General features: G+C 62.9%; 57 protein-coding genes and 1 pseudogene (1 of these 58 only partly in view). 38 read left to right on the top strand and 20 right to left on the bottom strand.

Going from position 1 to position 56,199, the window contains the following annotated elements; translation table 11 throughout:
* Positions 1–108 precede the first annotated feature (108 nt).
* Positions 109–1,608 (top strand): phosphatidylserine/phosphatidylglycerophosphate/cardiolipin synthase family protein, encoded by a 1,500-nt coding sequence (locus P0648_RS07780; protein ID WP_277505823.1) that lies wholly within the window; start codon positions 109–111, stop codon positions 1,606–1,608.
* On the opposite strand, the gene P0648_RS07775 is transcribed toward P0648_RS07780, so the two are convergent.
* Positions 1,595–3,508 (bottom strand): DHH family phosphoesterase, encoded by a 1,914-nt coding sequence (locus P0648_RS07775; RefSeq protein WP_277505822.1) that lies wholly within the window; start codon positions 3,506–3,508, stop codon positions 1,595–1,597. The two genes, P0648_RS07780 and P0648_RS07775, sit on opposite strands and share 14 nt — an antisense overlap.
* 76 nt (positions 3,509–3,584) lie before the next feature.
* The gene (locus P0648_RS07770; RefSeq protein WP_277505821.1) at positions 3,585–4,721 is read right to left on the bottom strand and encodes an acyl-CoA dehydrogenase family protein; all 1,137 of its coding nucleotides are present in this window, start codon (positions 4,719–4,721) and stop codon (positions 3,585–3,587) included.
* Between the two features lie 106 nt (positions 4,722–4,827).
* Between P0648_RS07770 and P0648_RS07765 the strand changes: the two genes are divergently transcribed.
* Both P0648_RS07765 and P0648_RS07760 read left to right on the top strand, forming a co-directional pair.
* Positions 4,828–5,307: a Mov34/MPN/PAD-1 family protein gene (locus P0648_RS07765; RefSeq protein ID WP_277505820.1), complete on the top strand. Its 480-nt coding sequence runs from the start codon at positions 4,828–4,830 to the stop codon at positions 5,305–5,307.
* A complete protein-coding gene (locus P0648_RS07760; RefSeq protein WP_277505819.1) occupies positions 5,304–5,732 on the top strand; it encodes an FAD synthase in 429 nt (142 codons plus the stop codon). The genes P0648_RS07765 and P0648_RS07760 overlap by 4 nt, the downstream gene beginning before the upstream one ends.
* A 118-nt stretch (positions 5,733–5,850) precedes the next feature.
* Here P0648_RS07760 and P0648_RS07755 read toward each other — a convergent pair whose 3' ends face one another.
* Genes P0648_RS07755 through P0648_RS07745 form a run of 3 tightly spaced genes read right to left on the bottom strand, consistent with a single transcriptional unit; the run spans position 5,851 to position 7,333 of the window.
* A complete protein-coding gene (locus P0648_RS07755) occupies positions 5,851–6,384 on the bottom strand; it encodes a hypothetical protein (RefSeq protein WP_277505818.1) in 534 nt (177 codons plus the stop codon).
* Between the two features lie 56 nt (positions 6,385–6,440).
* Positions 6,441–7,160: a GNAT family N-acetyltransferase gene (locus P0648_RS07750; RefSeq protein WP_277505817.1), complete on the bottom strand. Its 720-nt coding sequence runs from the start codon at positions 7,158–7,160 to the stop codon at positions 6,441–6,443.
* 35 nt (positions 7,161–7,195) lie between these two features.
* Positions 7,196–7,333 (bottom strand): hypothetical protein, encoded by a 138-nt coding sequence (locus P0648_RS07745; protein WP_277505816.1) that lies wholly within the window; start codon positions 7,331–7,333, stop codon positions 7,196–7,198.
* Between the two features lie 119 nt (positions 7,334–7,452).
* Here P0648_RS07745 and P0648_RS07740 point away from each other — a divergent pair, with 119 nt between their 5' ends.
* From P0648_RS07740 to P0648_RS07725, 4 genes and pseudogenes are all read left to right on the top strand, one after another.
* Complete coding sequence (locus P0648_RS07740) at positions 7,453–8,082, top strand: hypothetical protein (protein WP_277505815.1); 630 nt, start codon at positions 7,453–7,455, stop codon at positions 8,080–8,082.
* A complete protein-coding gene (locus P0648_RS07735) occupies positions 8,072–8,245 on the top strand; it encodes a hypothetical protein (RefSeq protein ID WP_277505813.1) in 174 nt (57 codons plus the stop codon). Before P0648_RS07740 ends, P0648_RS07735 begins: the two co-directional genes overlap by 11 nt.
* A 66-nt stretch (positions 8,246–8,311) precedes the next feature.
* Positions 8,312–8,812, top strand: a pseudogene (locus P0648_RS07730) (PH domain-containing protein); the annotation flags it as partial.
* Positions 8,813–8,835: 23 nt separating this feature from the next.
* Entirely contained in the window at positions 8,836–9,375 is a 540-nt protein-coding gene (locus P0648_RS07725) for a PH domain-containing protein (protein WP_276247842.1), read from the top strand.
* Between the two features lie 103 nt (positions 9,376–9,478).
* Here P0648_RS07725 and P0648_RS07720 read toward each other — a convergent pair whose 3' ends face one another.
* The gene (locus P0648_RS07720) at positions 9,479–10,624 is read right to left on the bottom strand and encodes a pyridoxal phosphate-dependent aminotransferase (protein WP_276247843.1); all 1,146 of its coding nucleotides are present in this window, start codon (positions 10,622–10,624) and stop codon (positions 9,479–9,481) included.
* The gene (gene ribH / locus P0648_RS07715; RefSeq protein ID WP_276247844.1) at positions 10,621–11,025 is read right to left on the bottom strand and encodes a 6,7-dimethyl-8-ribityllumazine synthase; all 405 of its coding nucleotides are present in this window, start codon (positions 11,023–11,025) and stop codon (positions 10,621–10,623) included. Before ribH ends, P0648_RS07720 begins: the two co-directional genes overlap by 4 nt.
* Positions 11,026–11,168: 143 nt before the next feature.
* On the opposite strand from ribH, the gene P0648_RS07710 reads away from it, so the two are divergent.
* From P0648_RS07710 to P0648_RS07615, 20 genes are all read left to right on the top strand, one after another.
* Positions 11,169–12,893, top strand: a complete 1,725-nt coding sequence (locus tag P0648_RS07710; RefSeq protein WP_277505811.1) for a flippase activity-associated protein Agl23 — start codon at positions 11,169–11,171, stop codon at positions 12,891–12,893.
* Between the two features lie 54 nt (positions 12,894–12,947).
* Positions 12,948–14,681, top strand: a complete 1,734-nt coding sequence (locus tag P0648_RS07705; RefSeq protein WP_277505810.1) for a flippase activity-associated protein Agl23 — start codon at positions 12,948–12,950, stop codon at positions 14,679–14,681.
* Positions 14,681–15,838: a 5-(carboxyamino)imidazole ribonucleotide synthase gene (gene purK / locus P0648_RS07700; RefSeq protein WP_277505808.1), complete on the top strand. Its 1,158-nt coding sequence runs from the start codon at positions 14,681–14,683 to the stop codon at positions 15,836–15,838. Before P0648_RS07705 ends, purK begins: the two co-directional genes overlap by 1 nt.
* Positions 15,835–16,455, top strand: a complete 621-nt coding sequence (gene purE / locus P0648_RS07695) for a 5-(carboxyamino)imidazole ribonucleotide mutase (protein ID WP_276247848.1) — start codon at positions 15,835–15,837, stop codon at positions 16,453–16,455. Before purK ends, purE begins: the two co-directional genes overlap by 4 nt.
* Positions 16,456–16,561: 106 nt before the next feature.
* Complete coding sequence (locus P0648_RS07690; RefSeq protein WP_276247849.1) at positions 16,562–16,969, top strand: NADH-quinone oxidoreductase subunit A; 408 nt, start codon at positions 16,562–16,564, stop codon at positions 16,967–16,969.
* Positions 16,969–17,667 (top strand): NADH-quinone oxidoreductase subunit B, encoded by a 699-nt coding sequence (locus P0648_RS07685; protein WP_276247850.1) that lies wholly within the window; start codon positions 16,969–16,971, stop codon positions 17,665–17,667. Before P0648_RS07690 ends, P0648_RS07685 begins: the two co-directional genes overlap by 1 nt.
* Positions 17,664–19,334, top strand: coding sequence for an NADH-quinone oxidoreductase subunit D (locus tag P0648_RS07680; RefSeq protein WP_276247851.1), 1,671 nt, complete (start codon positions 17,664–17,666; stop codon positions 19,332–19,334). The genes P0648_RS07685 and P0648_RS07680 overlap by 4 nt, the downstream gene beginning before the upstream one ends.
* Entirely contained in the window at positions 19,334–20,398 is a 1,065-nt protein-coding gene (locus P0648_RS07675) for a complex I subunit 1 family protein (protein WP_276247852.1), read from the top strand. Before P0648_RS07680 ends, P0648_RS07675 begins: the two co-directional genes overlap by 1 nt.
* On the top strand, positions 20,395–20,856 hold the full coding sequence (locus P0648_RS07670; RefSeq protein ID WP_276247853.1) for an NADH-quinone oxidoreductase subunit I: 462 nt from the start codon (positions 20,395–20,397) through the stop codon (positions 20,854–20,856). The genes P0648_RS07675 and P0648_RS07670 overlap by 4 nt, the downstream gene beginning before the upstream one ends.
* Before the next feature lie 53 nt (positions 20,857–20,909).
* Positions 20,910–21,176 (top strand): NADH-quinone oxidoreductase subunit J, encoded by a 267-nt coding sequence (locus P0648_RS07665; RefSeq protein WP_276247854.1) that lies wholly within the window; start codon positions 20,910–20,912, stop codon positions 21,174–21,176.
* Positions 21,173–21,520: an NADH-quinone oxidoreductase subunit J gene (locus P0648_RS07660; RefSeq protein WP_276247855.1), complete on the top strand. Its 348-nt coding sequence runs from the start codon at positions 21,173–21,175 to the stop codon at positions 21,518–21,520. Before P0648_RS07665 ends, P0648_RS07660 begins: the two co-directional genes overlap by 4 nt.
* Positions 21,520–21,822: an NADH-quinone oxidoreductase subunit NuoK gene (gene nuoK, locus P0648_RS07655; protein WP_276247856.1), complete on the top strand. Its 303-nt coding sequence runs from the start codon at positions 21,520–21,522 to the stop codon at positions 21,820–21,822. Before P0648_RS07660 ends, nuoK begins: the two co-directional genes overlap by 1 nt.
* A gap of 3 nt (positions 21,823–21,825) precedes the next feature.
* Positions 21,826–23,847: an NADH-quinone oxidoreductase subunit L gene (gene nuoL, locus P0648_RS07650; protein WP_276247857.1), complete on the top strand. Its 2,022-nt coding sequence runs from the start codon at positions 21,826–21,828 to the stop codon at positions 23,845–23,847.
* The gene (locus P0648_RS07645; RefSeq protein WP_276247858.1) at positions 23,848–25,371 is read left to right on the top strand and encodes a NuoM family protein; all 1,524 of its coding nucleotides are present in this window, start codon (positions 23,848–23,850) and stop codon (positions 25,369–25,371) included.
* Positions 25,372–26,847 (top strand): NADH-quinone oxidoreductase subunit N, encoded by a 1,476-nt coding sequence (locus tag P0648_RS07640; RefSeq protein WP_276247859.1) that lies wholly within the window; start codon positions 25,372–25,374, stop codon positions 26,845–26,847.
* Between the two features lie 96 nt (positions 26,848–26,943).
* Positions 26,944–28,419 carry a DHH family phosphoesterase gene (locus tag P0648_RS07635; protein ID WP_276247860.1) on the top strand — a complete coding sequence of 492 codons (1,476 nt, stop codon included), beginning with the start codon at positions 26,944–26,946 and terminating at the stop codon, positions 28,417–28,419.
* 39 nt (positions 28,420–28,458) lie between these two features.
* Positions 28,459–29,259 carry a CBS domain-containing protein gene (locus P0648_RS07630; protein ID WP_277505806.1) on the top strand — a complete coding sequence of 267 codons (801 nt, stop codon included), beginning with the start codon at positions 28,459–28,461 and terminating at the stop codon, positions 29,257–29,259.
* 62 nt (positions 29,260–29,321) lie between these two features.
* The gene (locus P0648_RS07625) at positions 29,322–31,022 is read left to right on the top strand and encodes a methylmalonyl-CoA mutase family protein (protein ID WP_276247862.1); all 1,701 of its coding nucleotides are present in this window, start codon (positions 29,322–29,324) and stop codon (positions 31,020–31,022) included.
* Positions 31,023–31,122: 100 nt separating this feature from the next.
* Entirely contained in the window at positions 31,123–33,117 is a 1,995-nt protein-coding gene (gene acs, locus P0648_RS07620; protein ID WP_276247863.1) for an acetate--CoA ligase, read from the top strand.
* A 112-nt stretch (positions 33,118–33,229) separates the two neighbouring features.
* A complete protein-coding gene (locus tag P0648_RS07615; RefSeq protein WP_277505805.1) occupies positions 33,230–34,840 on the top strand; it encodes a long-chain-fatty-acid--CoA ligase in 1,611 nt (536 codons plus the stop codon).
* Between the two features lie 306 nt (positions 34,841–35,146).
* On the opposite strand, the gene P0648_RS07610 is transcribed toward P0648_RS07615, so the two are convergent.
* From P0648_RS07610 to P0648_RS07585, 6 genes are all read right to left on the bottom strand, one after another.
* A complete protein-coding gene (locus P0648_RS07610; RefSeq protein WP_276247865.1) occupies positions 35,147–35,407 on the bottom strand; it encodes a cox cluster protein in 261 nt (86 codons plus the stop codon).
* A 239-nt stretch (positions 35,408–35,646) separates the two neighbouring features.
* Positions 35,647–37,431: a cytochrome c oxidase subunit I gene (gene ctaD / locus P0648_RS07605; protein ID WP_276247866.1), complete on the bottom strand. Its 1,785-nt coding sequence runs from the start codon at positions 37,429–37,431 to the stop codon at positions 35,647–35,649.
* Between the two features lie 187 nt (positions 37,432–37,618).
* Positions 37,619–37,888, bottom strand: coding sequence for a DUF6684 family protein (locus P0648_RS07600; protein WP_276247867.1), 270 nt, complete (start codon positions 37,886–37,888; stop codon positions 37,619–37,621).
* Between the two features lie 50 nt (positions 37,889–37,938).
* Positions 37,939–38,343, bottom strand: coding sequence for a cox cluster protein (locus P0648_RS07595; RefSeq protein WP_276247868.1), 405 nt, complete (start codon positions 38,341–38,343; stop codon positions 37,939–37,941).
* Between the two features lie 46 nt (positions 38,344–38,389).
* Positions 38,390–38,629: a C2H2-type zinc finger protein gene (locus tag P0648_RS07590; RefSeq protein WP_276247869.1), complete on the bottom strand. Its 240-nt coding sequence runs from the start codon at positions 38,627–38,629 to the stop codon at positions 38,390–38,392.
* The gene (locus tag P0648_RS07585) at positions 38,626–40,020 is read right to left on the bottom strand and encodes a hypothetical protein (RefSeq protein ID WP_277505804.1); all 1,395 of its coding nucleotides are present in this window, start codon (positions 40,018–40,020) and stop codon (positions 38,626–38,628) included. Before P0648_RS07585 ends, P0648_RS07590 begins: the two co-directional genes overlap by 4 nt.
* A 100-nt stretch (positions 40,021–40,120) precedes the next feature.
* On the opposite strand from P0648_RS07585, the gene P0648_RS07580 reads away from it, so the two are divergent.
* Complete coding sequence (locus P0648_RS07580; protein ID WP_276247871.1) at positions 40,121–40,975, top strand: heme-copper oxidase subunit III; 855 nt, start codon at positions 40,121–40,123, stop codon at positions 40,973–40,975.
* Between the two features lie 145 nt (positions 40,976–41,120).
* On the top strand, positions 41,121–42,176 hold the full coding sequence (locus P0648_RS07575; RefSeq protein ID WP_276247872.1) for a S8 family serine peptidase: 1,056 nt from the start codon (positions 41,121–41,123) through the stop codon (positions 42,174–42,176).
* A gap of 94 nt (positions 42,177–42,270) precedes the next feature.
* Here the strand turns inward: P0648_RS07575 and coxB are convergent, their stop codons facing one another.
* A complete protein-coding gene (gene coxB / locus P0648_RS07570) occupies positions 42,271–43,107 on the bottom strand; it encodes a cytochrome c oxidase subunit II (RefSeq protein WP_276247873.1) in 837 nt (278 codons plus the stop codon).
* A 167-nt stretch (positions 43,108–43,274) separates the two neighbouring features.
* Between coxB and P0648_RS07565 the strand changes: the two genes are divergently transcribed.
* From P0648_RS07565 to P0648_RS07545, 5 genes are read left to right on the top strand one after another with little or no spacing between them, the layout of a single operon-like run.
* Positions 43,275–44,624 (top strand): heme o synthase, encoded by a 1,350-nt coding sequence (locus P0648_RS07565; RefSeq protein WP_277505865.1) that lies wholly within the window; start codon positions 43,275–43,277, stop codon positions 44,622–44,624.
* The gene (locus P0648_RS07560) at positions 44,621–45,295 is read left to right on the top strand and encodes a hypothetical protein (RefSeq protein ID WP_276247874.1); all 675 of its coding nucleotides are present in this window, start codon (positions 44,621–44,623) and stop codon (positions 45,293–45,295) included. The genes P0648_RS07565 and P0648_RS07560 overlap by 4 nt, the downstream gene beginning before the upstream one ends.
* 31 nt (positions 45,296–45,326) lie before the next feature.
* A complete protein-coding gene (locus P0648_RS07555) occupies positions 45,327–45,560 on the top strand; it encodes an Rdx family protein (protein WP_276247875.1) in 234 nt (77 codons plus the stop codon).
* 40 nt (positions 45,561–45,600) lie between these two features.
* Positions 45,601–46,524 (top strand): ABC transporter ATP-binding protein, encoded by a 924-nt coding sequence (locus P0648_RS07550; protein ID WP_277505802.1) that lies wholly within the window; start codon positions 45,601–45,603, stop codon positions 46,522–46,524.
* On the top strand, positions 46,521–47,282 hold the full coding sequence (locus tag P0648_RS07545) for an ABC transporter permease (protein WP_277505801.1): 762 nt from the start codon (positions 46,521–46,523) through the stop codon (positions 47,280–47,282). Before P0648_RS07550 ends, P0648_RS07545 begins: the two co-directional genes overlap by 4 nt.
* A gap of 49 nt (positions 47,283–47,331) precedes the next feature.
* On the opposite strand, the gene P0648_RS07540 is transcribed toward P0648_RS07545, so the two are convergent.
* Both P0648_RS07540 and P0648_RS07535 read right to left on the bottom strand, forming a co-directional pair.
* Entirely contained in the window at positions 47,332–48,309 is a 978-nt protein-coding gene (locus P0648_RS07540; protein WP_276247878.1) for a S1C family serine protease, read from the bottom strand.
* A gap of 80 nt (positions 48,310–48,389) precedes the next feature.
* Complete coding sequence (locus P0648_RS07535) at positions 48,390–49,019, bottom strand: DUF420 domain-containing protein (RefSeq protein WP_276247879.1); 630 nt, start codon at positions 49,017–49,019, stop codon at positions 48,390–48,392.
* A gap of 115 nt (positions 49,020–49,134) precedes the next feature.
* On the opposite strand from P0648_RS07535, the gene P0648_RS07530 reads away from it, so the two are divergent.
* The 4 genes from P0648_RS07530 (at position 49,135) to P0648_RS07515 (ending at position 53,696) form a co-directional block, all read left to right on the top strand.
* A complete protein-coding gene (locus P0648_RS07530) occupies positions 49,135–51,282 on the top strand; it encodes a CocE/NonD family hydrolase (RefSeq protein ID WP_277505800.1) in 2,148 nt (715 codons plus the stop codon).
* A gap of 81 nt (positions 51,283–51,363) precedes the next feature.
* Positions 51,364–51,783, top strand: a complete 420-nt coding sequence (locus tag P0648_RS07525) for a cobalamin B12-binding domain-containing protein (protein ID WP_276247881.1) — start codon at positions 51,364–51,366, stop codon at positions 51,781–51,783.
* Between the two features lies 1 nt (position 51,784).
* Complete coding sequence (gene meaB, locus P0648_RS07520; RefSeq protein WP_277505798.1) at positions 51,785–52,759, top strand: methylmalonyl Co-A mutase-associated GTPase MeaB; 975 nt, start codon at positions 51,785–51,787, stop codon at positions 52,757–52,759.
* Positions 52,760–52,784: 25 nt separating this feature from the next.
* Positions 52,785–53,696: an alpha/beta fold hydrolase gene (locus tag P0648_RS07515; RefSeq protein ID WP_277505797.1), complete on the top strand. Its 912-nt coding sequence runs from the start codon at positions 52,785–52,787 to the stop codon at positions 53,694–53,696.
* Here P0648_RS07515 and P0648_RS07510 read toward each other — a convergent pair.
* The 4 genes from P0648_RS07510 to P0648_RS07495 all read right to left on the bottom strand — a co-directional run.
* The gene (locus P0648_RS07510) at positions 53,693–54,079 is read right to left on the bottom strand and encodes a Zn-ribbon domain-containing OB-fold protein (RefSeq protein WP_277505796.1); all 387 of its coding nucleotides are present in this window, start codon (positions 54,077–54,079) and stop codon (positions 53,693–53,695) included. The genes P0648_RS07515 and P0648_RS07510 overlap by 4 nt on opposite strands.
* A complete protein-coding gene (locus P0648_RS07505) occupies positions 54,076–55,242 on the bottom strand; it encodes a thiolase domain-containing protein (protein WP_277505795.1) in 1,167 nt (388 codons plus the stop codon). Before P0648_RS07505 ends, P0648_RS07510 begins: the two co-directional genes overlap by 4 nt.
* A gap of 75 nt (positions 55,243–55,317) precedes the next feature.
* Positions 55,318–55,593: a hypothetical protein gene (locus P0648_RS07500; protein ID WP_277505794.1), complete on the bottom strand. Its 276-nt coding sequence runs from the start codon at positions 55,591–55,593 to the stop codon at positions 55,318–55,320.
* Positions 55,594–55,638: 45 nt separating this feature from the next.
* On the bottom strand, positions 55,639–56,199 hold the 3' portion of the coding sequence (locus tag P0648_RS07495; RefSeq protein WP_277505793.1) for an acyl-CoA dehydrogenase. The gene runs 582 nt beyond the window's last position; only the last 561 of its 1,143 coding nucleotides appear in the window; the start codon falls outside the window, past its right edge; its stop codon occupies positions 55,639–55,641.

Here is a 56,199-nt window from a genome sequence, read left to right as displayed (position 1 = left end):
GGGACCACTCCGTGGCGTGTTCGTCCGTCTGGTCCTCGCACTCGCGCTCGTGCTCACCGTGTTCCAGCGACCGCGTCACCGACCGCAGACTAGCCCACGTTCGTCGCGGTGTACCCAAATCCGCTCACGGCAGACGACGCGGGCGAGTACGTCGTCATCGAGTTTCCGACAGCCAAAACAGGCAACTGGACGCTATCAGATGGAGAGACGACCGTCTCGCTGTCGCGTGTGAATTTGGCGGGACCTTGCGCCCTGACCGCCGAACTAGGGGTAACCGCAAATCGAACCGAGTATCCAGTCGCCACACTCCCGACTGCGCTCGAACTGTCGAACGGCGGGGAGACGCTAACGCTCCGGCACAAGAGAAACGTCGTGGATACCGTCACGTACGAGAACGCACCGCCGAGCGAACGGTGGGAGCGGACGGACGTAGGATGGACGTGGGAACCCCTCGGTGCAACGAACCGCCCGGTCGTTTCGGTTGGACCTGTTCCCGTCACGACGTTCCTCCCGGACGCACCAAATGCGACGCTCGACGCAATCCAGACTGCAGACAGTCGCATCCTCCTCGCGGGTTACACCTTCTCTTCGTCGCGGGTGGCAGACGCCCTCGTCGCTGCCAACGACAGTGGCATCGCTGTTCGAATACTGCTCGACTGCGACCCCGTCGGCGGGATGACGACTCAGCAGGCGGCGACGCTCGACCGACTCACAGCCGCAGGTATCTCCGTCAAACTCGTCGGTGGCCCGCGTGCTCGCTATTCGTTTCACCACGCCAAGTACGTCGTCGTGGACGACCGTGCTATCGTCCTCACAGAGAATTGGAAGCCGGCGGGAGTCGGCGGTAACGCGAGTCGTGGCTGGGGAGTCGTCGTGGCGAACGCCACGCTCGCAGACGAACTCGCGGCCACCTTCCGGGCGGATGCGGAGTGGCGCGATACAACGGCGTGGGAGCGGGCACGCTCCACTCGCGAGTTCGTTTCAATCCCGCCGGCCAACGGGTCGTATCCGCGTCGCTTCCGCCCGCAATCCCTCAGCGCCGAGTCCGTCGAACTGCTCGTCACCCCGGACAACGCCGAACCCCGACTCGTCGAGCACCTCGATGCGGCAGAGGAATCGATTCTGGTAGAGCAGGTCACGATTGGCGGTCGTGACCACGCGCTGTTGGAAGCTACCCTTCGGGCAGCGCATCGCGGCGTCTCGGTACGAATTCTCCTCAGCGGCGCGTGGTACGCCCGCGAGGAAAACGAGGCACTTGCCACCGCACTGAACGACCGGGCGCGTAGGGAAGGACTTCCGCTCGAAGTTCGCGTAGCAGAGCCACGCGGCAGATTCGAGAAGATTCACGCGAAGGGCATCATCGTGGACGGCGACACAGTCGTCCTCGGCAGTCTGAATTGGAACGACCACGCGCTCAGAGAGAATCGAGAGGTGGTAGTCGTTTTGCACGGCGACGCCATCGGCGACTATTTCACGAGCGTTTTCGACGCAGATTGTCGCGGCGGGTCGTGGTGGGTGTCGATGGGCGTGCTCGGCGCGGTTGCACTGTCGGCACTCGCGGCGGGAGTAGTTGGAAAGAAAGTTCGTTTCGTGGTCAGTCGTGGGTGACGATGGTGCTGCGAAGCTCTTCGTCGATTTCCGCGGCCGCCATTTTCTCGACGAGCGCGTCGAGGACTTCCTCACGCATCCCCTTCACGAACTTGATGGACCCGACGACGAGATGGCCGCCGCCGCTGACGCCGCCGCCTTTGACCTCCTCATTGAGTTCCTGAACCATGTTCGGGATGTCGAGGCGGACGCCGTCGGAGCGGAGGACCGTGAAGTCGGGACCGTAGCCGATGGTGATGACCGACTCGCCCGTCTCCTTGACCTTGCGGTCGTGGATTTCGCCAGTCGTCTTCCCCGGTGCGGGGTAGGTAAACCGGTGGGCGTGGCGCTCTAAGTCGATGCGGTAGAGGTGCGCGTCGTTGTCGAGCACCTCGTGTTCGACGTGGGGCATCACGGAGTCGAGTTGCTTCTCGACGTCGCGCTCTGCCCGCGAGGAGAGGAACTCGACGAGCTTCCGGTGGCGCTCCTCGTCGTCGCAAGCGACGTTCAGGATGTCGTTGATGAGGTCACGACCGTCGTTGTACTTGAGCCAGTAGGCCTCGTAATCGAGTGCCTCGCCGATGTTCCAGAGGTCGTCCTCAGTGTAGCCTTCGGCTTCCGCGAGGTCGATGTACTGCTCCATGGCCTCGGCCTTCGAGCGGTCAGTGAGCCCGGCGACAGCAGGGACGTGGTTGAGTTCGTCCGCCAGGTCCGGGTAAATCATCCGCGCGAGTTCGACGCACATCATGCCCGTCGTGATGCGGTAGTCCTCGTCGTGCATGTACGGGTTCACGTGCTCTTCGACGAGCGGTTCGACCGCCTCCGGGTCGGGGTGGTGGTGGTCGACGACGACGATTGGGATGTCGTAGTGGGCCAGGTTCTGGTAGGCCGGGATGTCCTCCTCGGTGCTGCCGTTGTCGAGCATGAGCAGGAGGGGGAGTTTCTGGCCGTGTCGGGCGCGGTCTTCGAGCGAGAAGTTCAGGTCGCGGACGACGTCCTCCATCTCGTAGAACGGTGCCTTACTCGGCAGGCGCTTGAGCAGGTGGCGCGGTGCCGATGGGTCCTGATGGGTCTCCTCGATGAAGCGCTCGATGGCGAGTTGGACGGGGACGCTCGCGCACATCCCGTCACCGTCTGCGTGGTGGCGCATCTTGATGGGGCGCCCTTCGAGCACGGTGCGTCGCAGGAGCGTCGCCACGCGCTTCAGGTCGGGTCGGAGTTTCTCGAACGCGGGCCAGTCGATGAGCGGGTCGACGTCTGCAGCCTCGGCGCGTGCGTCGAGGGCGGATTCGAGTCGGGCTGCGACTTCGGTGGCTTCCTCGCCGTCGAGGGCGTCGATGTTCGAGGCTTCGACCTGAATCGCGTCGTCGCGCGAATCGACGACGCCCGTGACGCGAACCACGTCGCCGACTTCGATGTCGGGGTAGGCGCGGACGCCAGCGTCTTCGAAGGCTGCACACGGGACGACGGCCGTCTCGTCGCGCACCTGGAAGATGGTCGGGCCGCCGGTCTGTTTGATCTGGACGACCTCACCCTCCAGATGGATGGTGTCGGTCGAGGACGGGGTCAGCGAGTCGGCGTCCGAAATCTCGTAGTCGTGGGCGACGGTGACTGTCTCGTAGTCCGGGAGGTCAGCGACGGTAAAACTCAGGTCGCCGTTCTCGCGAATTTCGGTCAGGTAGACGATGAGTTCGTCGCCGACTTCGTAGCTTCCGTCGAGTGCGGACTCGTGAACCAGACCGGATACTTCGTCGGAAATATCGACGAAGATGCCGTAGTCGACGACTCCGTTTACGGTTGCGTGGTAGTACTCCTCGGCGGTGACGTCTTTCAGCGTACACTCCGCAGCGAGGTCATAGACAACAACCCGGTCAGAAGAACTTGCGCCGGCAGTATCGCCGGCATCGGGTGGTGATGACATTCTTATTTCTCGTTTGGCTTTGCTCCGTTTAACGCTTTGCAAACGGTGTCTCGCGTATGCGAGGACTCGGCCCAAATTAGCGACGCGTATCGTACACAGCGGCGGCGAGCGCGTCCCGGTGGCCTTCGTTCGGCCCGCCGGCGATTGTGAGGAGTTTCGCGTCCCGAAGGTAGCGTTCGACGTGTCGTTCGGTGGTGTAGCCGATGCCACCGTGCAGTTGCATCGCCTCGTTTGCGTTCTCGACCGCCGCCTCCGTGGCGTGGATTTTCGCCATGTGCAACGCACCGTCGAGCGGGACGCCGCGGTCCGCACGGTCGGCGGCGTGAAGGGTGAGCAACCGGGCGGCATCCACCCGCGTCGCCATCTCGCCGACCCGCCACCGGAGGCCCTGCTTGTCGCTGAGCGGGCCACCGAACTGCTCGCGCTGGCTGGTGTGGGCGACCGTCTTTTCGAGTGCCGCGCGAGCGATGCCGACGCCCCGTGCGGGGACGTTGACCCCGTTGGTGATAGTTTTCCGTTCGAGGTAGGCCATCCCCGTCTCTCCGACTCGGCGGGTGTCCGGGACGCGAACCGAATCGAGCGTCACTTTCGGCGAGGGGACGCTTCGTGCTCCGAGCGTGTCCCAGACCGTCTCCACCTCGAATTCGTCGGTCGGAATCAGGAAGGCGCTGATGTTCTCCGGGGCCGCCTCCTCGGGGCCGGTTTTCGCGTAGGTGAGGACGTAATCGGCCTCGAAGAAGTTCGTGACCCACTGTTTGTGGCCAGTCACGACCCACTCGTCGCCGTCTCGTTCCGCAGTCGTCTCCATGGCGAGTTTGTCGCTGCCCGCGTTCGCCTCGCTGAGGCCGAGCGCCCCGACCGTTTCGAACCGAGCCATCTCGGGCAAGAGGGACTCTTTCAAGTCGTCGTTCCCGAACCGTTCGACGACGGTGGCGACGCCGAGGTGGAGCGCGAGGGCGCTCGCGACGGGCATCATCGCCGCGGCCAGTTCTTCGATGACGATACAGAATTCGACCAGTCCCTCGTCGCGCCCGCCGTACTCCTCTGGAAGCGTGAGGCCGGTCAGGCGACGGTCGCCGAGTTCTGCGAGGATTGCTTCGGGATAGTCACCCGCGTCGTCAAGTTCACGGGCGACGGGTTCTATCTCCTCGGTCGCAAACTCGCGGACATCGTCACGAAGGACCCGCTGTTCGTTGGTGAGTCGAAACGCCATGACTGGCAATTGCTCACAGGGACAAATAGGTGTACGGCAACCGGCATCGTCGGCGGTTCGTCCCCCTTCCGGAACGCTTAGAAGGCGCGCCTTCCGAGTGAACGGTATGCGGCTATTCCGTTCGAGCGAGGTACTCGGCATCGCCGAGGAGACCCTCGAATTCGTGCTCGAAGCGTCACGAGAGACGCATCCGAACGAGTACATGGGACTACTCCGAGGCGAACGAGCAGCGGACCTCGGGCTGGACGAGGAGGGGGTCGTTATCACGGACGTGCTCGTCATCCCCGGCACCGTCTCGAACGAGGAGAGCGCGACGGTCCGGACGAATCTGATTCCAAACGACATGCGCGCCATCGGGTCGGTTCACTCCCACCCGAACGGCGTCCTCCGGCCGAGCGACGCAGACCTCGCGACCTTCGGGAATGGCCAGGCACACATCATCATCGGCGCGCCTTACGGGCGTGACGACTGGCAGACGTTCGACCGCGAGGGCAATCCCCGCGACCTTCGCGTCATCGACGTGGACCTGCCGGACGAACCGTTCTTCGACTTTACACAGGAAGACATCGACAAAGAACTCCAATGACGACGGTAATCGCACAGGGCACCTTCGACATCCTCCACCCCGGCCACCTCCACTATCTCCGTGAAGCGGCGGCCATGGGTAACGAACTCTACGTCATCATCGCCCGCCGGGCGAACGTGACGCACAAACAGAAACCCATCCTCCCCGACGAGCAACGCCGCGACATGATTGCCGCCCTCGACTGCGTTGACCAAGCGGTACTGGGACACTTAGAGGACATCTTCGTCCCCATCGAGGAGATCCAACCGGACATCATCGTCCTCGGCCACGACCAGCACCACGACGAGGATGGCATCGCCAAGGCACTCGCCGCCCGCGGCATCGACTGCGAGGTTCGACGCGCCTCGATGCGTGACAAAAAGTTCGAGGGTGAACTACTCTCGACGGGCCGCATCATCGAGCGCATTTGCGCCGAACGCTGCTAGGGCAACTTTTTGGGCGCGAGCGATGAAACACTCGCGCGAAAAAGTTTCATCAAAAAGCGTTGCGACCACGTCCGTGCTCGCACCACATCGGTTCTGCGGTGGTATTCTGTTCGGTTGTTTAGTTTCGGCTTGGCGGGAGTTCGTCGTCTCGGTGGAGTTCTGCGAAATCGTATGTTTCCACGTCATTTGGCACGTCGGAGCGCGCGCTTTCGTAGACGTCAATCACGTCGAACCAACTTGGTTTTGCATAGACTTCAGCTTCGTCGGTCAGCTGTACCCTTTTGAAATCTTCTCTGCTCGTCCATGTATTGAGGCAAGGTGAGAAATCATCGCCACAAATTCCGAGAAGGTATTTGACCCTAAATCGAGAAGCGAGTGCGTCATGAACTGCTTCGTCGATGGCGAAGTTTACAGGGTTTTGGGGGCTTTGCCCAACGAACTGGGGGTCGAAACTACCAGTAACCCCGTCTACGCGTCCCCAAATCGAAAGCACGTCATCGACGTAGCGTTGTCTATCGTGCTCCCATTCTAGAAGTATTGCTTTCTCTTCTACTTGGCCGACCTTTGTAATGCCAATTGTCGATAAGCAACCGCTCAAACTAGCAGTTAGAGTCAAGCCAGAAGTGGAAAGAAACTGTCGTCTAGAGGGCATAAACTACTCATCGAAAATGCCAATAATAAACTTTCAGTTGTACATCTCGAAGCGCGCTATCCATCGAATCTGCCAAAGTACGACGTCGCGAACCGCTCGAAGCCCAAATTTTCGGCCAGCGCCACCGACCACGGCCACGCGTTGAGCGTCCGGTACTGCGGGAGCAAGTCCCGCGAAAGCGCCAGTTCGGTAACCCGTGAGACGACTGCCCGGCCGTGTCCCGCGTTCCGGTGGTCGGGATGGGTGACGACCGAGATGTGCGCAATCAGGTCGTCCCACACTTCGTATCCGGCCACCGCGACGAGGCGGCCGTCAACGAATTGTCCGACAGTGGTCTTCGGGCCGAACTCCGGGCCGCCTGCGTCCCACTCGTCGTCTGAAACGCTGGCCTGGAACGTGTCGAAGGCTGGTTCGTCGGCCACTCCAAGCAGGCGAGCGTCGGAGGAAACCGGCTGGAATCCCTCGCGGTCAGTATAGCCGTAGAACGCCGGCCCGAGGAGTTTCGAGAGCGAGAGAAAGCTGTCGAACCACTCTACTACCGCGTCGCTGTCGTCGAAATCGAGCGATTCGAGCGCGGGTGCGTGGCGTTCGACGGCGTCGAGGAACGACGCTGGCGCAGAGACGACCAGCGAGTCTTCGTGGCGAAACAGCTGCACTCCGCCTTCGTCAGTGCTGCCGACGGTGATACCAGATTCCTCGAACGCCTTCAGGGAAACGCCCAGACGGGTTGCCCAGTAGCGACGGAGTCGCTCGCCAGTGTGCGAAGAAAATCCCATAGTCGAACGTGGACGACGGAGGTGAAAATTGTGTCCTACGGGCGAAAGCGGTGGCCGCACTCAGCACACCGATACACGGCCCGCCAGCCACCGCCGGTGACCATCTGTTTTCGATACGACCCTTTCGCTCCGCACTCGGCGCATCTCGTGGAGGGACCGGGAGCCTTCGCCATGGATTCGGGTTCGTACTCCGGGTCAGTAAGTGTTCGTTTCGTCGTAAGTGGGCTCGCAGTCGATGCTTTTTCGGAGAACCCACAGAAAGTATTTATCAAATAGCCAACCACATTCGCCTATGCCCTCCCACTCGCGTCGAACCGTCCTCCGACTGAGTGTCGTATCGCTTGCCACCGGTTTCGCGGGGTGTTCGTTCACGGGACCGTCGGCCACGGATACGCCCTCACCCGAGACAAGCGAGACACCGACCGAGGAACCCACAGAAACGAAAACCACCCAGTCCGGCAACACCGTCGAGTACGCGGCGCTCACAGAACAGGACAAGGAACTGTTCGACGAAATGCGCTCACAGGCGCAGGTGACGCGCGGCATGGACCGCGTCTCGGAGACGCTGCTGGACGCGGAGTTCGTCGTGTACCAGGGGTCGCGCTATCGAATCGAGAAGGAGAACGCGGGCTACATCGCTGAGTACACACTGGAGGTGACGAAGACGAGCGAATCGAACGTCGAGGAGGACGAACTGGTGGCGTACGAGGACCTCACGCCGGAAGCGGCGGCAGCGTTCGACGAAGCCAGAACGGGCGACCGGTTCACCGTCCGCGGAGAGACGCTCCCGGGTGGACTCGCGGGTCATCGGTACGTCGAGTTCGACGGCGAGTACTACGAGCTCACGGTCATCGTGGGCGACATTATCCGATGGAGGTTCGCGGCGACGAAAGTCGAAGAACGGGTAGCCCGTGGTTCCTGAGGCGATTCGCCTCGTCGTATGCGTCCTCGTCGGGCTCCTCGCTGGACGGGTGGTCGGGCCGTTGTTCGTCCCCACTCCGACGAGCACGCTCGCGTTCGTCCTCACGGCGGTCGTCGCGGTGGGTGTCGGGGGCGGACTCTACCGGTCTGCGTGGCTCCAGTGAGGCGGCTCGGCACCCGCGACCGGCCCCGCTGCCAAGAGTTATCCCCGTAAAATAGAATAATCAGCTATGGACCAACAGTTCGACTGGCTCACCTTAGACGAGGGTGAGGAGATTCTCTGGGCGGACACGCCCCACCCCTACAGTCTCGTGCCCGCGTTCATCGTCGGCGTCCCGCTCATGCTCGTCCTCGTCGGGATTCCCATCGTCGTCGGCGCGTATCTCACCCACAAGAACACCAACTTCGTCGTGACGAACCGCGCCCTCTACAAGAAGACCGGTGTCCTCTCGCGCAACGTCCAGCGCATCGAGTTCGACAAGGTGCAGGACACCTCCTACCGTCAGACCTTCTTCGGGTCGCAGTTCGGCTACGGAGCAGTAGACATCTCGACGGCCGGCGGCGCGGGCGTCGAACTGAGTTTCCAAAGCGTCGCGAATCCACAGGAACTCCAGTCGCTCATCAACGAGCGCATCAACCGCCGCGAGGGACGCGGTGGCTCGGCAGACGACAAGGCCGCCGTTCTGGACGAAATTCTCAGCGAACTCCGCGCGATGCGCGAGGTCATGGAGACGAACTCCCCGCCGAACCGCCCATGAGCGACCTCGATTGGCTCGTCCCCGACGCAGGTGAGGAAGTCCTGTGGTCGGGCCATCCACGACTCACGACGGTGCTTCCGGCGATGGTCATCGGAGCGCTTCTCGTCGGCGGATTTGGCGCGGCTGGATTCGCATTCAACGAACCGCTGCTCGCCATTCCGGCACTGCTTGGATTCCTCATCGCGGGCGCTGCCTACCTGTTGGTCGTGAACACCGAGTTCGTCGTGACGAACGTCGGCCTGTACCGGAAAACCGGCGTCTTCTCGCGGAACGTCCGTCGGGTCTCGCTCTCGCGTGTCCAGAACAGTGCGTTCAGCCAGGGCCTCCTCGGGTCTATTTTCGGCTACGGGTCGGTCGGCGTCGAGGCCGCCGGTGGCGGGTCGATTCGATTTTCGAACATCGAAAATCCCCGCGACGTGCGGGCGCTGGTCGATACGTACGCTGGAGCAGACGACATTCCCGGAACGCTCGACCAGTGGCAAGCGGTGCTCGAAGAAGTTCGCGGCCTGCGAGCGGCGTTCGAGGCGCGGTCGTAGGAATCTTCGTTTTACCAGCCTGTCCAGTCAGTGTAGCTCCCTAACACACCGCATTTCCGGTGAAAACTGAAGGACTGCGCGGGTGAAAACGGACGACTGGCGATTAGAGGTAGCCCGCGTCCGCGAGGCGGGTGACGGCTTCTTCCAGTCGTTGCTTGCTGTTCGCGTAGGAGATGCGGGCGTAGCCGGGTGCATTGAACGCACTCCCCGGAACCGTCGCGACGTGGGCTTCCTGAATCGCGCCCTCACACCAGGCCGAATCGTCGTCGTCCACGGGAACCATCATGTAGAAGGCACCCTGCGGGACGGCGACGTCGACGCCGTGGTCTGCGAGGAGGTCGACGAGGAAGTCGCGGCGTTCTTCGAAGGCCGCACGCATCTCTTCGACCGCCTCAGACGTGTTTTCGAGGGCTTCGACGCCGGCGTACTGGACGAAGTGGGTCGCCCCAGACACCGAGTGAGAGTGAAGTTTGCCCGCCTCGTCGATGAGGGATTTCGGCGCGGCGAGGTAGCCGAGTCGCCACCCGGTCATCGAGAACGCCTTCGAGAACCCGTTTACCGTGACAGTGCGGTCTTCCATTCCGTCGAGAGTTCCGAGACTGGTCTGTTCGACGCCCTCGTAGGTGATTTCATCGTAGATTTCGTCGGAGATGACGGTGAAGTCGTGTTCGACGGCGAGGTCACGGACGCCTTCGAGGGCGGCGTCCGAGTACACCGCGCCCGTCGGGTTGCTCGGGGAGTTGACGATGAGCAGGTCGGTGTCGTCGGAGACGGTCTCTGCGAGGTCTGAGAGGCCGGGTTCGAGCTGGAAGTCGTACGGGGCGAGGTCGACGCGCTTCAGGTCGCCACCAGCGAGTTTGACCATCGCCTCGTAGCTGACCCACGCGGGGTCGAGCAGCACGACTTCGTCGCCGTCCTGAACGAGCGTGTTCACCGTCTCGTAGAGCGCCTGTTTCGCGCCGGGCGTGACGATGATTTCGTCCGTGGCGTAGTCGAGGCCGTCTGCGTCGAGTTTCTGCTTTATCGCTCGCTTGAGCTGTGGAATCCCGTTCGACGGCGGGTAACCGGTGTGGCCGGCGTCCATCGCGTCCTTGCCCGCCTGAATCACGTTCTCGGGGGTCGGGAAGTCGGGTTCGCCGACGCTCAGGTTCACGACGTCCACGCCGTCTGCCGCCAGTTCGGAGGCGAGGTTGGAGATAGCAAGGGTCGCGCTCGGTTCGACACGTTTCACTCTGTCTGCGAATTTCATTGTAGTTCCTCCACGAGGTCGAGAGCGCCCGTGACCGCGTGGGCACCCATGTCGGTACGTGCTCGGGCCTCGTCCGCCGTCATCCCCGGCCCGGCGATGCCGAGCGTGACCGGCGTGTCGCGGTCGATGCTCACGTCCGTGAGTTTCTGGGCGGCGGCGTTGCCGATGACTTCGTCGTGGCTCGTCTCACCGGTGATGATACAGCCGAGCACCGCGACGGCGTCGATGTCGTCGCGACGGGCGAGTCGGTCCGCCGCGAGCGGCGTATCGTACGCCCCGGGAACGGCGAGGGTTGCTGCGATGTCCGCGCCGCGCTCTGCTGCGGCCTCACGGGCCAACTCCTCCATCTTCGACGTAATCGCGCGGTTGAACTGCGCGACCACCAGCCCAAGCGTTACCATGTGTTCGCGGTGGTGCAGGGTACTAAAAGAAGTACCGTTCCCGGTATCGCCTGCGAACAGTTTTCTGCGACTGGACGGGATATGTCAAAGACGCGTTTAACAAACAGAAGGATTCTAACCCCCGCGTGCGCTTTAGTGGTTCAATGGCAACGGTTGACGACCCCCGCTCTCGCTCTGACGACCGCCGGAGATTGTTCTTCGCGCTCGTCGCCATCGCCGCCGTCGCACTCATCGCGCGTCTCATTTTCCTCGGCGACCGCGTCGCCCACTGGGACGAAGGCCGCGTGGCGTACTGGACGCTTCGCTACGCAAAGACCGGCGTCTGGGAGTACCGCCCCATCGTCCACGGGCCGTTCCTCTTTCACGTGAACAAGTACGTGTTCACGCTGCTCGGGCCGACGGACTTCGCAATGCGCCTCGTCGTCGCCATCGTCGGCGGCCTGCTCCCGCTCACCGCGTGGAACTTCCGCGAGCACCTTCGCGACCTCGAAGTCGGCGTCCTCGGGGCGCTCCTCGCGTTCAACCCACTCCTGCTCTACTACTCGCGGTTCATGCGCAACGACCTGCTCGTCGCCGCGTTCATGTTCGTCGCCCTCGGCTTCTTCGTCCGCGCTTACGACACTGGCAAACACCGGTATTTCTACGTCGGCGTCCTCGCGTTCGCCCTCGCCTTCACCACGAAAGAGAGCGCGATTCTCTACCCCGTTTGCTGGGCCGGCGCGGCCGTCCTTTTGCTCGACCATCGGCTCTTCCGTGCTCGCGACCGCTTGCCCCACTCGTGGAAGCAGGAAGTCGTCGATTACGGCTTCTGGCTTCGTGACGTGCTCCGGGCGTGGGCCATCCCCCTCGTCGTCGGCCTCGTCGAGTTTTTCGTCGTCATCGTCGTGTTCTACGCGCCGCGCGTCGGCGGCGACGGCGTCGGGTTCGACACGATGTTCTCGAATCCTGCGCTCCTGCCAGCAGTCGTCGAACGGGCAACCGTCGGGTCGTGGGAAACCTTCTACGGCCTCTGGATTGCTGGCGGCCATCAGGACCACGCCTACCTGCCGTACCTCGGCGACTTCATCGAAACGCTCGCGTTCGGGGCCGGCCCGCTCGTGCTGTTCGCCGTCATTGGATTCATCGCAGACCGCTACTCCCGTGAGGGGCCACGCGACCTCGTCGCACTCGCGGCGTACTGGGGATTCGTCTCGATTCTCGGCTACCCCATCGTCACCGACATCATGGCTCCGTGGGCGACCATCAACGCCATCGTCCCTCTCGCCATTCCGGCAGCGGTGGGCGTGGCGCTCATCCTCCGTTGGGGCCGGGAAGCCTTCGAAGACGAGGACATGGTAAGCGTCGGCCTGACGGCGATGCTCATCATCTTCGTCGCCGGATTTACCGTCGGCACCGCCGTGGACGTGGCGTACCTCAACTCCGCGAGCGAGGAGAACAAGGAACTCCTCCAGTGGGCCCAGCCACACAACGAGATTCGCCCGACGCTGGAGAAAATCTCCGCCATCTCTGAGAACCACGACGATGGGCCTGACGTGCTGTTCTACGGGACGACACCGCCGGGCAGTTCGGAGGAACGCTTCTACGTCTCGAACGAATCGAGCACGCTATACGCGCCTCCCGGCGGCCCGTCGTGGCACACGCGCCTCCCATTGCCGTGGTACTTCGAGGCCGACGGCGCACAGGTGACGAGCACGAAGCCCGGAACCGACCCCGAGTCCATCGAGGACATGCCACCAGTCGTCATCGCCTACGAATGGGACCGCGAGGAGTTAGAACCGCACCTCGAAGGCTACACGGCCTACGAACACGAGTTCCGCCTCTGGGCCGACACCATCGTCATCTTCGTCGACGAGTCGCAACTCCAGTAATCGACTGCCCGCCGCGGAATTTCTTTATACCTGCCGGTGAAATCCGCGATACGAATGACAACCCAGCGTCACGATTCCCGACTGTTTCTCGTCGTCACCGGTGTCGTTGTCGTGGCGCTCGCACTCAGACTGTTTACCCTCGGTGACCGCATCGCCCACTGGGACGAAGCGCGCGTCGCCTACTGGATTCTCGACTATCTGCGCACAGGCAACTACACGTATCGTCCAATCATCCACGGCCCCTTCCTTCAGCAGGTAAACCGCGTCGTCTTCGCGCTCATCGGTCCCTCTGACTTCGCCATGCGGCTTCCCGTCGCGATGCTCGGCGGCCTCCTCCCGGCAGCAGCCCTGCTCTTTCGGGCCCATCTCGACGACTGGGAGGTCGTCGCGCTATCCCTCTGGCTGGCGTTTACGCCGGTCCTGCTCTACTACTCGCGGTTCATGCGCGGGGACCTCCCGGTCGCGGCTTTCTCGCTTATCGCGGTGGGTTTCTTCGTCCGCACACTCGATACTGGCCGTCGCCGCTACCTCTACGCGGGCGTCGCCAGCCTTGCGCTCGCGATGACGGTCAAAGAGAACGTCATCGTGACCATCGTGACGTGGGTCGGCGCGGCCGTCCTCCTCCTCGACTACAGACTGCTGGTCGCCCGCGAGCGTGACTGGACGTGGCCAGCCGTTTCTGCCCAAGGAAAACAGCGGCTCGCCGCGCTGCGACCGTGGACCGTCCCGCTCGCGCTTGCCGCCGTCGAACTCGTCGCCATCATCACCGTGTTCTACGCGCCGCGCTCTGGGGAGGGGGGACCTGACTTCGCAACCGCACTTTTGAACCCTGGATTGCTGCCCGGCATCGTCTGGGAAGCCACCGTCGGGTCGTGGATATCTTTTTACTCGCTGTGGGTGCTCGGCGACCTGAGTGAGCACGCCTACGTCCCCTACCTCGTCCACTTCGTCGAGACGCTCGCGGTGGGCGGTGGGGCACTCACCGCCTTCGCAGTCGTCGGCTTCGTCGCCGCCCGCTACCGTCCCGAGGGTCACCGCGAACTCGTCTCGTTTTTCGGCTACTGGGGATTCGTCTCGATTCTCGGCTACCCCATCGTCACCGACATCATGGCTCCGTGGGCCATCATCCACGCCGTCGTCCCGCTCTCGATCCCGGCGGCCGTCGGCCTCGCCTGGTTCGCCCGGGCCGGCCGGAGCGCGGTCGCCGCGAGGGACTATCGGACGGCTGGACTCACGGCGGTAATCCTCCTGCTGGCGGTCAGTCAGGTCACCCTCGGCGGCGTGAGTCAGGTGTACCTCCAGCCCCAGGCAGAGGACAACCAACTGGTGCAGTACGGCCAGCCGGCGGACGACCTGCGCCCGACGCTCAACCGCATCGAACGCGTGGCCGCAGCAAACGACGGCGTGGACGTTCTCTACTTCGGCGAGTTTTTCTACATCACGAACGAGACCAGCGGGTCACTCCCCGAACGCGATAAGTGGTTCAACCAGCTTCCGTTGCCGTGGTACACAGCCATGTACGACGCGAACGTCACCTCTGCGCGCAATCGAACCCAGTTCGATCCGTTGTTCGAGCGCGAGCGCCCACCGGTCATCATCACCATCGCGAACGACCGCGGCTACGTCACGCGGCGCATTGGTGTCCACGAGGGAAGCGGGTACGACGAGGAAATCTACCGCCTGCGAACCTTCGGGACGCGGACGGCGTTCTTCGTGAACGAGTCGGCCGTTCCGCGAACCGAGGTGGTAACGTTTATTCCACCTCCATCGAAATCGCCGGATAACTGATGAAACTCTCGTCACCCGGCCCGACGCTCGGCATCGTCGGCGGCGGCCAACTCGGGCGCATGATCGGTGAGGCGGCGGCCCCCCTCGGGGTCGAAGTCATCGTCTCCGACCCGACACCCGACCCGCCGGCCGCACCGACCGTCCGCGACACGCTCGTTGGCGACTTCGACGACCCGGAAGCGGTCCGCGAACTCGCCCGCCGCGCAGACGTCCTCACGTTCGAAATCGAACTCGCAGACCCGGACGTGCTGGAGGACGTCCGCGAGGAGTTTGGCGTCGACGTTCACCCGACGCCCGAGACCCTGCGCATGATTCAGGACAAGTTCGTCCAGAACACGCGCCTCGCAGACCACGGGATTCCCGTTCCGGCGTTCGAAGCCGTCGAAGGCCCAGACGACCTCCGTGCCGTGTGCGAGGAGTTCGGTTATCCCGCGATGGTAAAAGCCCGACAGGGCGGCTACGACGGCCGGGGGAATCTCCCAGTCGAATCACCAGACCACGCAGAGACCGTCCTCGACGAAGTCGGAGGCGACGCGCTCGTAGAGGAGATGGTCGAGTTCGTCCGCGAAATCTCCGTGATTGCGGTCAAGGGCAAAGACGAAGTGGCCACGTACACCGCGGGCGAGAACGTCCACGAGGAAGAGATTCTCCGTGAGACAGTTGTCCCCGCGCGTGCGCCAGACGCCGTTCTCGACCGCGCCCACGACGTGGCCGAATCAGTCCTCGAAATTCTGGAGGGCCGGGGCGTCTACGGCATCGAACTGTTTGAGACGGACGACGGCGAGATTCTCGTGAACGAAATCGCCCCGCGCCCGCACAACTCCGGCCACTGGACCATCGAGGGCGCGGTGACCTCGCAGTTCGAGCAACACGCCCGCGCCGTCCTCGGGTGGCCCCTCGGGTCGACGGCCCTGCGCTGTCCGACCGTCTCCGCGAACATCCTTGGCGACGTGGACGAACCGGAACCCGCCGAACTGTCGGGCGTCGAGGAGGCCCTCGCTACGCCCGGCGTCAGCCTCCACTGGTACGGCAAACGCGAGGTGCGCCCGCTGCGGAAGATGGGACACCTCACGCTCGTCGATTCACCCGACAGCGACACAGACGACTTACTCGACCGAATTCGAACCGTCCGCGACTACCTGACTTTCTCCCAATGACCGTCGACGCAATCCAAGACCTCGTAGACCAGTTCGAACGCGAAGCGAACCTCGACCAGGAAAAGACCCCCGACGTGGGCATCATCATGGGCTCTGACTCCGACTTAGACGTGATGTCGGGAGCCTACGACGCGCTTACGGAACTCGGCTTCGCGGAGGTGACCGACTACGAGAACCCACCAGATGCCGAATTTACCTTCGAGACGTACGTCATCTCCGCGCACCGAACGCCGGGACTGATGTACGCCTACGCGCAGACGGCGGCCGACCGCGGTCTGGACGTCATCATCGCCGGCGCAGGCGGGAAATCAGCCGACCTGCCGAACATGACGGCTTCGCTCGCGTACCCGATTCCGGTCATCGGCGTCCCCGTCCAGGAGAAGTCCGTTGACTCGGTCATTGGCATGCCGACGGGCGCGCCAATCGTCGCCGTGGACGCCGGGAAATCTTTTAACGCCGCGCTTTCTGCTGCACAAATCCTCGCACGCTCCTCGTCGGCGCTCGAACGGAAGCTCGTCGAGTACCACGAAAGTCTCCAAGGAGACGTGGCGGCTGTGTCCAGGAAACTGCACGACAGCGGGACTCCCGGTTTCATGGCCCAACGCGACGCTGAGTGAGCGAACCATCCGCATGACTGCTGAGCGCTGATTTTTCGGGGAGAACGGGAAGAATCAACCCTTATATGGGTGCGTTCCCAACCGCCGAACGATAGGAGATAACGGTATGAGCAATCCATGGATAGCGATCGGCGCACTCGCGGTGGTCGGGGTCGGCATCCCTCTCGGTATGATGGCAGTGTCGAGTCTGCTCCGCCCCAGTGTGCCTGAGCAAGGAAAACGCGCCGTCTACGAGAGCGGCGAGATCCCGACGGGGAACACACGCATCCGGTTTAACATTCAGTACTACATGGTTGCGTTGCTGTTCGTCGTTTTCGACATCGAGACTGTCCTCATCTTCCCTTGGACAGTCATCTACCGTGACGCCGTCACCAACGCCGGGTTGGTACAGGCGCTCGCACCGATGCTTGTCTTCATCGGGGTCCTCGTCGTCGGCCTCGCGTGGGCGTGGCGCAAGGGCGCAGTGCAGTGGGTCAAAAGCCCACGGGCTGAACAATCGCGGGTGGACCAATAATGAGTAATCAGCCACAAAACACGGCGACAGGTACAGAAATTCAATCAACGCAGGAGGCCCGAATGGGTGGCGGCGTCGACGCACGCTTCAATTCTACGCTTCGTGAAGCGTTCGGGTCGACCCCGTTCATCCTCACCAAGTTCGACAAGTTCATGAACTGGGTCCGGGGCTCCTCGATGTTCATGCTGCAGTTCGGTATCGCCTGCTGCAGCATCGAGATGATGCACACGTACGCCATCAAGCACGACCTGGACCGGTTCGGTGCGGGTGTGCCGCGTGCATCGCCTCGCCAGGCGGACGTCATCATCGTTCCCGGGACCATCGTCTCCAAGTTCGCGCCCCGGATGAAGCGCGTCTACGACCAGATGCCAGAGCCGAAGTTCGTCGTCGGCATGGGGTCGTGCACCATCTCCGGTGGCCCGTTCCAGGAAGGCTACAACGTCATCAAGGGCGCAGAAGAGGTCATTCCGGTGGACATCCACGTCCCCGGTTGCCCACCGCGTCCCGAGGCGCTCATCTACGGCATTGCGAAGCTTCAGGAACGCATCGCGAACGGCGAGACCAGCCCGGTCACCGTCAAGCCGTACGAACTCGAACAGTTCGGCGACCTCGCGCGTGACGAACTGGTGGACAAGCTCGCAGAACAAATCGACGAGGACCAACTCGTCATGCGCTACAACTGGGCCGACTCACCATGAGCTTAGAGGAACCAACCCCAGACGTCGGTGAACTGCCCGGTGGCGACGTCAATTACGACGCCCTCGAAGAGCTGCTCGGCGACAAAGTCCTCGGTCGCGAAGAGCACCTCAACGCGACGGCCTTCGTCGTCCGACCGGACGCCGTAGAGGAGACGCTGCTCGCGCTTCGCAACGAAGCCGGCTTCGACCACCTCTCGTGTGTGACCGCACAGGAGTACGAAGACCGCTTCGAGAGCATCTACCATCTCCGCAAGTTCGATGCGCCGATGCAGGAAGTCGGCGTCGTCGTCCCGACGGCCCGCGACAACCCGGTGAGCCAGTCCGGCAACGCGGCGTTCCGCACCGCCGACTGGCACGAGCGCGAAGCGTACGATCTCGTTGGAATCAACTACGAAGGGCACCCAGATATGCGGCGTATTCTTCTGCCCGAAACCTGGCAGGGTCACCCACTTGGGCTCGACTACAACCAGGAAAAGCCACAGATCGTCACCCTCGACAAGCACAAGAACCCGCTCGAACCGGACAACGCACAAGGTGAATCGGACACGATGTTCCTCAACATCGGTCCCCACCACCCGGCGACCCACGGTGTGCTCCACCTGAAGACGGTGCTCGACGGCGAGCAGGTGGCCGACGTCGAACCCGACATCGGCTACCTCCACCGCTGTGAGGAGCAACTCTGTCAGAACGGCACCTACCGCCACCAGATTATGCCGTACCCGGACCGCTGGGACTACATTTCTGCTGGCCTCTTGAACGAGTGGGCCTACGCACGCGCCGCAGAGGACTTAGCTGACCTCGAGGTGCCCGAGTACGCACAGGTCATCCGGACGATGAGCGCAGAGATGTGCCGCATCGCGTCGCACATGCTGGCGCTCGGGACGTTCGCACTCGACGTGTACGGCGACTTCACGGCTATCTTCCAGTACGCGTTCCGCGACCGTGAAATCGTCCAGAACCTCTTAGAGGACCTCACCGGTCAGCGGCTGATGTTCAACTACTTCCGCCTCGGCGGCGTGGCGTGGGACCTCCCAGAGCCACGCGAGGAGTTCTTCGGCAAGACTCGTGACTTCTTGGACGAGCTGCCGGAGAAGATGGAAGAGTACCACGACCTGCTGACCTCGAACGAGATCTTCCAGCTGCGGTGTGTCAACACCGGCATCCTCGAACCCGAGGTCGCCAAATCCTATGGCGTGACCGGTCCGGTCGCCCGTGGCTCCGGTATCGACTACGACCTGCGCCGCGACGACCCGTACGGCTACTACGACAAGCTCGACTGGGACGTCGTGACGATGGAGGGCTGTGACAACTACGCTCGCGTCCTCGTTCGCCTCGGCGAAGTCGAACAGTCCGCACGCATCATCGAACAGTGTGTGGATCTCTTAGAGGACTGGCCAGAAGAGGACCGCGAGATTCAGAGCAACGTGCCACGCACCCTGCGCCCCGACGAGGACGCGGAGATTTACCGCACCGTCGAAGGCGCGAAGGGTGAACTCGGCATCTACATCCGCTCTGACGGGACGGACAAGCCGGCCCGTTTCAAGATTCGCAGTCCGTGCTTCTCGAACCTGCAGGCGCTGCCGGAGATCGCAAACGGGGAGTACATCCCTGACCTCATTGCGGCCCTTGGCAGCCTCGACATCGTGCTCGGCGAGGTGGACCGGTGATGTATCCGCTGCAGACGCTGCCGGAAACCATCGGCCAACTGCTCGGGTTCGGGTCCGAACTCGGTCCCGGTCAGGACTTCATCGCGTCGCTGCTCGCGGCATTTCTCATCGGGAACATCATGCTCGGCATGACGGCACTCGCCGGTCCGTGGGCAAAGCGGAAGATTACCGCCGCGTTCACCGACCGCATCGCAGTCAACCGTGTCGGGCCGTTTGGCCTACTCATCATCGTGGCAGACGCAGTGCGCCTCCTATCGAAGGAGCTCATCGTCCCCGAGGGCGTCGACCGCCCAGCGTGGGACCTTGCGCCCCTCATCATGGCTTCTTCTGCGCTGCTCGGTTTCGCGGTCATCCCAATGGGGAGCGGCATTCAACTCGCAGACCCCGAGACGGGGCTCGCGTACGTGTTCGCCGTTTCCTCGCTCGCGTCACTCGGTATGGTTATGGCCGGCTACGCGTCGAACAACAAATACTCCCTACTCGGTGGCCTTCGTGCCGTCGCGCAGAACCTCGCGTACGAGATTCCGCTCGTCGTGACCGCGGCGTCCGTCGTCATCTTCGCCGGCACGCTCCAGATGAGTGGAATCGTCGCCGCCCAGCAGGAGACGCTCTTCTCCCTCGGTGGCTTCGACATTCCAGCGTGGTACGCCTTCGTGAACCCGTTCGCGTTCGTACTGTTCATGGTGGCGAACCTCGCGGAAGTCGGTCGGAATCCGTTCGACACGCCGGAAGCACCGACAGAGATTGTTGCTGGCTACCAGACCGAGTACTCCAGCGTCTACTTCGTGCTGATGTACCTCGGTGAGTTCCTGCACATCTTCCTCGGTGGCGCAATCGTCGCGACCCTCTTCCTCGGTGGCCCAGCAGGGCCCGGACCAGAGAGTATCGGCTTCATCTGGTTCGTCGTGAAGATTTGGGCCGTGTTCCTGCTCACGCAGTGGTTCCGTGCGGCGATCCCGCGCGTCCGTATCGACCAGATGATCGAAATCGGCTGGAAAGGGATGCTCGTGCTCTCGTTCGCGAACCTCGTCCTGACCGCCGTCATTGTGGGTGTGATTGCATGATTGGCTTACTCAAATCGATGGCAGCGACGATGAGACACGCCCTGGACGGGTCTACGTTCACGGTCGAATACCCGGACGTCGAACCCGAAGTGAGCCCACGGTTCCGTGGCGTTCACAAGTTCAGCCAGGAGCGCTGCATCTGGTGTCGCCAGTGTGAAAACGTCTGTCCGAACGACACGATTCAGATCGTGACGGACGACAAGCGCAACGGCGAGCAGTACAACCTCCACATCGGCCAGTGTATTTACTGCCGACTCTGTGAGGAAGTCTGCCCCGTTGACGCCATCATCCTCACCCAGAACTTCGAGTTCACGGGTGACACGAAAGACGACCTGGCGTACAACATGGAACAGCTGAAAAACGTCCCGTGGTACAAGGACATCGACCCCCTCAAGTCCCGCGAACCGGACCGTGGCGTCTGGATTGGCGAGGGCGAGGGCGAAGTCGACTACCAGTAAACCACACCTCGCGTCCGGGTGGCTAACGGACGCAAACCACGCACAACAAATCAATGGCAATCTACGAGACAATCGCGTTCGCGCTGTTCGCCATCATCACGGTGGGGAGCAGCCTCGGTGTTGTCCTCGCGCGGGACGTGTGGCACTCTGCACTCCTGCTCGGGATGGCACTGTTGAGCGTGGCGGTTCACTACGTGATGCTGCAGGCAGAATTCCTCGCAGCGATGCAAATCCTCGTCTACGTCGGCGGGGTTCTCATCCTCATCACGTTCGCCGTCATGCTCACGCGCGCACAGCAAACGGAGGTGAGTAACGCATGACAAGCAAACCCCGATTCAAGCTTGGGTCACACCTGGCTCCGGGGCTGGCTGCCGTCGCGCTCTTTGGCGTGCTGGCTGCCGTCTTCCTGACCGCATCCTTCCCAGAACCCGCCGGGTTCGGTGAGGGTTCGATTACGGCGAGCATCGGCTACGCCATGTTCGACCTGGTCAACCTCGCACAACACGACAGTGAGAGCTTCCTCGTGGCGTTCGAGATTATCGACCTGGCGCTCGTGGCGGCGCTCGTCGGTGCGGTCATGCTCGGTCGCCGCGACGAAGGTGAGGCCTTCGGCGGAGCGTTCAAACCGGGCGCAAAACAGACCGAACAGGAGAGTGACGACTGATGGTACCGGTCGAATACTATCTCCTGCTTTCGGCTGCGGTCTTCTGTATCGGCCTGTTCGGCATCCTCACCCGACAGAACGCGCTGTTGTTCCTCATGTCGGTCGAGCTGATGCTGAACGCCGCGAACATCAACTTCGTCGCGTTCTCGGCGCAGTGGGGGAACATCACCGGACAGGTGTTCAGTCTGTTCACGATGGCCCTCGCTGCCGCGGAAGTTGCAGTCGGTATCGGCATCATCCTGGTGCTCTACCGCAACTTCCGCGACGTCGACGTGACCAAGGCGACGACGATGAGGTGGTAATCTATGGCAGGTGTATTTGAATTTGCTCCGGCAATTGCGGCACTCCCGTTCGCATCGTTCCTCGTAGCACTGTTCTTTGGCAAGTACATGCCAAAGCGCGGCGCGCTCGCAGGAATCTTCGCGACGGCGGGGTCGCTGCTGCTGTCGCTGTGGGTGTTCCTCACGGTGGCTGGCGGCGAAGCGTACAACGAAAATCTCTACACGTTCGTCGCGGGGCAGGACACCTTTAGCCTGCACCTCGGCCTCCTGCTCGACCCGCTGTCCGCGATGATGCTCGTCATCGTGTCGCTGGTCGCGTTCCTGGTCCACATCTTCAGTCTGGGCTACATGAACGACGAGGGCGAGACGGGACTCCCACGGTACTACGCTGGCCTCGGCCTGTTCACGGCGTCCATGCTCGGGTTCGTGTTCGCGAACAACCTGCTCATGGCGTTCATGTTCTTCGAACTGGTCGGCCTGTGTTCGTACCTGCTCATCGGCTTCTGGTTCCGCGAACAGGGCCCACCATCCGCCGCGAAGAAGGCGTTCCTCGTCACCCGTTTCGGTGACTACTTCTTCCTCATCGGTGTGGTCGCTATCTTCGCAACCTTCGGGACGGCGGCGTTCGCCGGTTCCGAGAGCTTCCCACACATCGCAGAACTGGTGCTTGCGGGTGAGGAAACCCTCGAGTACGTGCCGTTCGGCTTAGAACCGGCACAGTGGTTCACCGTCCTCGGCCTGCTCGTCCTCGGTGGCGTGATGGGTAAGTCTGCGCAGTTCCCGTTCCACACGTGGCTGCCAGACGCGATGGAAGGTCCAACCCCAGTCTCTGCACTCATCCACGCAGCGACGATGGTCGCAGCCGGTGTGTACCTCGTCGCCCGGATGTACGGCTTCTACGCACTCTCCCCGACGGCGCTCGCGGTCATCGCGCTCGTCGGCGGCTTCACGGCGCTGTTCGCCGCGACGATGGGTGTCGTAAAGCGCGAAATCAAGCAGGTGCTCGCGTACTCCACCATCTCCCAGTACGGCTACATCATGCTCGGCCTGGGTGCTGGTGGCTACGTCGCCGGTGTCTTCCACCTGCTCACCCACGCCTTCTTCAAGGCGCTGCTGTTCCTCGGTGCTGGTGCGGTCATCATCGCGATGCACCACAACGAGAACATGTGGGACATGGGTGGTCTCAAAGAGAAGATGCCAGTCACGTACTACACGTTCCTTTCGGGGTCGCTCGCCCTCGCGGGCATCGTCCCGTTCTCTGGCTTCTGGTCGAAAGACGAGGTGCTCTACGAGGCGCTCGTCCACGGCCTGAACACTCCCGTGCTGCTCCTCGCGTACGCGATGGGGCTCATCGCGGTGTTCTTCACCGGCTTCTACACCTTCCGGATGGTGTTCCTCACCTTCCACGGGAAGCCACGGTCTGACACCGCTCGCGACCCACACGGCGTCCGGTGGAACGTCAAGTTCCCGCTCGTCGTGCTCGGGATTCTCGCAGCGACCATCGGCTTCGTCAACATGGTTCCGGTGGCAGAACTCACCGGGCTGGAAATCGAGTACCTCCACAGCTGGCTGGACTTAGAAGAAGGCTTCGCTGAGGCACTCAGTGCGCACCACTACAGTGAACTGCTCCACGACTTCGCTGGCTACAGCGCGGCAGAACTGTCGTCGCTCGTGGCTGGCGCTGTTTCGCTCGCACTCGCACTCGCGGGCGCAGGACTGGCGTACACGCTCTACAACGTGCCAGAGCCAGTCGAGCACACCGACAAACTCGGGAGCATCAAGACGCTCCTCTACAACAACTACTACCAGGACGAGTACCAGGTCTGGCTCGCAACGGGCCTCACCCTCCCGCTCGCTCGCGCCGCGGACAAGTTCGACAACGGCGTCGTCGACGGCATCGTAAACGGCGTCTCCAGCGTGAGCCTGTTCTCCGGCAACCGCGTCCGCCGGGTGCAGACGGGTGTGGTCAGCAACTACGCGGCACTGCTCACGGTTGGGCTGGTCGCGCTGCTGGTCGTTCTCGGTATCACAGGAGGTTGGTTCTAGATGATGATTGAATTGCTACTCGGCGTAACGTTCGTCGGCGCACTCCTGACGTTCCTCGCGCCGGATAAGGTGGCAGGAAAGCTGGCGTTCGCGATTAGCCTGCTCCCTGTCGTCGGCAGCGTCTGGATGTACCTGAACTTCGACGGCTCTGGCAACGCACTGCTCGGCGGCCAACTGGCCTACGAGACGAACGCTCAGTGGGTCACGCTCGGCCCGTGGGACCTGACGTGGTTCGTCGGGCTTGACGGTGTCAGCATGCCGCTGCTCGTGCTCACGACGGTTCTCACGACGCTCGCGATTCTGAGCGCGTGGACACCAATCGACGAGCGCCAGTCGCAGTTCTACGGCCTGATGTTGCTCATGGAAGCGAGCCTCATCGGCGTGTTCGCGGCGCTCGACTTCTTCGTCTGGTTCATCTTCTGGGAAGCTGTCCTCATCCCGATGTACTTCCTCATCGGTGTCTGGGGCGGCCCACGCCGGAAGTACGCCGCGATCAAGTTCTTCGTCTACACCAACGTCGCCTCGCTGGTGATGTTCATCGGCTTCATGGCGCTGGTGTTCGGACTCGGTGACTCCGTCACCTCCCTCAGCCTGCCGGCGGTTGCGCAGGCGCTCCGTGCGGGTGAACTCGGTTCACTTGCCGGAATCGATGCGAACACGTTGAAAGGACTCGCGTTCTTCGCGATGTTCGCTGGCTTCGCGGTGAAGGTTCCGGTCGTGCCGGTTCACACGTGGCTGCCCGACGCTCACGTCGAGGCCCCCACGCCTGTGTCGGTCATGCTGGCCGGCGTCCTCCTGAAGATGGGGACGTACGCCCTGCTCCGGTTCAACTTCACCATGCTCGCCGACGTCGCGACGGCCGCGGCGACCATCATCGCCATCTTCGCCGTCGTCAGCGTCATCTACGGCGCGATGCTCGCGCTCGCCCAGCAGGACCTGAAGCGCATCGTCGCGTACTCCTCTGTGTCCTCGATGGGCTACGTCATCCTCGGACTCGTCGCCTACACCGTCTACGGCGTCGGCGGCGCGACGTTCCAGATGATCGCACACGGCCTCATCTCGGGGCTGATGTTCATGGCGGTCGGTGTTATCTACAACACCACCCACACCCGGATGGTCGCTGACATGTCCGGGATGGCAGACCGGATGCCGTGGACGGTTGGCATCTTCGTCGCCGCCGCGTTCGCCTACATGGGCCTGCCGCTGATGGCTGGCTTCGCCGGCGAACTGTTCATCTTCCTCGGCTCGTTCGGCGCGTTCGCGGGCTCTGAAATCTTCACGTCGGTGGCGATGTTCGGTATCGTCATCGTCGCCGGCTACCTGCTGTTCGCGATGCAGCGGACTCTGTTCGGGCCGTTCCGGCTCGAAACGGACTACGAGGTCACGCCAGCGCCGTTCCACGACGTCGCACCGATGGCCGTGCTCCTCATCCTCATCATCGCACTCGGTGTCGCACCGGACATCTTCATGCAGATGATTCAAGATGCAATTCGTCCGATTCTCGCCGTCGGAGGGGGTGCCTAAATGGCAGTCTCTGCCGGACTGGCGCTCTCGCCGGTCCTCATCCTCGGCGTCGCGGCGCTGTTGCTGTTCCTGTTCGACAGCCTCACGCCCGACAAACGCGACGACGGCCGCCTCGCGGGTATCGCGACGGCTGGCTCGCTGACGTCGCTCGCCGCGACTGGCTACCTCTTCACGGCGACGGACCTCGTCAGTGAGCCGCTCACGCTCTACGGTGACCAGCTGGTCATCGACGGGATGAGCCTGTTCTTCGGGTTCATCTTCACGAGCGTCGCGGCGATGGTCTCGCTCGCAAGCTACGACTACCTCCGCGGTCACCGCAACCAGGCCGAGTACTACATCCTCGTCCTGATGGCCGCGATGGGGATGTCGCTCATGGCATCGGCAAACAGCCTCGCGTCGGCGTTCGTCGCACTCGAACTCGCCAGCCTGCCGTCCTACGCGCTCGTCTCGTTCCTCAAGCAGAACCGTGGCAGCGTGGAGGCAGGCCTCAAGTACTTCCTCATCGGCGCGCTGTCATCTGCGGTGTTCGCCTACGGGATTAGCCTCGTGTACGCCGCGACCGGCGCACTGCAGTTCGGCGCAATCGCCGAAGCAGTCGCGAACACGGAGTTCGTCGGTATCCTCGGCCTCGGTGTGCTGATGGTGCTCGGTGGCTTCGCGTTCAAGACCGCGAGCGTGCCGTTCCACTTCTGGGCGCCGGAGGCCTACGAGGGCGCACCGGCACCGATTTCGGGCTTCCTGTCGTCGGCCTCGAAGGCGGCCGGGTTCGTCGTTGCATTCCGCGTGTTCGTCGAGGCGTTCCCGGTGGAATCGGTGCCCGTCGACTGGGTGCTCGCGTTCCAGATTCTCGCCGTCGTCACGATGACGCTCGGGAACTTCGCCGCCGCGGTCCAGGAGAACGTAAAGCGCATGCTCGCGTACTCCTCGATTGGCCACGCCGGCTACGTCCTCATCGGACTCGCCGCGCTCACCGGCGGCGGACAGAACGACCTCGTCCTCGGGGCGTCGATGATGCACCTGCTCGTCTACGGCTTCATGAACACGGGCGCGTTCCTGTTCATCGCCATGACCGAGCATTGGGGCATCGGCCGCAAATTCGAGGACTTCAACGGGCTCGGGAAGCAGGCACCGCTCGCCTGCGCCGCGATGACCGTGTTCCTGTTCAGCCTCGCTGGCCTCCCGATTGGGGCTGGCTTCCTCTCTAAGTACGTGCTGTTCGCCGCCGCCGTCGGTGCGGGCTTCTGGTGGCTCGCCGCCTTCGGTGCCGTGAACAGTGCGCTGTCGCTCTACTACTATTCGCGCGTCGTCAAGGCGATGTGGATCGAAGAGTCGGCAGAACCACGCGAACTCGGTGGGTACCCGGCCGGCCTCTACGCTGCCGTCGTCGGTGCGGCAATCGTCACCGTCGTTCTGCTTCCGGCGTTCAACCCCGTCGCGAGCACGGCCGTGGACGCAGCGAGCGTCCTCTTCGGCTAATCCGCGGCGGTTCCTTTCTGTCGCGTGTTTTTCACCCTGTTTCACGACCCGTCTGTAGGCGGAGGGTTTTAGCCTCATGAACGGGTACGGAGGCATATGGTTTTCCGGCTGGTCCTCGGCTGTGGCTCGTTCGGCCATTCGTTAGTCGAGACCATCCGCCGCGACCCGGACAGGCTGGTCGTCCTGACCGACGAGGACCGACGAGTCGAAACGCTCCGCGGGGAGTCGATAAACGCGAAACTCGCAGACCCGACAGACCCCGCGGACCTCCGGGCGAACGCGAGCGACGTGGACATCGTCATCGTTGCGGACGACGACCCGAGACAGAATCTGGCGAGTGCGAACGCCGCGAAGAAGGCGTTCCCGGACGCCCACCGCGTCGTCTTCGCCGGTGAAGAACCCGACGAAGCGACCTTCGAGGCGCTCGAATCCGTCGCCGACGAACTCATCGACCCGAGCGGCGCGGTCCGCGAATACATCGTCGAGCGCGTCGGTGACAAGGGCCTACGCCTGCGTCGGCTAGTGCGGATGCTCCGAGCACTCGACGGGAAACTCGCCGTCGTCACCCACGACAACCCCGACCCGGACGCGCTTGCGAGCGCCGTCGCCCTCCAGAAAATCGCCCACTCGGTGGGCTGTGAGGCCGACGTCGTCTACTTTGGCGACATCACCCACCAGGAGAATCGGGCGTTCGTGAACTTACTCGACTTACAGCTGCGGAATCCGAAGACTTGGGCCGACCTCTCTGAGTACGCCGGCTTCGCGCTAGTCGACCACTCTCGTCCGGGTGTCAACGACCAGTTGCCAGCCGACACGGACGTAGACGTGGTCATCGACCACCACCCGCCGCGTGCGCCAATCGACGCCCGGTTCGTGGACGTGCGAAGCGACGTCGGCGCGACGAGTACGCTGCTCACGGATTACCTCATGCAACTTGGCTACAAGGTTGACACCGCCGTCGCCACCGGGTTGCTCTACGGGATTCGGGTCGATACCAAGGACTTTTCGCGAGACATCTCCACCGCCGACTTCGAGGCCGCGGAGTTCCTCACGCCGCGGGCGGACAGCGCACTGCTCGCACAGTTCGAATCGCCGAGCATGAGCGCCGAGACGCTCTCCATCATTGGACGCGCCATCCGCGAGCGTCAGGTTCGTGGCGAGGTGCTCACGAGTTGTGTCGGGCCGATTTCTGACCGCGACGCGCTCGCGCAGGCCGCAGACCGCCTGCTCGACATGAAGGGCATCACGACGACGCTCGTCTACGGATTCAAGGATGGAACCGTCTTCGTCTCCGGGCGCGCCCGCGGGGCGGACCTCGACCTGGGAGAAACGCTTCGGGATGCCTTCGGGCAGATTGGCTCTGCGGGTGGCCACGCGGACATGGCCGGGGCGCAGATTTCCCTCGGCCTCCTCGGCGACGTAGAGGAGGGCCAGGAGGAGTCCCTGCGCCAGATTCTCACCGACGTCGTCACCGACCGGTTTTTCGACACGCTCACCTCGCGGCCGGGCCGGCCGGCCTCCGTGTACTCAATTCCGGAGTTCAACAGCCGCTTTTTCGACGACGACGAGTGAGCGAGACATTTTTGCGGCGGGCCACCGTCAGGAAGTACAATGGAAGACCTCGAATCGTCCGGCGGTAAACCCCGGGTCAAAGACTACATGACCCGGGACGTGGTCACCGTCTCACCCGACGCCACGGTCAAAGAGGTTGCGAGGCGCATCGCAGAGAGCGACGAGCACAGCGGGTTTCCGGTGTGTAGCGGCCGCCGAGTCGAGGGGTTCGTGAGCGCACGCGACCTGTTGCTCGCCGACGACGACGAACTCATTTTCAAGGTGATGAGCCAGGAACTCATCGTCGCTCACCCCGAGATGGACCTCACCGACGCTGCCCGCGTCATCCTCCGGTCGGGGATTCAAAAACTCCCCGTCGTCGACGATGCGGGGAACCTCGTCGGCATTATCTCGAACGCGGACGTCATCCGGAGTCAAATCGAGCGAGCGACCCCCGAGAAGGTGGGCAAACTCATGCGAACGCTCGAAAACATCCACGACGTCACGGTGAGCGAGGAACGCCGGAAGGTGCAACTCGCGAACCTCAGACCCACGCAGGGCCGAGTGTACGCGGACGAACTGGAGGGGCGAAGTTACGAACTCCAGCGCGGCCTCGCAGAACCCCTCGTCGTCATCGACAACGACGGCGACCTGTTGCTCGCAGACGGCCATCACCGCTCGAAGGCCGCAGACCGGCTCGGGATTCCGGAGATGGACGCCTACGTCATCGTCCTCAACACCCCAGTGGACCTCGGGATGGCGAAGACCGCAGAGAAGGAGGGACTGTCCACCATCGACGACATCGAAGTGGTAGACTACGCCCGCCACCCACTCGTCGAGACGACCAAGCGATTCCAGTAATTGGCGAAATTCGCTGTCCGACCCCGGAATCTTAATGAATTTCCGGGCGGAAGCCTACGAGTATGTACGATGATGCCGACCTCGAAAAAATTCGTGAGTCGCGCGAGCAGTGGGAGGACGACACCCTCTCACCCGTTCTCGACGCCTACGGCGAGCGCAGAGACCGGTTCGCGACCGTCTCCAATCTCGAAGTAGACCGCCTCTACACCCCCGAGGACGTAGACGACATCGACTACGAGGAGGACCTCGGAATGCCGGGCGAGGAACCCTTCACCCGTGGCGTGTACCCGACGATGTATCGCGGACGGACGTGGACGATGCGCCAGTTCGCCGGGTTCGGTACCGCAGAGGAAACCAACGACCGCTTCCACTACCTCATCAAGGAAGGGCAGACGGGCCTCTCGACGGCGTTCGACATGCCGAGTCTGATGGGCATCGACTCCGACCACCCGATGAGCGACGGCGAAGTCGGCAAGGAGGGTGTCGCCGTAGACACACTCCGGGACATGGAGGTGCTGTTCGACGGCATCCGCGTGGACGAAGTCTCCACCTCGTTCACTATCAACCCGAGTGCGGCGGTCATCTACGCGATGTACATCGCCCTCGCGGACAAGCAGGGCGTCCCCCGCGACCAGATTCGCGGCACGCTGCAGAACGATATGCTCAAAGAGTTCATCGCTCAGAAGGAGTGGGTCATCCCGCCCGCACCCTCGCTCGACGTGGTCACCGACACCATCGAGTTCGCCGCGAAGGAGACGCCAAAGTGGAAACCAGTCTCTATCTCGGGCTACCACATCCGCGAAGCGGGTTCGACGGCCGTCCAGGAACTCGCCTTCACCCTCGCAGACGGCTTTGCGTACGTCGAAGACGCGATGGACCGCGGCCTGGACGTGGACGACTTCGCGCCACAGCTTTCGTTCTTCTTCAACTCGCACAACTCCTTTTTCGAGGAAATTGCGAAGTACCGCGCCGCCCGGCGCATCTACGCCCGCGTCATGACCGAGTGGTACGGCGCAGAGAAGGACGCGAGCAAGCAACTCAAGTTCCACACCCAGACGGCAGGGCAGAGTCTCACCGCCCAGCAACCGCTCAACAACATTATCCGGACGACGATTCAGGCGCTCGCTGGCGTCCTCGGCGGCACCCAGAGCCTGCACACCAACAGCTATGACGAGGCACTCGCCCTGCCCTCCGAAGAAGCAGTGCGTGTCGCGCTTCGCACCCAGCAGATCATCGCCGACGAGTCGGGTGCTGCAGACATCGTGGACCCGCTCGGTGGCAGTTTCGCCGTCGAGGCACTCACCGATGAGATGGAGCAGAAGACGATGGCATACATCGAGCACATAAAGGAGATGGGCGACGGCTCCGTCCGCGACGGCGTGCTCGAAGGCATCGACCAGGGGTACTTCCAGCGCGAGATTCAGGAGGCCTCCTACGAGTACCAAAAGCGCGTCGACCAGGGCGACGAAATCGTCGTCGGCGTCAACAAGTACAAACTCGACGAAGAGGTCGAACCGGAACTGCTCCACGTCTCCGACGAAGTGCAGGAAAAGCAGTTAGCGCGACTCGCCGAGGTCAAAGCAGAACGCGACGACGAGGCGGTCACGGAGACGCTTGCCGCCCTCGACGAGGCCATCGAGAACGGCGACAACGTGATGCCAGCCATCATCGACGCGGTGAAAGCCTACGTCACGATGGGCGAAATCATGGACGTGTTCAAGGAACACTACGGCGCGTACTCGGAGAAAATCGGGCTGGCGTAAGCGCCACAGTGTTGGCGTCGTGACAGCGGACTCATGCGATTTTTGCCGACGGTAGAACTATGGCACCGTGTACCTAATTTGGGATGAACGGTGTCAACATATGGCTAACGATTCTCAACAGACACTCGAGGCACGACTGAGAGAGCAGGACTACTTCCGACCCTCTCCGAAGTTCGTGGGGCAGGCGAACCAGACCGACCCGGGGATTTACGACCGGTTCGAGGAGGGCTATCCGGAGGCGTTCGCCGAGTACGCGGCGTTGCTCGACTGGGACACCCACTGGGACCAGGTGTTCGACGGGAGCAACCCGCCATTTTTCGAGTGGTTCACGGGCGGGAAGCTGAACGCCTCGTACAACTGCATCGACCGCCATCTGGACGAGCGAAAGAACCAGACGGCGCTACTCTGGGAGGGCGAAGACGGCGAACAGCGAAACATCTCGTATCAGGACCTCTACCGCGAGGTAAACGAGTTCGCCGCACTGCTGCGAGACGTTGGCGTCGAAGAAGGCGACATCGTCACCCTCCACATGCCGATGGTGCCGGCGCTGCCGGTGACGATGCTCGCACTTGCCCGCATCGGCGCACCCCACAGCGAGGTGTTCGCCGGCTTCTCCGCACAGGCACTTGCAGACCGCGTCGACGACGCCAACTCTGACTACGTCGTCACCATCGACGGCTACTATCGCCGCGGCGAACTGCTCAACCACAAGCAGAAGGCAGACGAGGCGATGTCCCTCGCAGACCACGACGTCGAGAACGTCCTCGTCTGGACGCGCGACGAGGACCTGCACCCGGACGTGGAACTCGAAGAAGGCAGAGACCTCCGAGTCGAGGACATGCTCCCGGACTACAAGGGGGCACGCGTAGACCCCGTCTCCCGGGATGCAGAAGACCCCCTGTTCTTGATGTACACCTCGGGGACGACCGGCCAACCGAAAGGCTGTCAACACCGCACGGGTGGGTATCTCGCCTATGCCGCGGGCACCTCGAAGTACGTCCTCGACATCAAACCCGAGGACACCTACTGGTGTATGGCGGACATCGGCTGGATTACGGGCCACACCTACATCGTCTACGGGCCGCTCGCGCTCGGGACGACCAGCGTCATGTACGAGGGCGCACCTGACTTCCCGCACAAGGGACGGACGTGGGAACTCGCAGAGAAGTACGACGTAGACATCTTCCACACCTCACCGACGGCGGTGCGGATGTTCATGAAGTGGGGCGAACAGTACTTAGAAGACTACGACTTCTCGTTCCGTCACATGACGACGGTCGGCGAGCCGATTCAACCGGAAGCGTGGCTCTGGTACTACAAACACGTCGGCAAGGAGGAGGCCGTCATCGTGGACACCTGGTGGCAGACCGAGACGGGCGGCCACCTCATCACCAACCTGCCGGCGCTGAAAGACATGAAACCCGGTAGCGCGGGCGTCGGGTGCCCGGGCATCAAACCGGGCCTGGTCGACGACAAGGGCGACCCACTCGAACCCGCGACGGGACAGGCGGGCAACCTCGTCATCACCCGGCCATGGCCGGGAATGCTCCAGACGGTGTACGGCGACGACGACCGCTTCATCTCGACCTACTGGGAAGACTTCTCCGACACCGATTCCGACGACTGGCGCGACTGGACGTACAAGGCCGGGGACGGCGCAGTCCACGAACGCGACGGCTACTTCCGCATCCTCGGACGCTTAGACGACGTGATGAACGTCGCGGGCCACCGCCTCGGGACGATGGAACTGGAGAGCGCCGTGGCAGAAGTCGAGGACGTCGCCGAGGCCGCCGTCGTCTCGAAAAAAGATGCCCAGAAGGGCGAAGTGCCAGACGTGTACGTCATCCTGCGTGAGGGCGTCGAAGCCAGCGACGACGTCCGACAGCGCATCGTCGGGGCAGTGGAAGACGAAATCGGCAAATTCGCTCGTCCGGCGAACGTCCTGTTCGTCGAGGACCTCCCGAAGACGCGCTCTGGGAAAATCATGCGTCGCCTCCTCGAAAACATCTCGAACGACGAGGAACTCGGGAACACGACGACGCTCCGTGACCCATCCGTCCCGGAGAAGATTCGCGACCAGCTCAAGTCGAACTGAGCACAAATTTCGGTTCCTCTTTTTTCTTGGAGTAATCTCGCCTGCTGGTAAGACTTAACATCTGCCGATGGCGAAAAACCTATGGTCCATTTTACCAAGTTTATCATGATACATGGAAAAACCGCTACTCGTCACCGAGTTTTTGGACAGAGCTCGGACCTATTACGGCGACAAAGAAGGGGTCATCGCGACCACTGGGGAGCGACTGACCTACGACGAAATCGGTGAGCGCGCAGACGGCTTTTCTGCGGCCCTCCAGGCCCGCGGTGTGGAGAAAGGCGACCGGGTGGCAGTGCTCGACCCCAACACCCACTACCACCTCGAAGCCGCCTACGGCAGCATGCAAATCGGCGCGGTTCACACGCCGCTCAACTACCGCCTCGTCCCCCGGGAGTTCGAGTACATCATGAACGACGCCGGCGTCAAGGCCATCTACGCCGACTACGAGTACGTTCCACAAATCGAGCAGATTCGTGACGACATCCCGACGGAAATCTTCATCACGAACGACGCGGCTGCAGTCGAGGGCGACTGGGAAGAGTTCGACGACGTGGTCGCAGAGTCGACCGACTACGAGCGCCCGGAGATGGCTGAAGACGAAGTTATCACCATCAACTACACCTCCGGGACGACGGGCGACCCGAAAGGCGTCATGCGCACCCATCGCTGTGAGACGCTCCACGCCTACCTCATCACCCAACAACAGCGCATTACCGACGAGGACGTGTACCTCTGGACGCTGCCAATGTTCCACGCAAACGGCTGGGGACACATCTTCGCGGTCACCGGCATCGGGGCGCGCCACATCTGTACCCGCGGCATCGACGCAGAGGGAATCTTCGACACGGTCGTCGCAGAGGACGTTTCCTACATGTGTGCCGCACCGACGGTGCTCAACTTGCTGATGGAACACTACGACGAGGCCACGCCACAGACGATTGGGGACAGCGACGTACGCGTCGCCACCGCCGGCAGTGCGCCCCCCGAGGCGACACTCAGAGTGGTCGAAGACGAGTTCGGCTGGTATCTGATGCACGTCTACGGCGCGACGGAGACCGGACCGCTCATCACTACCTCCGACTTCAGGAGTTTCTTCGACGACGATGACGACGGCCGCTTCCGATTCAAGAAGCGCCAAGGCATTGGCTACCTCGGCACGGAGATTCGCGTCGTGGACGCAGACGGCGAGGACGTGCCGTGGGACAACGAAACCCTAGGAGAGGTCGTCGTGAACGGGAATCAGGTCATGGAAGGGTACTGGAACAAAGAGCAGGAAACGCACGAAGCCTTCAACGACCGCGTCGAGGGCTACTACCACATGGGCGACCTCGCGATCGTGGACGAACACGGCATGATTTCGATTCAGGACCGCAAGAAGGACATCATCATCTCCGGCGGGGAGAACATCTCCTCTATCGAACTCGAAGACACCCTGTTCGACCACGACGCCATCGCCGACGTGGCCGTGATTCCCGCGCCGAGCGACAAGTGGGGCGAAACGCCGAAGGCGTTCATCGTGCCCGCAAACGGCGATATTAACAACCCGGGTATCACGCTCGAAGACATCGAGGACTTCTGCCGAGAACGCCTCGCAGGCTACAAAGTCGTCCACAATGTCGAGTTCGTCGACGAACTGCCGACGACGGCGACCGGCAAGGTCCAGAAGTACGAACTGCGCAAGCAGGAGTGGGACGACCAAGACTCGATGGTCGGGCAGGGATAAGGCTAATTAGTTTTCTTTTCCGAGTCTAACACTTATTTGCATCCTCTCCGAGTAGTTATTGATTACCGTGTTCTTCCTCATCGTCTCGCTTGCGTTCATTACTCTCGGGAGTATTTCGATGTACAACCCACAGCGATTACTGGCGTGGTCTTACGGACCACTAATGAAACATGACCCATTAACCGATTCTGGCACCATGTTCTATCAATTCGTTGGGTTCGTGAACGTCTTGATGGGCATTTTCATTCTGTTCACGGAGTCAGACCTACTGTAACTGCGTTAGAAATCAAATCCGTAGAGACACCCCTACTCCACATACCGGTCTGAAACGTAGATAACCAGCCCGAGGACGACGCCGAGCACCACGGCGAGCGTCAATCCGCCGTAGGCGGCAAGGCCGAGCGGGGTCGGCGGGAACGGAATGATGCCGAGAAATTTCGGTGCGAGGATGTCGCCGCTCACGAACGTCCCGAGGATGAGGCCGGTGAGGGCCGCGATGGCGACGACGATGACGTAGATGGTGAGGACGACGCGCCGACCGCGGGTGAGCCCCTGCGTCTGTGCCATACCGGGAGTTAGGAATCGCCGACGATTAGCCTTTTGACCTCGCGGTGCCAACCGCACGTATGTCCGACAAAGAGCTGTTGATGCTCATTCTCGGTGCAATCGCCTCGCTAATGTTCCTCGGCGGCTTCATCCTCGTCCTGTTCTGAGTCGCTGCGGGCGCTCAGACTTCTGTTTTCGACTGACCGCGAACGCGTCGCTCACGACGAGAGCACACAGAAAAATCGACCCGCAAAAACGGCCTATTCGTCTTCGACTTCGCCGCCGTCGGTAGCGACTTCTTCTTCACCGCCGTCCGCGGCGATGAGCGAGCGGTTGAGGCGGTTGCGGTGCCAGACCCACTCGTGACCGAACTGGTTGGTTTCTTCTAAGTCCCACGGGTCTGCGTTCTCCAAGACCGGCCCTTCCATCCAGGAACTGACGACGTTCCAGACGAAGATGAGCGTCCCGACAGCGATGAGGAACGCGCCGAGGGTCGCAATCTGGTGGAGTGCCGTGATGGCCTCCATCGGCGTGATAGCCGGGTTGAAGTCGTAGGTCGCGTAGCGACGCGGCATGCCGAGGTAGCCGAGGATGAGCATGCCGAAGAACGTCAGGTTCGTCCCGATCATGACGAGCCAGAAGTGCCACTTCGCGAGCGTGCGCTGGTACATCCGACCGGTGACGATTGGGAACCAGTAGTAGAGCGCGCCAAAGAGGCCGAAGCCGATGACGCCCATCACGATGTAGTGGAAGTGACCAACGACGTAGTAGGTGTCGTGGAGCACGAGGTCCACCGGAATCGAGGCGAGGAACACGCCGGTCACGCCGCCGATGATGAAGTTCGAGATGAACCCGATACAGAACAGCATCGGGGCGGTAAGCCGGAGCTTCCCGTTCCAGAGGGTCGTAATCCAGTTGAACGTCTTGACTGCACTCGGTATCGCGATGGCGAGCGAGACGGCCATGAACGAGGCCCGCAGACGTGGGTCGATACCCGTAGAGAACATGTGGTGGGCCCAGACGCCGAACGAGAGGACGCCGATGGCGAGCGTCGAGTAGACGACGAACTTGAAGCCGAACAGTTTCCGGCCCGCGAACTTTGGCAGGATGTAGCTGACCAGTCCCATCGGCGGCAGCACGAGGATGTACACCTCGGGGTGGCCGAAGAACCAGAACAGGTGCTGCCAGAGGATGGGCGACCCGCCGCCGACAGTGAAGAACGTCGTCGCGAAGTTCCGGTCGAGCAGGAGCATCACGATAGCGCTGCCGAGCAGTGGGAATGCGAAGAGCACGAGGCCGGACTGGGTCAGGATGGTCCACGAGAAGATGTCGAGGTTAGCCCAGTTGACCTTGCTTCCGCGTTCTGTGAAGATGGTGACGATGAAGTTGATGGCACCCATGGTGGCAGAAACCCCGGAAAGGTGCAGTCCCAACAACATCAGGTCCACGCCGGGGTTTGCCTGTTCAGCAGACAGCGGCGTGTACATCGTCCAGCTGGTCTGGGCGGCCTGAATTTGCCCGCCCGTGAGTGGGTCGAGGAAGAAGCCAGCCCAGATGAGGAGTGCCGCCGGTGGCAGGAGCCAGAAGGCGATGGCGTTGATGCGTGGGAACGCCATGTCGTCTGCCCCGATGAGCAGCGGGATGAAGTAGTTCGAGAACGCCGCAATCATCGGCGTCCCGAACAGGAACAACATCGTAATACCGTGACTCGTGAGCAGCCCGTTGTAGAGGGTTGGCTCGATGAGGTCCTGTGCGGGTGCCGCGAGCTCGATACGCATGAGCAGGACCGCGAGGCCACCCCAGACGAACGCAATAATCCCGTAGAGTCCGTAGAGGATGCCGATATCTTTGTGGTCAACCGTGGTCAGCCAGCGGATAAGTCCCGCAGGCTTCTCCTCGTGAGCGGTGCCTGTCTCTCGTCTGTAGCCCCCGCCACCCGACAGCGGAGCGTACGAGCGCCAGTCCTCGACGCGCGAGAGCCAGGCAGCGACGGCGATGAGGAATACCCCCATCAACACCGTCAGTGCTAACTGTCCATTCGCCATGCTCGCCCCTCGGAACCACAGGGTAAAGAATGGTTAGGTTCCGTCCCCGCGGCGGCCGGTTTTCCCGGCAAAATAGGTCGCAAATTGGCGGCGCTCAGCCCCATTCGTGAGGGGTGATATTAGGGGCAGTTCGAGACGCGTCACTCAGCGGGCAAAAAATCGTCGAAACGAGGGCCCTGTGGACTGCTCAGTGGGTCTCGTACGGATTTTCCATGTTCTCGTTCTGTTCGATTTCACGCTCACCGGTCGAAATCGCCTTGCCGGCGTAGTAGGTGAGGATACCCATCGAGATGAAGGGGATGAGGAGGAGGCCGTACTGAAGGCTCGATTTCTCGAGGTTGAACCCCCACGGGTTGAAAATGGCGAACCCGATGATGAAGAACAGGATGATTCCCATCGGAATCATGTTCACCGTGAGGTCGAGCCACGTATCCCGGTCGAAGAGCGGTGTTGCCATCGTTGGGGGATGCTACGGCCACCGGAATAAATAGATTGTTGGTTCGGCGTTCAGAGACGAGCGGGTTCTGCGACCGCGCCGACGACACCACCGATGGCGAGGATGGCCCCCGAGAGAAGAATCGACAGGCCACGGAAGACGAGGCCGTTCATCGCTTCGAGTGCGGCGACGACGGCGTCGAGCGAGAGTCCGGCGGTCTGTGAGAGCACGAGGCCAGCCCCAACGACGAGGAGGAACACGCCGATACCCGAGAGGAGGGGCCACGGCGTCTCGATGTGGTCGGATTCTTGCAGGATGCCGGTCACGCTCCCTGCAAACAACAGGAGGCCGCCGACAGCGAGAGGAAACAACGCCATGACGATGCCGACCTCGGAGATGGCGAGGCCGAGGGCGACGAACACCGGCCACGGACTGGCCCGGCTGTACTGGTCGCTCAATCCCGCTTGTTCGTCCATGGACGCGACTAGGGAGTGGCGATAGAAAGGGGCATCGGAACGCCACTCAGGCGAACAGCGAATAGGCGAACAGGAAGCCGAAGTAGAGGAACACGAGGGCGGCGAGCGCCTTCAATCGGAACGTTCGGAGGTCGGCTTCCTCTTCGTCGCGAGCGGTCTCGACCGCCTCACGCTCTGCGGGGGTCAGCTTGCCGTCGTGTTCGAGGCCGAGGTGCAATGCCTGCCACTGTTCGCGGGCGAATCGCTGGTCACAGTACGGACACGAGGTGGGTGCTTCGTCGGTCATACGAACGGGGGAGTGAGGACTGGTTCTGCGACGATCCAGAGGCTGACCATGGTGTAGAACATCATCACGGCGATGTAGGGGTACTGGCTGCGCACGGCCTGCAATCGTGACGGGAACAGGTCGTAGGCGGTGGCGTGGGCTACCCAGATGGCCCCGAGGTGGCCAAGCAGGACGAACGTGAGGTTGACGCCGCCGAACCACGACGGAAGCGGGAGGACGGGCACGTCCGGTGGGGGCGAGAAGGGGGAGGCCGCGACGGTCACCAGCGCGGGCGACAGCGAGAGAAAGTAACCGAGGAAGTGCGCGAGGTGGTAGCCGGCGGCGATGGCGAGCAGCGACGGGGCGAATCGGTTCGCGAGCGTACGCGGTGGCAAATACGTCTCCGCGTACTCGATGCTTTTCGTCGTCGCGAGGCGGTAGGCTCCGAGGAACAGGGCGAACCCGGCGAGGATGGCGGCCGGGTAGAGGATGACTGCGGGCACGCCGAGGCCGACGAGCCACGTCGCGAAGTCCACCCACGCGGGCGTGGTGACGAGTCCGTCGTACGTGGTGACCCAGAGAATCGCGATGACGAAGGCGATCTCGTCCGGGCCGGTGACGAAGCGCGTCTCGGAGAGAGCGGCCCCGGGAAGGCGGAAGCTGAGCCCATCTTTCGTGCGCTTGAAGGGGGCGACCCGCCCGTAGTACCGAAACACCCGCGAGACGGGGTCGACAGTCGAAAACCACGTCTCGGGACCGTAGACGACGGCTCCGGTGAGCGTGACGACGGTGTAAGCGAGCACCACCGTAGCGAGCAAGTCGGCCTGGTCTGCGAGCGGACTCACGACTTCGAGCCAAACGAGTGCGAGCAGGCCGGCGACGCTCGGCCACGCGCCGAGACTCTCGGGGTACGGCGCATCGAGTGCGGGCAATGCCTCCGCGAGGGTGCGCCACGGGTTCACTGCCTCCCAGGTGTTCCCGAGGAGGTAGACGGAGATGGTGTACCCAGCCCACCAGCCGACCCAGACGGTCAGGATTGCGAGATTGCTGAGGGGGAACTGTGGACCGAAGAGTCCGAAGTAGAGCACCGCGCCGAGGCCGACGACGCCGACGAGTTTGAGGACGAGGGCGAACACCGTCTCGCGGGGGACCGAGAGGAGTCGGTGCCATTCGTGGACTGCGTCGATGAACCCGCGGTTCGTGACGAAACTCGCTAGCAGGAACGACGCGCCGATGACGCCGCCGCCGGTCATGAGAAAGAGCCACGTCGGAATGGCGAGTTCCTCGGGGGTGGCAGAGCGCAGACTCCCACCGTGGGCGAGTGCGCGGCCGGTTGCGAGCGCGGACACGAGGAGAATAACCGTAACACGGCGGAGCCATCTGCGACCTCTCAGGGGGGCTCGGTCGCTCATTGTCCGGCGGTAGTCGTGGCACGAACGTGTACCTTCCGAAAGCACTTCCTGGCAAACGCGGTTGGGAGGGTTTTTAGTATTCCACTGTAAACGTCCGACCATGAGCGTAGAAGACGCATCGGATGACCACGGTGGTCACCACCACCTCCCCGCGGTCGAGGACTGGCCACGCGGGTTCGGTGAGGCGAGTTGGTGGCCGTTTATCACCGCCCTTGGTGGTGCTGGGCTGTACACCGGCGCGGGCCTGTTCGTGCTCGGTCGGGGTGAAGACGCACTCGTCGACCCGATGGCCGGGCCGGCGGTGTTCATCGCCAGTACTTTCCTCTTCCTCGCCGGCCTCTACGGCTGGCTGTACCACGCCTTCGTCGTGAACTTCTGGGAAGGCGGTTCCCACAGCAAAGGCCTGCGCCTCGGAATGGTCACGTTCCTCGGGTCTGAAGTCGCAACCTTCGGTGCCGGGTTCGTGTACTACTTCTTCATCCGTGCAGGCGCGTGGCCGCCAGAACACATACCTCACGGGTTCCTCGGTGCACTCGTCATCGGGAACACCATCCTGCTGATTCTCAGCAGTATCACACTCCACTACTCACACGTCGCCCTCCGGAAGGGCAACCGGACGCGATTCATCCAGTTGCTCGCCGCGACGCTACTCCTGGGTATCGTCTTCCTGTTCGGGCAGGTGTACGAGTACTACGAGTTCATCGTCGTTGAAGGCTTCACGCTCACCGAGGGCGTGTTCGCGAGCGCCTTCTTCGGCCTGACGGGCCTTCACGGCCTCCACGTTTCGATGGGAGCTGTCCTTCTCGGCATCGTGTTCGTCCGCGCACTCAAAGGGCAGTACTCAGCAGAGCGCCACGTCTCCGTCTCGACGGCCTCGATGTACTGGCACTTCGTCGACGCAGTGTGGGTCTTCCTCGTCGTCGTGCTGTACGTCGGCGCGGTGTACTCCCTGTAGTCGCCCACTCCTTTTTCGGCCTCCCATCGCCTGAGCGACGGCACCTCTTGCCGACACTGCCTGTCGAACATCGAGACATTCCAGGAATCGTGAATAATCCTTAACAGTTTGACACAGGAATTATTAGCTGTGGTTCTCTGTGACGATGATTGATAAGCTCTGCTACCTCGACGAACCTGCAGTCCTCGACGGCTTAGACTGTACCGTCCACGAAACCTACGAGTTCGGCGAAGCCGGGAGCGCGGTCCACGTCGGCGCAACTCCCGGGGGCTTCAGACAGCTGCGTGCGGACGACCGCGTAAACCGCGTCGAGGAGAACCTGCTGGTTCGCGTGCCCTACGAACCCGCCTTCGTGAACGAGGAAAAATCCTCGCTCGCGACCATCGAAGACATCAGGCAAGTCCATTCGATTCCCCGCAACGGTTCGACCGGCGACGGCGTCACGGTCGTCGTCCTCGATTCGGGTGTGGACCCGAGCCATCCCGTCTTCGACGAGACAGCGATGCGCGAGGTGGACGTGACCGAGGAAGGGGGCGGCGACGCAATCGGCCATGGAACCGCCGTTTGCGGACAGTTGGCTCGCCTCGCGCCAAATGCCGACCTCGTCTCGCTTCGCATCTTCGGCCAGCGCGGGCGCACCCGTACTGACACCGTCCTCCGCGCCTACGAGTGGCTCCACAAAAACCGGTCGGCCTACGACGTGGTCGTCATGTCCTGGGGGACAGAGCGTCGGTCGCCCGCCCTCGACCGCATCCACGAACACCTACTCGACGCTGGAATCCGCGACGTGGTCGCCGCGGGCAGTTCAGCGGCGCGCAACGGCAGTCCGGCGACAGCCAAGCGCACCCTGAGCGTCGGCGCGTGTACGATGGACAGCGAACGCGCCTCGTTTTCTGCGACCACGCCCGGTCGGGACAACCCGGACGTCCTCGCCATCGGCGTGGACGCGCGCCTCGCGCAGGCAGGCCGGACGAAGATGGGTATCGACCTCGCGGGCCAGTGGGTCAAAGCCTCCGGCACGTCGGTGGCTGCTCCGACGGTGGCCGGACTCGCCGCACGGTATCTCGAACGGTTCCCGGAAGCTACTCCAGAGACGCTCAAACGCGATTTCGAAGCGGCAACGACGGCGAAGACCGAGGGTGGGGCCGGAGTTATCGATTACAGAGAGACGGTCGCACAGGCGATCCGACGAGCAGGCTAACCGGGCCGCTGGCTCACTGCGGATGAAAACAGAGAGAAGAGGTGTGGTTACAGAAAATCAAAGAGAAAGCCCACGACTGCAGTCGTGGGAGAAGTCACGCGGCGAGTTTGGCCGTGGAGTTGTTGCTCGCGGCCGTCGTGTTGTTGCCGCCCGCCGTGGTGTTGTTGCCGCCAGACGTCGTGTTGTTGTTACCGGCTGGCGCTTCTTCTGCGCTCTGTTGCTGTTGTTGAATCCACGCGTCGTAGGTCTCGCCGTCGGTGACGTTCACTTCACCGAGCATCGCGGAGTGACCGACGCCACAATACTCAGCACAGTAGAGCTGGTAGGTGCCCTCACCGGACGGGTTCACCTTCGTCTTGATGGTGTGGGTCTCACCGGGGAAGGCGTCCTGCTTGAGGCCCAACTCCGGCACGTGGAAGGCGTGCAACCAGTCTGTAGAGGTTATCTTTAGATACACCGGGCGGTCGGATGGGATGACCATCGTGTCCGAAGCGTTCACCCCGTGTTGTGGATAGTGGAACGTCCAGAAGTACTTCTGTGCGGTGACTTCGACCACCACAGCGTTCTCTTCCTCGATGTTCTCGGCTGCGTCTTCTGGGGCGGTGACGAACTCGTTGCCAAGCACCTGGTAGGAGGCGACACCGACGAAGAGCAGGATAATCGCGGTGGCAACGGTCCAGGTGATTTCGAGCCGACGGTTCTCCTGAGTCGGTTTCGCTTCATCCGACTTGCGGAACTTGAGGACGGCGTAAATGAGGATGCCCTCGGTGAGAATTGTAATCGGAATCGCGACGTAGAGGAGTTTGCTGTTCAACCCATCGATGAGCCCCTTTGTAACCGACGTCGCTTCTTGCGCAGCCACTGGTTCGACGACGAACGCAAGAAGCGCTACGGAGAGCAGGGTCCCGAATCCGACGCGCTTGTAATTCATCCTTGGTTGGGCTTAGAAAGAGGGGCATAAATACCTAACTTTCCCCTCTCCGTGCGCGGAAAGCGCGGGGAATAAATAGCCACGCATGGAACGTCCGAGTAAGAGGGTACGTTATCGTGTCCGACGCCACTGCTCCAAAATTTACCACGTTGCTCACCGGTGCAGCGATGGGTGTCTACCTGCTGGTGGTCGTCGGCGCAACCGCCTCACTCACCGACGCAGCGGCCGCCTGTTCTGGCTGGCCGGTCTGTGGTGGCGGCGGATTCGACCTTTCTGACCCGGCTATCGTCGTCGCACTCGGCCATCGTCTCGTCGCCGCGCTCGTCGGCTTACTCGTGTTACTCGCCGTCGTCCGCGGCCTCCGCGGAGCCGCCTCCCGCCGGGTCAAACTCGTCCTCACGGCCGTCACCGCGCTCTACCCGGCGCAAATCGGCCTCGGCGCGCTCGTCGCCACGACCGGCGCGACCGCGAGTCTGCCGACCGCCCACCTCCTCGTCGGCATGGCCATCTTCACCGGCCTCGTCGTCGCACTCGCCTGGACCCTAGAGGAGGAGACGGCCCAGTTCAGCAACGAACCACACGAAGGCGAGGAGCCAGAGCCAGCACAGGCTCCCGACCACGTCACCCCGCTCAAAGAACGCCCGCTCGCCGCCCGCGCGAAGGCGACCATCTGGGCGTACTTCCAACTCATGAAACCGCGGCTGATGTGGCTGCTCGCACTCGTCGCCGCCGCCGGTATGGCGCTCGCCTCCGGCCCGGGACTAAGCATTCGCACCGTCGTTCTCACGCTCACGGGCGGCGTCCTCTCGATTGGCGCGAGCGGGACGTTCAACCACGTCCTCGAACGCGACATCGACCAGAAGATGGAACGCACCTCGAAGCGCCCGCTTGCGACCCACCAGGTGCCCGTCCGCAACGCGCTCATCTTCGGCTTCGCGCTCACGGGCATCTCGCTCTGGGTGTTCGCGCAGGTCAACCTGCTCGTGGCCGCCCTCGGCCTCACCGCAATCCTGTTCTACAGCGTCATCTACACGCTCGTCCTCAAACCGAACACCGTTCAGAACACGGTGCTTGGCGGGGCTGCGGGCGCACTGCCCGCACTCATCGGCTGGGCCGCCGTCACCGGCGACATCGGCCTTCCGGGCCTCGCGCTCGCGGGCGTCATCTTCCTCTGGACGCCGGCGCACTTCTACAACCTCGCGCTGGCGTACAAGGACGACTACGCCCGCGGGGGCTTCCCGATGATGCCCGTCGTCCGCGGTGACGCGCTCACGCGAAAACACATCCTCTGGTACCTCGCGGCGACGCTCGTCGGCGCGAGCATCCTCGGCACGGTCACAACGCTCGGCTGGCTGTTCGCGTTCACGACCGTTGCCCTCGGTGGCGTGTTCCTCTGGGCGGTGGTCAAACTCCACCGCGAGCGGACGACCGACGCCGCATTCCGCGCGTTCCACGCCTCGAACGCCTACCTCGGGATGTTGCTGCTCGCCATCATCGTCGACGCCCTCGTCCTATGAGTATCACAAATCGCACGTTCAGCCTGCCGCGTCCGCGTCAGTCCACTCTGATGTGGGGGGCGCTGCTCGTCAACACCGAATTGTTGCTCGTCATCGCCTACCTCCAGGTTTCAGACGCGCAGCCGACGCTGGCGTCGCTGAAGTACTACATCTATCCGTGGGTCTGGATCAACGTCTCCCTCTGGGCGCTCATCCGGACGACACCCGCGCCGACGAGCCCCGAACACCGACGGCTCGCAAAAGCCGTCGCCGTCGGTTACTTTGTCGTCCTCGGCATTGCAGGCGGCATCGTCGGTCCAGCCTCGGGCCTCCAGCCGACGGGTCTGCGCCTCGCAGTGCTCTCGATTCCGCCCGGTTGGGGACCGGCGCTGCTCTACGGCGGCGAAGCCATCCGCTTTGCGCTGATGCCGTACAATCTGCTCGGCTACCTCGCGCTCGCCTACCTCGTCTACGCGACGGTCATCGACGCGGCGAGCTCGGCGATTACGGGCATCCTCGGGCTGCTCTCGTGTGTCTCCTGTTCGTGGCCCATCCTCGCCTCAATCGTGAGCGGCTTCGTCGGGAGTTCAACGGCCATCGCCGGCGCGGTGTACGCCCAGTCCTACGGCCTCTCGACGGCCGTGTTCGTCGTCACCGTCGGGTTACTCTACTGGCGGCCGTTCGGTCGGTGAAGCTAACCGTCCGGCGACGTACCCTCTTCACATGACCGACGTGGAAATCACCTACTGCGTGCCCTGTGGCTTTCTCCCGCGCGCAGAGGAGCTTCAACACGCGATTTGCACCTCTTTCGAAGGACACCTCGACAGTCTCACCCTCAGAATGGGTGACCACGGCGTCCTCCGGGTGACGGTCGACGACACGGTCGTCTTCGACAAGGCCGACGACGACTACGACGTGGACGCCATCGTCCGCGAGTGTCGCAATCACGTACGCTGAAACCGAACCCCTTACGACCCGGACGAGTCTGCATTTATGTATGACTGACGTACTCGTCTGCGAGGACGTCCAACGGAAATACGGCGACACCGTCGCCCTCGACGGCGTTTCGCTGACCGTCGCAGACGGCGAAGTGTTCGCGCTCATCGGCCCGAACGGCGCGGGCAAGACCACCCTCGTCCGGGCGTTGACGGGGACGACCGACGCCGAGGGAACCATCTCCGTCTTCGGCGACCCACCGGCCGAGGCAGACCGCGCTCGCATCGGCCTGCTCCCCCAGTCGTTCGATCCCCCAGAGCGCCTCACGCCCCGCGAACTGCTCCACTATTACGCCGGCCTCTACGAGGAAGGCAACGACCCAGACGACCTGCTCTCGCTCGTCGGCCTCGAAGAGTCGGCCGACACCTGGTACGAAAAGCTCTCGGGGGGCCAACAACGACGCACCTGCGTCGCCATCGCGCTCGTAAACGACCCGGACCTGCTGTTCCTCGACGAACCGACGACGGGCATCGACCCCGCCGGCAGACGAGCCATCTGGGGCCTGCTCGAAGACCTCGTCGCCTCCGGGACGACGCTCTTTCTCACGACCCACTACATGGAGGAGGCCCACCGCCTCGCCGACCGCGTCGGCCTGCTCTCTGCGGGCAAACTTGTGGAGGTCGGCCCGCCCAACGAACTCGTCGCAGACTACGGCGGCGAGAGTCGCCTGACCTTCGAGACGAGCGCCCAGACCGCAGACCTCGCGGGGACGGGCTACCGCGTCGAGGCGAGTGAGCATTCGCTCACCATCTTCGACGTGCCGCCTGAGCAAATCGGCGAGGTGGTGGCCGCCCTCGAAGCCCGCGGCGTGACCTACGACGCGCTCTCGTGGAGCCAGCCAACGCTCGAAGACGTCTACCTCAGGCTCACCGGGTCCTCGTTCGCCGACGACGATGCCCTTGCAGAACCGGAGGCAGCGCGATGAGTCCACCGAGTCGCGTCGCCGCGGAGTTCGTCGCCGCGTGGCGCTCGTTCACCCGTCGTCGGACGGCCGTGTTCTTCACGTTCTTCTTCCCGGCACTGCTCGTGCTCATCTTCGGCGCGCTCGTCCAGACGCAACCAACCGGTGGCGGCCTGTTCGCGGAACCCGCGGGCTACTACGTCCCCGGCTATCTCGCCGTCGTCGTGCTGTTTACGCCCCTTTCGCGGGTGGGGAGCGAAGTCGCTCGTCACCGCGAAGGCAACCGGTTCGAGAAACTGGCGACGACCCCCCTCAGACGGTGGGAGTGGCTTGCGGGCCAGACGCTCGTGAACGTCGTCATCATCGGGATTGCCGCGTTGCTGTTGCTCGGCATCATTCTGCTCACGACGGGCGCGGACATCATCCTCTCGCCGGTCATCCTGCCGTTCCTCGTCGTCGGCGTCGCCCTGTTCTGTGGCCTCGGGGCGATTCTCGGCAGCACCGCCGGGTCTCAGGACGGCGTCATCGCGGCGAGCAACGCGATTGCCCTGCCGCTGTTGTTCCTCTCTGAGACGTTCATCACGCCCGACTTGCTGCCCGAATGGTTCCGCCCGGCGATGGAACTCTCGCCGCTCACCTACTTCGCCCGCGGCGTCCGCGCTGTGACCTACGGGCCTGTAAGTGGTGGGCCGACAGCGTGGATAGAATCGTTCGTCGTCCTCACGGTGCTCGCGGTCGTCGTCTTCGGCGTGGGTGCGGTGCTCATTCCGACGACGGACTGATATGATTCGAGCGGAAGCCCACGACTGAAGTCGTGGGAGGAGGTCAAGCTCAGGCGACCGATATTCTGCGGGCGGGTTTCGGCCGCGTGCCGAGCGTGAGCGTCTCGGTGAGGCGTTCGCCGTCACGGATGATTTCGACCGTGAGCGGTTCCTCCGGGCGAGTCTCCAGAATTAAGTATCGCATGAGTTCCTCGTGGGCGCGAATCGGGTGGCCGTTTACGCCAACGATGATGTCGCCGCCGACGGGAACCTCCTGACCGCGAACCTCCTTCGTGCCGTGACATCCGACGAGTGCGCCGCTCGCCGGGCCGAGGCTTACGTCCGCGACGAGTACGCCCTCTGGGTGGTCGAGGTCGTTTGCCTCCGCGATGGTCGGCGAGACGTCGATGGTGCGAACCTTCAGATACGAGTGGTTGAACTCGCCGTGTTCGATGAGTTCCGGAACGACTCGGTTTATGATTTCTGCGGAGATGGCGAAGCCGATGTTGTCCCCGCCGCGCGCCCGGTTTACGCCGACGACTTCGCCGGCGAGCGTGACGAGTGGGCCGCCACTGTTGCCGGGGTTGATGGGAGCGTCGGTCTGGACGGTGTCGGGAATAGAGAAGCCGTCCTGAGTTATCATCGAGCGATTCGACCCGCTCACGACGCCCGCGCTGATGGAGCCCTCTAAGCCCATCGGGTTGCCGAGTGCGGCGACGTACTGGCCCGGCCGAGGATTGGTCGACGCGATTGGCAGGGGGTTCGCGTAGTCGGGGAGGTCTGTGACTTCGACCACGGCGAGGTCGGTGTAGGCGTCCGTGCCGACGACGGTGCCGACGCGCCAGTCACCCTCGCTGAAGCGAATGTCCACCTCGGGTGCCGTGGTCACGACGTGCTGATTCGTGACGATGTAGCCGCGGCCGTCTCTCGCGTCGTAGACGAACCCGGACCCGGAGCCGTTGTAGCGCCCGCCGTGGAGAACGTACAGCGACACGACGGAGGGAATCGTCTCGCTGTACAGGGTTTCGTAGGTGTGATTTTGCGTCATAGGTCAGACAGCTAGCGTCCGCGCTGGCTGCCTTTACCTGTGGTTAGGGTCGCTGAGAAGATAAGGCGTGTGCAGAACTGTCACGGCCGACGCAGGCCGAGCGTTGGGAGCAGGAACAGTGCCCCGCGATGGAGTGGTTCCCACGCGTAGATGTGGTTGAGCAGGAGGTAGGTGACGATGCCGAGGCCGAGACTGAGCGTCCACGCGGCGACGGCGATGCGGCCGACTTTCGCGTGATTCGTCCGCTTCAGTTCTTCCGGTGTGTGCGTCAGTCCGAGGACGACGGCGAAGATGACCACCGGCACGGACACCACCGAAAGGAGGATGTGGACGGCGAGCATGATGAGGTAAGGGATTTTCACCAACTCGGGCCCGACGAACGCCTTCTCGAAGCCGCCGCCGACCTTGAGCAGGTAGACGACGAGGAACAGCAAGATGAGCCCGAATGCGGTGAGCATCGCTGCCCGATGTTTGCGAATCTCGCCGCGCTTGATGAACCGCCAGCCGGCGAGCAGCGCGAGCAGCGCCGCCGAGTTGATGACGGCAATCAGGTCAGACAGCAGGATGACCGTCTCGTTGCTAATCTGCGGGAAGATGTCGATGACGCCGGCGAACACGCCGATGACGAGGGCGTAGCCGACCACCGACAGCAGGATGGTGAGCGTGCGCGGATTCTCCTTCGCCCAGGAGGTACCACTGGCAGTAGCCATTGGTCGGGAGTAGCCACCGGTCGGCTATGTGTCTTTGCGTTTTGCGCCACCGCACGGGGACCTTTGGACGATTCCACTAGCCCACTTTTGAGGATACTCCGTCTGGGTTGATTCAATGCGAGAGCGACACAATCTCAATCGACGAAGCGTCCTCCGGGCGGCGGGAGCACTCGCGGGCGCTGGCCTGCTTTCGACCACCAGCGAAACGGCCTTCGCGGCCGAGGTTCAGGACGGCATCGAGACGACGACGGGGACGTCAGAACCCGACTACGAGGCCGCCCCGGCGTATCACGAGTACGTCCAGACAGAATTCGAAATCGACGGGCAAGCAGAAGACCCGAAACTGTACGGTGAAATCATCCGCCCGCGCGACCCGGAGACGGGCGACCTCGTCGAAGACGTGCCAGTCATCCTCACCTACTCGCCGTACAACGATCTTCGGAGTCCGAACCGCGAGGCTCCGGACACCCTCGCGCCGACCGAAGACTCCGGTGAGAGCAAATCGACGGCCGATGACGCCACCTCACAGTACTTCGTGCCCCGGGGCTATGCCCGGGCGATGTTCGACCTCGTCGGGACGCGAAACTCGGGCGGGAAGTACGACTACGGGGGCATCCGCGAGCGCAAAACGGCCGCGCAACTCGTCGAATGGTTCGCAGCCCAGCCGTGGACCAACGGCAAGGTCGGCATGATAGGCGGGTCCTACGATGGCACGACGCAGTGGGCCGCAGCCATCGAGCAACCACGGGGCCTCGCCACCATCGTCCCGCAGGTAGCCATCGACCGCTGGTACGACTACGCCTACATCGAAGGCGTTCGCTTCGACACGTTCGGGACGCCACACCTGTTCGACTTCGGGTTCTCCGTGGCCCCGCCGCTCGACGCAGACCCCGAAATCGTCGAGACCATTCTCGAACACGCCCAGCCCGGTGACCGCCTCGAACACACCGTCGAATCCTCCGAGTTCGACGTGCTGTATGACGAATTCTGGGACCGCCGCGACTACAAGGCCAAGGCAGACCAGATTCAGTGTTCAGCCTACGTCGAAGGCGGATGGCTCGACGACAACGTCAAACACTGGGACTCGACGCGGATGTACAACGCTCTGCCCGACGACGCGCCGAAGAAACTCGTCATGGGCCAGTGGGGGCACGACGTGAACCAACTGCCAGACGCCCTCGACGTGCGCCACGCGTGGTTCGATTACTGGCTCAAAGGCCTCGATACCGGCGTCATGGACCTGCCACAGGTGGACACGCAGATTAATACCGGAAGGCGGTACCAGTACGACGCGCCGTCGTTCCCACCCGAAGACACGCCCGAAGTCGCGTTCCCGCTCGTCCGGTCCGACCCCGACCCGGGCGAACTGGCGCTTCGCGGCGCGAGCATCCCTACCTACGAGGACACCCTCGAAGGCGTCGACGAGGCCACGATGCTTTCGGAAGACGGGGCCGGAGAGACACATCTCCTGTTCGAGACCGACCCGCTCGCAGACTCGCTCCGGTTTTCCGGAACGCCCGTCCTCGACCTGCTCGCGAACACCACCGACGATTCGGCGCACTTCGCCATCCTCGTCTACGAGCGGACGGTGGACGGTTCGACAGAACTGGTCGCCCGCGGCGCACGCAACGCGAAAAATCGCCACAGTCTCCGCGAACATTCGGACGTCCCGACTGACCAGCCGTATCGCGTGCCCGTCGAAGCCATCGACATCGACCACGAAATCGCCGCCGGCAACCACCTCGGCCTCGCCATCGCCGCCGACAACACCGACTTCATCCGCGAGGACCCGGACGGCAGCGGTACCCACGAAGTCGTCCTTCGCGCACCCGACGGGACGGGCGGGACGGCACTTCGCCTACCCATCATCGACGGGACGGCGACCGCAGGCGAGAACGCGACGGTTCTGCCCGACGTAGACGTAACCCGGTCTGACGACGGGAGCGTGTTCTACGGCGGCCAGACGAATCAGGTCACGCTCGACCTCGCCGTCGCCGACGCTCCGGTCATGCTCCGGGAACCCGTCCCCGAGGGCTGGTCGGTGGTCGGCGGCGACGGCACCGTGAGCGACGGCTACGTCACGTTCGCAGAACGCACGCAGGGAGCGAACGTCTCGTACTTCGCAGAGGCCCCCGACGACCTCGCCGCGACCGGCGAGTACACCTTCGGGCCAGTCGAGTTCAGTCCCGACGACGGCGCGACGTGGGTGACGCTCTCTGAGACGACGGACACCAACACCGTTCTCGGCGTAAGCGAGACCTAATCCGGGCACGCTGTTTTCGCTATCTCGCCCGTGGATGTCGGTTCCGGTAGAGTAAAATTGCCTGATAAAGAATGACTGACCATGAGTACAGAGCAAGCACAGCGACCGATTCGGTGTCTCGTAGCGAAAGTGGGTCTCGACGGCCACGACCGCGGCGCACACGTCATTGCTCGCGCCTTCCGCGACGCCGGATTCGAGGTCATCTACTCGGGGCTACACAAGGCCCCCGACGAAGTCGTGCAGGCGACGGTCCAGGAGGACGCAGACGTCCTGGGCATCTCCATCCTCTCTGGCGCACACAACACCCTCGTCCCGAAAATCATCGACGGCCTGAAGGAGTACGACGCCTTCGACGACACGCTCATTCTCGTCGGCGGAATCATCCCGGACAAGGACAAGAAGGCACTGCGGGAAGCGGGCGTCGACGCCGTCTTCGGGCCGGGCTCTGCGATGGAAGACACCATCAAATTCGTCCGCGAGAACGTCCCCGCTCGCGACTGATATGAGTGCGACAGCGAGTCTCGTAGACGACCTGCTGGCTGGCAAACACCGGGCGCTCGCGCGGACCATCACGAAAATCGAGAACCGCTCGCCGGGCTACCGCGAGCTGGTCTCACAATTACACGCCCACACCGGCGACGCGGAAGTCGTCGGCGTCACGGGCAGTCCCGGCGCGGGGAAATCGACGCTCGTAGACCAGATGGCGAAGGCCTACCGCGACCAGGGGTTCACCGTCGGGGTTATCGCCGTCGACCCCTCCTCACCATACACGGGCGGAGCGGTCCTCGGCGACCGCATCCGCATGGCTTCGACGGTCGGCGACATGGACGTGTTCTTCCGGTCGATGAGCGCCCGCGGCAGCCTCGGCGGTCTCTCTACGGCCACCGCAGACGCGGTCAAAGCGCTCGACGCCTTCGGCAAGGATAAAATCATCATCGAGACGGTCGGTGCGGGACAGAACGAAATCGACATCGTTCGCACCGCGGACACCGTCGCCGTCCTCGTGCCGCCCGCGAGCGGCGACGACATCCAGATGCTGAAAGCCGGCATCCTCGAAATCGGCGACGTGTTCGTCGTGAACAAAGCCGACCTGGATGGCGCAGACCGCACGGTTCAGGAGCTAAAGGAGATGATTCACATGCGCGATTCGGACGACGACTGGGAACCACTGGTCGTCGAAACCATCGCCAAGTCGGGCGATGGCATCGCGGAGTTCCTCGACGCGCTCTCCGAGCACTACGCGTATCTCGAAGACTCGGGCCGCCTCGAAGAGAAAGCCCGGACCCGCTACGCAGAGGAGATTCGGGCGCTCTTGCGGGCCGATATTGGCTCGCTCATCACCGAGGAAGTCGAAGACCAGGGCGGCATCGAGGCACTGGTGGACGAAGTCGTCGCCCGCGAGGCAGACCCCTACACTATCGCCGACCGAATCATGGAACCGCTCGAAGACTGCGTGAGCGAGCGCCGTCAGTCCTAAAGCGTTCGCCCCCGTTTGATTTTCTATGAAGCGACGCCTCCTCGCCGGAGCCTCAGCCCTCGCACTCGCATCGCCCGTTATCGCAAACACGTATCTCGCCCGCCAGGCCGAGGACCTCGAACCCGCGCTTTCTGGAACCCAGCACACCTTCCACTGGCGCGGCTTCGACGTGGCGTACACCGAAGCGGGCGACCCGGACGACCCGGACATCCTCCTCTTGCACGGCATCAACGCCGCCGCCTCCAGCCAGGAGTGGGCGGAACTGTTCGACGCGCTCGCCGAGGACTACCACGTCATCGCGCCAGACCTGCCCGGCTTTGGCAGTTCAGAGCGCCATCCAGTGACCTACGACGCCGAGTTCTACACGAACTTCGTCAGCGAGTTCGCCGCCGCCATCACCGAGGACGCAACGTGGGTCGCCTCCTCGCTTACGAGCGCCTACGCGGCCGCCGCAGCCGAGGATGCAGACTGCGCGGAACTCGTCCTCATCTGCCCAACGACCACGACGATGGGCCAGCGCCCGTGGGTACAGACGCTGATTCGCCTGCCGATTCTCGGCCAGACGCTGTTCAACCTCGTCGCCTCGAAGCGGTCAATTCGCCACTTCAGCGCGGACCACAGCTACTACGACGAGGCCGAAATCACCGACGAGCGCACGGACTACGAGTGGCAAACGGCCCACCAGCCGGGTGCCCGCTTCGCCCCCGCCGCCTTCGTCTCTGGGGCACTCGACAGCGACATCGACCTCGGCGAAACGCTCGCCGCACTCGACGTACCCGTGACCATCGTCTGGGGTAACGACGCGGACATCTCGCCAGTCTCCGAGGGTCGCGAACTCGCAAAGGAAGCCGATGCGAAGCTCTTCGTGTTCAAGCGGGCGAAACTGTTGCCGCACGTCGAGCGCTCCGAAAAAGTGTTCGAGAAAGTGTTCGCTTAACGCGGGCGGAAGATGAGCAGACGTTCGCCCATCGTCGCCGTCTGTTCGACGCCCACACCGACGACGAGGCCCGTAGACACGTCCTCGGGGTCGATACCGCGCACCTGCCCGGTGAGACGCACCGGGCCAAAGTTCACGACGGCGGTCACGTAGGGCGTATCTTCTGCGAACTCCGGGGTTGCGACGTGGACCACGGTGTACGTTTCGATTTCCCCGGATTCGGGGAGCGGTTCCTGTTCTAACGTCTGATTTCCGCAGTGGGGGCACGCTCGCCGCGGCGGGAGCGACCCGTGGCCGTTCGCACAGCGCAGGTAGAACCCCTCGCCCGCCTCGATGGCGTCGAGCAGGTCGTCGTACCCGGCGTCGCGGACGTTTTCGGTCATGCGACCACCTCCAGCACGTGGACGACGGCGCTGCCGACGGTACCACCCGCGTTGTGACAGACGCCGACGGAGGCCCCCGGGATCGCGTCGCTGCGGGCGTGGTCGCCGCGCAGGAGTTTGGTCATCTCGACGAGTTGGGCCGTGCCCGTCGCGCCGACGGGGTGGCCCTTCGCTTTCAGACCGCCAGAGAGGTTGACCGGCAGCGACCCGGAACGGGTGGTCTTCCCGTCTCGGGCGGCCGTGATGCCTTCCCCGCGCTCGAAGAAGCCGAGCGACTCGATGGCGAGCACTTCGGCGATGGTAAAGCAGTCGTGAACCTCGGCGACGTCAACGTCTTTCGGGCCGATACCGGCGTCCTCGTAGGCCTGTTTTGCGGCCTTGTCCGCTGCGGGCGAGGTGGCGAGGTCCCCGCGGTCCTGAAGGGCCATCTTGTCGCCACCCTGGCCCGTCCCGGTGACGGCGACGGTCGCTTCGATGTCGTGGCGCTTTGCGTAGTCCTCACTCACGAGCACCGCCGCGCTCGCCCCGTCGGTGATGGGGCAGGCGTCGAACAGGCCAAGTGGAGAGGCGATCATCGGCGCCGAGAGCGCCTGCTCGACCGTGATGGTCTTTCTGAACTGGGCGTACTCGTTGGGCAGCGCGTTGTCGTGGTTCTTCACCGCGATAGCCGCGAGGTCCTTCCGCGTGCCGCCGAACTCGTCGAAATACGCGCGGGCCATGAGAGCGTAGGCCCCGGGGAAGGTCATTCCCGCGCGGACTTCGTAGAGGTCGTCTGCGGCGATTGCGAGCGCCTCGGTCGCACCTGCGGTTCCGAGGTTGTTCATGCGCTCTGCGCCTCCGACGAGCAGGACGTCCGCCTCGCCGTTGCGGATGTTCTTCACGGCCTGCCTGAGGGCGACCCCGGATGAGGCACACGCCGCCTCGAAGCGTGTCGCGGGTACGTCGAGGCCCACGGCTTCGGCCATGAGCGGGCCCTGATGGCCCTGATGTTCTGCTAACTCGCCCATGAAGTTGCCGTAGAGGAGGGCTTCGATGTCGTCTCGGTCCACGCCTGAGTCGACGATGGCCGCGAGTCCCGCCTCGGCGAAGAGGTCACGGGCGGTCCGTTCTGGCTGCACGCCAAAGGGTGTGAGTCCGACCCCCGCGACGCGTACGGTAGTCATACGTTGACATAAGTCGTGTGCGAGATAAAGCCCTGCCGGACGCTCCGATATTTGAAAAGTGGTGTCAGCGCGGTTCTACATCCCCATGTCGTCTGCGGCCTCCGGAATGGGAAGGTCGTGGGGCGAGACGGCCAGGAGTTCTGCGGCGTGGTCTAAGGCCATGTCGAAGCCGTAGTAGCGTTCGAGTTCGTCGCCGTCGGCACTCGGGCGCACCTTGAGCATGGCGTACCCCTCGATGTTCTGGGCGATGGCTGCCGTTTTTCCGCCGTTGTCGAAGGTCAGGACGCGCTCGTGGTCGGTTTCGAAATACCGGGCCGTAATGTCGTTTTCCGTGAGTTCCGTCTCGCTCATTGAGAGCAGTAGTGAATGAAGGCAGTCGTACCTATCGGTTCTCGCCTACTTCAGCAACTGTGCGGCGATGGTGTTGCGCAGCACCTCAGAGGTGCCCTCGTAGATTTCGTTCAGCTTCGCGTCGCGGTAGAAGCGCTCTGCCGGGAAGTCCTTGGTGTAGCCGTAGCCGCCGTGAATCTGAATGCCCTCGTTCGCGACTTCGCGGGAGATTTCACTGGCGTAGAGTTTTGCCTGTGCGGCCTCCTTGATGAAGTTCTCGCCGCGAATCTTCTTGTCCGCCGCGAGGTGCATGAGCATGCGGGCGGCCGATATTTTCGTATCCATGTCGGCGAGTTTGTGCTGGATGGCCTGGAACTGTGAGATGGGGCCGCCGAACTGCTCGCGCTCCTGGCTGTATGTGACAGCCTCGTCGAGTGCGGCCTGTGCAATGCCAATCGACCGGGCGGCGATGGTGATGCGCCCACCGTTCAGGGTCTTGAGCGCGTGGACGAAGCCCTCGCCTTCCTCGCCGAGCAGGCGGTCTTCGGGGATGCGCAGGTCGTCAAAGCGGAGTTCGGCGGTCGGACAGCCCTTGTCGCCGAGTTTATCCTCCGTGCCTTCGACGTA

Origin of the sequence: Haladaptatus sp. DYSN1 (assembly GCF_029489995.1) — an archaeon.
Taxonomy (GTDB): domain Archaea; phylum Halobacteriota; class Halobacteria; order Halobacteriales; family Halococcaceae; genus QDMS2.
This window is presented reverse-complemented; position numbering and strand designations above follow the sequence as displayed.

Excerpts from the sequence above, each read along its gene's own strand:
- nuoK (WP_276247856.1), top strand. The coding sequence starts at position 21,520 with ATGGTACCGGTCGAATACTATCTCCTGCTTTCGGCTGCGGTCTTCTGT.
- P0648_RS07740 (WP_277505815.1), top strand. The coding sequence starts at position 7,453 with ATGCCCTCCCACTCGCGTCGAACCGTCCTCCGACTGAGTGTCGTATCG.
- P0648_RS07590 (WP_276247869.1), bottom strand. The coding sequence starts at position 38,629 with ATGACCGACGAAGCACCCACCTCGTGTCCGTACTGTGACCAGCGATTC.
- P0648_RS07560 (WP_276247874.1), top strand. The coding sequence starts at position 44,621 with ATGAGTATCACAAATCGCACGTTCAGCCTGCCGCGTCCGCGTCAGTCC.
- P0648_RS07610 (WP_276247865.1), bottom strand. The coding sequence starts at position 35,407 with ATGGCACAGACGCAGGGGCTCACCCGCGGTCGGCGCGTCGTCCTCACC.
- P0648_RS07535 (WP_276247879.1), bottom strand. The coding sequence starts at position 49,019 with ATGGCTACTGCCAGTGGTACCTCCTGGGCGAAGGAGAATCCGCGCACG.
- P0648_RS07525 (WP_276247881.1), top strand. The coding sequence starts at position 51,364 with ATGAGTACAGAGCAAGCACAGCGACCGATTCGGTGTCTCGTAGCGAAA.
- P0648_RS07575 (WP_276247872.1), top strand. The coding sequence starts at position 41,121 with ATGATTGATAAGCTCTGCTACCTCGACGAACCTGCAGTCCTCGACGGC.
- P0648_RS07670 (WP_276247853.1), top strand. The coding sequence starts at position 20,395 with ATGATTGGCTTACTCAAATCGATGGCAGCGACGATGAGACACGCCCTG.
- P0648_RS07530 (WP_277505800.1), top strand. The coding sequence starts at position 49,135 with ATGCGAGAGCGACACAATCTCAATCGACGAAGCGTCCTCCGGGCGGCG.
- ribH (WP_276247844.1), bottom strand. The coding sequence starts at position 11,025 with ATGGTAACGCTTGGGCTGGTGGTCGCGCAGTTCAACCGCGCGATTACG.
- P0648_RS07675 (WP_276247852.1), top strand. The coding sequence starts at position 19,334 with ATGTATCCGCTGCAGACGCTGCCGGAAACCATCGGCCAACTGCTCGGG.
- P0648_RS07665 (WP_276247854.1), top strand. The coding sequence starts at position 20,910 with ATGGCAATCTACGAGACAATCGCGTTCGCGCTGTTCGCCATCATCACG.
- P0648_RS07660 (WP_276247855.1), top strand. The coding sequence starts at position 21,173 with ATGACAAGCAAACCCCGATTCAAGCTTGGGTCACACCTGGCTCCGGGG.
- P0648_RS07550 (WP_277505802.1), top strand. The coding sequence starts at position 45,601 with ATGACTGACGTACTCGTCTGCGAGGACGTCCAACGGAAATACGGCGAC.
- P0648_RS07775 (WP_277505822.1), bottom strand. The coding sequence starts at position 3,508 with ATGTCATCACCACCCGATGCCGGCGATACTGCCGGCGCAAGTTCTTCT.
- P0648_RS07635 (WP_276247860.1), top strand. The coding sequence starts at position 26,944 with ATGGTTTTCCGGCTGGTCCTCGGCTGTGGCTCGTTCGGCCATTCGTTA.
- P0648_RS07585 (WP_277505804.1), bottom strand. The coding sequence starts at position 40,020 with ATGAGCGACCGAGCCCCCCTGAGAGGTCGCAGATGGCTCCGCCGTGTT.
- P0648_RS07500 (WP_277505794.1), bottom strand. The coding sequence starts at position 55,593 with ATGAGCGAGACGGAACTCACGGAAAACGACATTACGGCCCGGTATTTC.
- P0648_RS07705 (WP_277505810.1), top strand. The coding sequence starts at position 12,948 with ATGACAACCCAGCGTCACGATTCCCGACTGTTTCTCGTCGTCACCGGT.
- P0648_RS07555 (WP_276247875.1), top strand. The coding sequence starts at position 45,327 with ATGACCGACGTGGAAATCACCTACTGCGTGCCCTGTGGCTTTCTCCCG.
- P0648_RS07745 (WP_277505816.1), bottom strand. The coding sequence starts at position 7,333 with ATGGCGAAGGCTCCCGGTCCCTCCACGAGATGCGCCGAGTGCGGAGCG.
- P0648_RS07760 (WP_277505819.1), top strand. The coding sequence starts at position 5,304 with ATGACGACGGTAATCGCACAGGGCACCTTCGACATCCTCCACCCCGGC.
- P0648_RS07545 (WP_277505801.1), top strand. The coding sequence starts at position 46,521 with ATGAGTCCACCGAGTCGCGTCGCCGCGGAGTTCGTCGCCGCGTGGCGC.
- P0648_RS07725 (WP_276247842.1), top strand. The coding sequence starts at position 8,836 with ATGAGCGACCTCGATTGGCTCGTCCCCGACGCAGGTGAGGAAGTCCTG.
- P0648_RS07645 (WP_276247858.1), top strand. The coding sequence starts at position 23,848 with ATGATGATTGAATTGCTACTCGGCGTAACGTTCGTCGGCGCACTCCTG.
- coxB (WP_276247873.1), bottom strand. The coding sequence starts at position 43,107 with ATGAATTACAAGCGCGTCGGATTCGGGACCCTGCTCTCCGTAGCGCTT.
- P0648_RS07765 (WP_277505820.1), top strand. The coding sequence starts at position 4,828 with ATGCGGCTATTCCGTTCGAGCGAGGTACTCGGCATCGCCGAGGAGACC.
- P0648_RS07750 (WP_277505817.1), bottom strand. The coding sequence starts at position 7,160 with ATGGGATTTTCTTCGCACACTGGCGAGCGACTCCGTCGCTACTGGGCA.
- P0648_RS07755 (WP_277505818.1), bottom strand. The coding sequence starts at position 6,384 with ATGCCCTCTAGACGACAGTTTCTTTCCACTTCTGGCTTGACTCTAACT.
- P0648_RS07625 (WP_276247862.1), top strand. The coding sequence starts at position 29,322 with ATGTACGATGATGCCGACCTCGAAAAAATTCGTGAGTCGCGCGAGCAG.
- P0648_RS07600 (WP_276247867.1), bottom strand. The coding sequence starts at position 37,888 with ATGGCAACACCGCTCTTCGACCGGGATACGTGGCTCGACCTCACGGTG.
- purK (WP_277505808.1), top strand. The coding sequence starts at position 14,681 with ATGAAACTCTCGTCACCCGGCCCGACGCTCGGCATCGTCGGCGGCGGC.
- P0648_RS07685 (WP_276247850.1), top strand. The coding sequence starts at position 16,969 with ATGAGTAATCAGCCACAAAACACGGCGACAGGTACAGAAATTCAATCA.
- P0648_RS07770 (WP_277505821.1), bottom strand. The coding sequence starts at position 4,721 with ATGGCGTTTCGACTCACCAACGAACAGCGGGTCCTTCGTGACGATGTC.
- P0648_RS07540 (WP_276247878.1), bottom strand. The coding sequence starts at position 48,309 with ATGACGCAAAATCACACCTACGAAACCCTGTACAGCGAGACGATTCCC.
- P0648_RS07580 (WP_276247871.1), top strand. The coding sequence starts at position 40,121 with ATGAGCGTAGAAGACGCATCGGATGACCACGGTGGTCACCACCACCTC.
- P0648_RS07595 (WP_276247868.1), bottom strand. The coding sequence starts at position 38,343 with ATGGACGAACAAGCGGGATTGAGCGACCAGTACAGCCGGGCCAGTCCG.
- meaB (WP_277505798.1), top strand. The coding sequence starts at position 51,785 with ATGAGTGCGACAGCGAGTCTCGTAGACGACCTGCTGGCTGGCAAACAC.
- P0648_RS07630 (WP_277505806.1), top strand. The coding sequence starts at position 28,459 with ATGGAAGACCTCGAATCGTCCGGCGGTAAACCCCGGGTCAAAGACTAC.
- nuoL (WP_276247857.1), top strand. The coding sequence starts at position 21,826 with ATGGCAGGTGTATTTGAATTTGCTCCGGCAATTGCGGCACTCCCGTTC.
- purE (WP_276247848.1), top strand. The coding sequence starts at position 15,835 with ATGACCGTCGACGCAATCCAAGACCTCGTAGACCAGTTCGAACGCGAA.
- P0648_RS07690 (WP_276247849.1), top strand. The coding sequence starts at position 16,562 with ATGAGCAATCCATGGATAGCGATCGGCGCACTCGCGGTGGTCGGGGTC.
- P0648_RS07640 (WP_276247859.1), top strand. The coding sequence starts at position 25,372 with ATGGCAGTCTCTGCCGGACTGGCGCTCTCGCCGGTCCTCATCCTCGGC.
- P0648_RS07615 (WP_277505805.1), top strand. The coding sequence starts at position 33,230 with ATGGAAAAACCGCTACTCGTCACCGAGTTTTTGGACAGAGCTCGGACC.
- P0648_RS07565 (WP_277505865.1), top strand. The coding sequence starts at position 43,275 with ATGGGTGTCTACCTGCTGGTGGTCGTCGGCGCAACCGCCTCACTCACC.
- P0648_RS07510 (WP_277505796.1), bottom strand. The coding sequence starts at position 54,079 with ATGACCGAAAACGTCCGCGACGCCGGGTACGACGACCTGCTCGACGCC.
- acs (WP_276247863.1), top strand. The coding sequence starts at position 31,123 with ATGGCTAACGATTCTCAACAGACACTCGAGGCACGACTGAGAGAGCAG.
- P0648_RS07680 (WP_276247851.1), top strand. The coding sequence starts at position 17,664 with ATGAGCTTAGAGGAACCAACCCCAGACGTCGGTGAACTGCCCGGTGGC.
- P0648_RS07505 (WP_277505795.1), bottom strand. The coding sequence starts at position 55,242 with ATGACTACCGTACGCGTCGCGGGGGTCGGACTCACACCCTTTGGCGTG.
- P0648_RS07710 (WP_277505811.1), top strand. The coding sequence starts at position 11,169 with ATGGCAACGGTTGACGACCCCCGCTCTCGCTCTGACGACCGCCGGAGA.
- ctaD (WP_276247866.1), bottom strand. The coding sequence starts at position 37,431 with ATGGCGAATGGACAGTTAGCACTGACGGTGTTGATGGGGGTATTCCTC.
- P0648_RS07515 (WP_277505797.1), top strand. The coding sequence starts at position 52,785 with ATGAAGCGACGCCTCCTCGCCGGAGCCTCAGCCCTCGCACTCGCATCG.
- P0648_RS07720 (WP_276247843.1), bottom strand. The coding sequence starts at position 10,624 with ATGAAATTCGCAGACAGAGTGAAACGTGTCGAACCGAGCGCGACCCTT.